The 57,671-nt window shown below is 44.8% G+C and carries 56 protein-coding genes, 1 pseudogene and 1 riboswitch; of the genes and pseudogenes, 27 read left to right on the forward strand and 30 right to left on the reverse strand.

The window, feature by feature from the left end; all coding sequences use genetic code 11:
- Positions 1-502: 502 nt before the first annotated feature.
- A pseudogene (locus ACED60_RS19550) lies at positions 503-1,414 on the reverse strand (YifB family Mg chelatase-like AAA ATPase); the annotation flags it as partial.
- A gap of 471 nt (positions 1,415-1,885) precedes the next feature.
- Between ACED60_RS19550 and ilvG the strand changes: the two are divergent.
- Genes ilvG through ilvA form a run of 5 tightly spaced genes read left to right on the forward strand, consistent with a single transcriptional unit; the run spans position 1,886 to position 8,221 of the window.
- Entirely contained in the window at positions 1,886-3,532 is a 1,647-nt protein-coding gene (gene ilvG / locus ACED60_RS19555; protein ID WP_012605098.1) for an acetolactate synthase 2 catalytic subunit, read from the forward strand.
- A 1-nt stretch (position 3,533) separates the two neighbouring features.
- Positions 3,534-3,818: an acetolactate synthase 2 small subunit gene (gene ilvM / locus ACED60_RS19560; RefSeq protein ID WP_009848112.1), complete on the forward strand. Its 285-nt coding sequence runs from the start codon at positions 3,534-3,536 to the stop codon at positions 3,816-3,818.
- A gap of 12 nt (positions 3,819-3,830) precedes the next feature.
- A complete protein-coding gene (locus ACED60_RS19565) occupies positions 3,831-4,799 on the forward strand; it encodes a branched-chain amino acid transaminase (protein ID WP_371728274.1) in 969 nt (322 codons plus the stop codon).
- Positions 4,800-4,832: 33 nt separating this feature from the next.
- Positions 4,833-6,674, forward strand: a complete 1,842-nt coding sequence (gene ilvD, locus ACED60_RS19570; protein WP_009848114.1) for a dihydroxy-acid dehydratase — start codon at positions 4,833-4,835, stop codon at positions 6,672-6,674.
- Positions 6,675-6,676: 2 nt separating this feature from the next.
- On the forward strand, positions 6,677-8,221 hold the full coding sequence (ilvA, locus tag ACED60_RS19575) for a threonine ammonia-lyase, biosynthetic (protein WP_371728275.1): 1,545 nt from the start codon (positions 6,677-6,679) through the stop codon (positions 8,219-8,221).
- A 96-nt stretch (positions 8,222-8,317) separates the two neighbouring features.
- Here the strand turns inward: ilvA and punR are convergent, their stop codons facing one another.
- Positions 8,318-9,232 (reverse strand): DNA-binding transcriptional activator PunR, encoded by a 915-nt coding sequence (gene punR, locus ACED60_RS19580; RefSeq protein ID WP_009848116.1) that lies wholly within the window; start codon positions 9,230-9,232, stop codon positions 8,318-8,320.
- Between the two features lie 163 nt (positions 9,233-9,395).
- On the opposite strand from punR, the gene punC reads away from it, so the two are divergent.
- Positions 9,396-10,607: a purine nucleoside transporter PunC gene (gene punC / locus ACED60_RS19585; protein WP_371728276.1), complete on the forward strand. Its 1,212-nt coding sequence runs from the start codon at positions 9,396-9,398 to the stop codon at positions 10,605-10,607.
- A 123-nt stretch (positions 10,608-10,730) separates the two neighbouring features.
- Here the strand turns inward: punC and glmU are convergent, their stop codons facing one another.
- The 23 genes from glmU to ACED60_RS19700 form a co-directional block, all read right to left on the reverse strand.
- Entirely contained in the window at positions 10,731-12,092 is a 1,362-nt protein-coding gene (gene glmU / locus ACED60_RS19590; protein WP_029222948.1) for a bifunctional UDP-N-acetylglucosamine diphosphorylase/glucosamine-1-phosphate N-acetyltransferase GlmU, read from the reverse strand.
- 182 nt (positions 12,093-12,274) lie between these two features.
- Complete coding sequence (locus ACED60_RS19595; protein WP_004735742.1) at positions 12,275-12,697, reverse strand: F0F1 ATP synthase subunit epsilon; 423 nt, start codon at positions 12,695-12,697, stop codon at positions 12,275-12,277.
- Between the two features lie 18 nt (positions 12,698-12,715).
- Complete coding sequence (gene atpD, locus ACED60_RS19600; protein ID WP_009848119.1) at positions 12,716-14,119, reverse strand: F0F1 ATP synthase subunit beta; 1,404 nt, start codon at positions 14,117-14,119, stop codon at positions 12,716-12,718.
- A gap of 34 nt (positions 14,120-14,153) precedes the next feature.
- On the reverse strand, positions 14,154-15,020 hold the full coding sequence (gene atpG / locus ACED60_RS19605; RefSeq protein WP_004735739.1) for a F0F1 ATP synthase subunit gamma: 867 nt from the start codon (positions 15,018-15,020) through the stop codon (positions 14,154-14,156).
- A gap of 48 nt (positions 15,021-15,068) precedes the next feature.
- A complete protein-coding gene (gene atpA / locus ACED60_RS19610; RefSeq protein WP_009848121.1) occupies positions 15,069-16,610 on the reverse strand; it encodes a F0F1 ATP synthase subunit alpha in 1,542 nt (513 codons plus the stop codon).
- Positions 16,611-16,623: 13 nt separating this feature from the next.
- Entirely contained in the window at positions 16,624-17,157 is a 534-nt protein-coding gene (gene atpH, locus ACED60_RS19615) for a F0F1 ATP synthase subunit delta (RefSeq protein WP_009848122.1), read from the reverse strand.
- Between the two features lie 15 nt (positions 17,158-17,172).
- The gene (atpF, locus tag ACED60_RS19620; protein ID WP_010433231.1) at positions 17,173-17,643 is read right to left on the reverse strand and encodes a F0F1 ATP synthase subunit B; all 471 of its coding nucleotides are present in this window, start codon (positions 17,641-17,643) and stop codon (positions 17,173-17,175) included.
- 59 nt (positions 17,644-17,702) lie between these two features.
- The gene (atpE, locus tag ACED60_RS19625; RefSeq protein WP_004411110.1) at positions 17,703-17,960 is read right to left on the reverse strand and encodes a F0F1 ATP synthase subunit C; all 258 of its coding nucleotides are present in this window, start codon (positions 17,958-17,960) and stop codon (positions 17,703-17,705) included.
- Between the two features lie 49 nt (positions 17,961-18,009).
- Complete coding sequence (gene atpB, locus ACED60_RS19630; RefSeq protein WP_009848124.1) at positions 18,010-18,807, reverse strand: F0F1 ATP synthase subunit A; 798 nt, start codon at positions 18,805-18,807, stop codon at positions 18,010-18,012.
- An 8-nt stretch (positions 18,808-18,815) separates the two neighbouring features.
- Positions 18,816-19,205 (reverse strand): F0F1 ATP synthase subunit I, encoded by a 390-nt coding sequence (locus ACED60_RS19635; RefSeq protein WP_008221392.1) that lies wholly within the window; start codon positions 19,203-19,205, stop codon positions 18,816-18,818.
- 192 nt (positions 19,206-19,397) lie between these two features.
- Complete coding sequence (locus tag ACED60_RS19640; RefSeq protein WP_012605105.1) at positions 19,398-20,279, reverse strand: ParB/RepB/Spo0J family partition protein; 882 nt, start codon at positions 20,277-20,279, stop codon at positions 19,398-19,400.
- Between the two features lie 23 nt (positions 20,280-20,302).
- Entirely contained in the window at positions 20,303-21,076 is a 774-nt protein-coding gene (locus ACED60_RS19645; RefSeq protein ID WP_009848126.1) for a ParA family protein, read from the reverse strand.
- Between the two features lie 14 nt (positions 21,077-21,090).
- Complete coding sequence (gene rsmG / locus ACED60_RS19650) at positions 21,091-21,723, reverse strand: 16S rRNA (guanine(527)-N(7))-methyltransferase RsmG (RefSeq protein ID WP_009848127.1); 633 nt, start codon at positions 21,721-21,723, stop codon at positions 21,091-21,093.
- Positions 21,723-23,618 carry a tRNA uridine-5-carboxymethylaminomethyl(34) synthesis enzyme MnmG gene (gene mnmG, locus ACED60_RS19655; protein WP_371728277.1) on the reverse strand — a complete coding sequence of 632 codons (1,896 nt, stop codon included), beginning with the start codon at positions 23,616-23,618 and terminating at the stop codon, positions 21,723-21,725. Before mnmG ends, rsmG begins: the two co-directional genes overlap by 1 nt.
- Positions 23,619-24,098: 480 nt before the next feature.
- The gene (gene mioC, locus ACED60_RS19660) at positions 24,099-24,533 is read right to left on the reverse strand and encodes an FMN-binding protein MioC (RefSeq protein ID WP_009848129.1); all 435 of its coding nucleotides are present in this window, start codon (positions 24,531-24,533) and stop codon (positions 24,099-24,101) included.
- Positions 24,534-24,583: 50 nt separating this feature from the next.
- The gene (gene mnmE, locus ACED60_RS19665) at positions 24,584-25,945 is read right to left on the reverse strand and encodes a tRNA uridine-5-carboxymethylaminomethyl(34) synthesis GTPase MnmE (protein ID WP_029222947.1); all 1,362 of its coding nucleotides are present in this window, start codon (positions 25,943-25,945) and stop codon (positions 24,584-24,586) included.
- Between the two features lie 129 nt (positions 25,946-26,074).
- Entirely contained in the window at positions 26,075-27,694 is a 1,620-nt protein-coding gene (gene yidC, locus ACED60_RS19670) for a membrane protein insertase YidC (protein ID WP_009848131.1), read from the reverse strand.
- A gap of 2 nt (positions 27,695-27,696) precedes the next feature.
- On the reverse strand, positions 27,697-27,954 hold the full coding sequence (gene yidD / locus ACED60_RS19675) for a membrane protein insertion efficiency factor YidD (protein WP_004735802.1): 258 nt from the start codon (positions 27,952-27,954) through the stop codon (positions 27,697-27,699).
- Positions 27,921-28,244: a ribonuclease P protein component gene (rnpA, locus tag ACED60_RS19680; RefSeq protein ID WP_029223763.1), complete on the reverse strand. Its 324-nt coding sequence runs from the start codon at positions 28,242-28,244 to the stop codon at positions 27,921-27,923. The genes yidD and rnpA overlap by 34 nt, the downstream gene beginning before the upstream one ends.
- 45 nt (positions 28,245-28,289) lie before the next feature.
- The gene (rpmH, locus tag ACED60_RS19685; RefSeq protein ID WP_004735800.1) at positions 28,290-28,424 is read right to left on the reverse strand and encodes a 50S ribosomal protein L34; all 135 of its coding nucleotides are present in this window, start codon (positions 28,422-28,424) and stop codon (positions 28,290-28,292) included.
- A gap of 194 nt (positions 28,425-28,618) precedes the next feature.
- Positions 28,619-29,368, reverse strand: coding sequence for an amino acid ABC transporter ATP-binding protein (locus tag ACED60_RS19690; protein ID WP_371728278.1), 750 nt, complete (start codon positions 29,366-29,368; stop codon positions 28,619-28,621).
- On the reverse strand, positions 29,365-30,036 hold the full coding sequence (locus tag ACED60_RS19695) for an amino acid ABC transporter permease (protein ID WP_009848134.1): 672 nt from the start codon (positions 30,034-30,036) through the stop codon (positions 29,365-29,367). Before ACED60_RS19695 ends, ACED60_RS19690 begins: the two co-directional genes overlap by 4 nt.
- A 134-nt stretch (positions 30,037-30,170) precedes the next feature.
- Positions 30,171-30,920 (reverse strand): amino acid ABC transporter substrate-binding protein, encoded by a 750-nt coding sequence (locus ACED60_RS19700; RefSeq protein WP_029223762.1) that lies wholly within the window; start codon positions 30,918-30,920, stop codon positions 30,171-30,173.
- A 309-nt stretch (positions 30,921-31,229) separates the two neighbouring features.
- On the opposite strand from ACED60_RS19700, the gene dnaA reads away from it, so the two are divergent.
- From dnaA to ACED60_RS19725, 5 genes are all read left to right on the forward strand, one after another.
- Positions 31,230-32,651, forward strand: coding sequence for a chromosomal replication initiator protein DnaA (gene dnaA / locus ACED60_RS19705; protein WP_009848136.1), 1,422 nt, complete (start codon positions 31,230-31,232; stop codon positions 32,649-32,651).
- Between the two features lie 81 nt (positions 32,652-32,732).
- A complete protein-coding gene (gene dnaN, locus ACED60_RS19710; RefSeq protein ID WP_017107516.1) occupies positions 32,733-33,833 on the forward strand; it encodes a DNA polymerase III subunit beta in 1,101 nt (366 codons plus the stop codon).
- A gap of 74 nt (positions 33,834-33,907) precedes the next feature.
- Positions 33,908-34,987 carry a DNA replication/repair protein RecF gene (gene recF, locus ACED60_RS19715; protein ID WP_371709753.1) on the forward strand — a complete coding sequence of 360 codons (1,080 nt, stop codon included), beginning with the start codon at positions 33,908-33,910 and terminating at the stop codon, positions 34,985-34,987.
- A 17-nt stretch (positions 34,988-35,004) separates the two neighbouring features.
- Complete coding sequence (gene gyrB, locus ACED60_RS19720; protein ID WP_009848139.1) at positions 35,005-37,422, forward strand: DNA topoisomerase (ATP-hydrolyzing) subunit B; 2,418 nt, start codon at positions 35,005-35,007, stop codon at positions 37,420-37,422.
- Between the two features lie 504 nt (positions 37,423-37,926).
- Positions 37,927-38,361 (forward strand): Hsp20 family protein, encoded by a 435-nt coding sequence (locus ACED60_RS19725; RefSeq protein WP_009848140.1) that lies wholly within the window; start codon positions 37,927-37,929, stop codon positions 38,359-38,361.
- Positions 38,362-38,503: 142 nt separating this feature from the next.
- On the opposite strand, the gene ACED60_RS19730 is transcribed toward ACED60_RS19725, so the two are convergent.
- Complete coding sequence (locus ACED60_RS19730; RefSeq protein ID WP_371728279.1) at positions 38,504-39,757, reverse strand: valine--pyruvate transaminase; 1,254 nt, start codon at positions 39,755-39,757, stop codon at positions 38,504-38,506.
- Between the two features lie 331 nt (positions 39,758-40,088).
- Here ACED60_RS19730 and ACED60_RS19735 point away from each other — a divergent pair, with 331 nt between their 5' ends.
- The 15 genes from ACED60_RS19735 to ACED60_RS19805 are packed head-to-tail and all read left to right on the forward strand — an operon-like array spanning position 40,089 to position 51,504.
- Positions 40,089-40,307: a Flp family type IVb pilin gene (locus tag ACED60_RS19735; RefSeq protein WP_009848142.1), complete on the forward strand. Its 219-nt coding sequence runs from the start codon at positions 40,089-40,091 to the stop codon at positions 40,305-40,307.
- 3 nt (positions 40,308-40,310) lie between these two features.
- On the forward strand, positions 40,311-40,748 hold the full coding sequence (locus tag ACED60_RS19740; protein WP_371728280.1) for a prepilin peptidase: 438 nt from the start codon (positions 40,311-40,313) through the stop codon (positions 40,746-40,748).
- A gap of 7 nt (positions 40,749-40,755) precedes the next feature.
- A complete protein-coding gene (locus ACED60_RS19745) occupies positions 40,756-41,544 on the forward strand; it encodes an RcpC/CpaB family pilus assembly protein (protein WP_371728281.1) in 789 nt (262 codons plus the stop codon).
- Between the two features lie 10 nt (positions 41,545-41,554).
- Positions 41,555-42,874, forward strand: coding sequence for a type II and III secretion system protein family protein (locus tag ACED60_RS19750; protein WP_009848145.1), 1,320 nt, complete (start codon positions 41,555-41,557; stop codon positions 42,872-42,874).
- Complete coding sequence (locus ACED60_RS19755) at positions 42,871-43,389, forward strand: hypothetical protein (protein WP_122047430.1); 519 nt, start codon at positions 42,871-42,873, stop codon at positions 43,387-43,389. Before ACED60_RS19750 ends, ACED60_RS19755 begins: the two co-directional genes overlap by 4 nt.
- 24 nt (positions 43,390-43,413) lie before the next feature.
- Complete coding sequence (locus tag ACED60_RS19760; RefSeq protein WP_371728282.1) at positions 43,414-44,637, forward strand: P-loop NTPase; 1,224 nt, start codon at positions 43,414-43,416, stop codon at positions 44,635-44,637.
- Positions 44,638-44,646: 9 nt separating this feature from the next.
- Positions 44,647-45,930, forward strand: coding sequence for a CpaF family protein (locus ACED60_RS19765; protein WP_135385717.1), 1,284 nt, complete (start codon positions 44,647-44,649; stop codon positions 45,928-45,930).
- 9 nt (positions 45,931-45,939) lie between these two features.
- Positions 45,940-46,860, forward strand: a complete 921-nt coding sequence (locus tag ACED60_RS19770; RefSeq protein ID WP_371728283.1) for a type II secretion system F family protein — start codon at positions 45,940-45,942, stop codon at positions 46,858-46,860.
- Complete coding sequence (locus ACED60_RS19775) at positions 46,860-47,765, forward strand: type II secretion system F family protein (RefSeq protein WP_012602950.1); 906 nt, start codon at positions 46,860-46,862, stop codon at positions 47,763-47,765. Before ACED60_RS19770 ends, ACED60_RS19775 begins: the two co-directional genes overlap by 1 nt.
- Positions 47,758-48,540, forward strand: coding sequence for a lipopolysaccharide assembly protein LapB (locus ACED60_RS19780; RefSeq protein WP_009848151.1), 783 nt, complete (start codon positions 47,758-47,760; stop codon positions 48,538-48,540). The genes ACED60_RS19775 and ACED60_RS19780 overlap by 8 nt, the downstream gene beginning before the upstream one ends.
- On the forward strand, positions 48,530-49,015 hold the full coding sequence (locus tag ACED60_RS19785; RefSeq protein WP_371728284.1) for a TadE/TadG family type IV pilus assembly protein: 486 nt from the start codon (positions 48,530-48,532) through the stop codon (positions 49,013-49,015). The genes ACED60_RS19780 and ACED60_RS19785 overlap by 11 nt, the downstream gene beginning before the upstream one ends.
- Positions 48,990-49,568, forward strand: coding sequence for a tight adherence pilus pseudopilin TadF (gene tadF / locus ACED60_RS19790; protein ID WP_009848153.1), 579 nt, complete (start codon positions 48,990-48,992; stop codon positions 49,566-49,568). Before ACED60_RS19785 ends, tadF begins: the two co-directional genes overlap by 26 nt.
- Positions 49,569-49,584: 16 nt before the next feature.
- Positions 49,585-50,424, forward strand: coding sequence for a TadE/TadG family type IV pilus assembly protein (locus tag ACED60_RS19795; protein ID WP_371728285.1), 840 nt, complete (start codon positions 49,585-49,587; stop codon positions 50,422-50,424).
- 5 nt (positions 50,425-50,429) lie between these two features.
- Positions 50,430-50,813, forward strand: coding sequence for a hypothetical protein (locus ACED60_RS19800; RefSeq protein ID WP_371728286.1), 384 nt, complete (start codon positions 50,430-50,432; stop codon positions 50,811-50,813).
- Positions 50,814-50,862: 49 nt separating this feature from the next.
- Positions 50,863-51,504, forward strand: coding sequence for an OmpA family protein (locus ACED60_RS19805; RefSeq protein WP_371728287.1), 642 nt, complete (start codon positions 50,863-50,865; stop codon positions 51,502-51,504).
- A 15-nt stretch (positions 51,505-51,519) separates the two neighbouring features.
- On the opposite strand, the gene ACED60_RS19810 is transcribed toward ACED60_RS19805, so the two are convergent.
- From ACED60_RS19810 to glyQ, 4 genes are all read right to left on the reverse strand, one after another.
- Positions 51,520-52,902, reverse strand: coding sequence for an ATP-binding protein (locus ACED60_RS19810; RefSeq protein WP_371728288.1), 1,383 nt, complete (start codon positions 52,900-52,902; stop codon positions 51,520-51,522).
- 1 nt (position 52,903) lies between these two features.
- The gene (locus ACED60_RS19815) at positions 52,904-53,584 is read right to left on the reverse strand and encodes a response regulator (RefSeq protein ID WP_371728289.1); all 681 of its coding nucleotides are present in this window, start codon (positions 53,582-53,584) and stop codon (positions 52,904-52,906) included.
- Positions 53,585-53,694: 110 nt separating this feature from the next.
- Positions 53,695-55,776, reverse strand: a complete 2,082-nt coding sequence (gene glyS, locus ACED60_RS19820; RefSeq protein ID WP_017087263.1) for a glycine--tRNA ligase subunit beta — start codon at positions 55,774-55,776, stop codon at positions 53,695-53,697.
- A 2-nt stretch (positions 55,777-55,778) separates the two neighbouring features.
- Positions 55,779-56,693, reverse strand: coding sequence for a glycine--tRNA ligase subunit alpha (glyQ, locus tag ACED60_RS19825; protein WP_009848159.1), 915 nt, complete (start codon positions 56,691-56,693; stop codon positions 55,779-55,781).
- A gap of 210 nt (positions 56,694-56,903) precedes the next feature.
- A riboswitch (yybP-ykoY riboswitch) is annotated at positions 56,904-57,079 on the forward strand.
- Positions 57,080-57,113: 34 nt separating this feature from the next.
- On the opposite strand from glyQ, the gene ACED60_RS19830 reads away from it, so the two are divergent.
- Complete coding sequence (locus ACED60_RS19830) at positions 57,114-57,668, forward strand: TMEM165/GDT1 family protein (RefSeq protein ID WP_009848160.1); 555 nt, start codon at positions 57,114-57,116, stop codon at positions 57,666-57,668.
- Positions 57,669-57,671: the final 3 nt, after the last annotated feature.

The following is a 57,671-nucleotide window of genomic DNA, read 5'->3' on the forward strand; positions in this document are numbered from 1 at the left end:
ACCTTGGAACTTCAAACACTGACAAGTCGCCCCGTGGGTTCATGGGGCGGATACGTTAGTTTTTTACACAAAATGTATCTGCGTTCGGATGTGATTTCATCGTGTCTATAAACGAAACCAACTAGCAACCGAAAATGTACATTGAGTGCGTTTGAGTCACTCAAAATCTCAAATGCTGTATAGTTACCTTTTTCAACCAAGTAGCAGTAAGCTGCATAAACATTCAATGTTGCTTGTATATCTTTCTTGTTAATTAAGAGTTCAGCAGAAAACCTTAGATAGTTAGAGTATTCGACTGACAGTGCCGTTTTTAATAAAGACAACTCATTCAGTGTTTTGATATTCACACCCCCCCCCCTATAGATTCAAATTGACAGCTAGTAATCAGTCTAGTTGTCAGATTGATAACTATCAAAGTGAGAGAAATCAAAAATAAAAAATAAGCCCTTATATTTCAGCAATTATCAGCACTTTGACATATTTTAATTATTGGGATTAAGCAAATCTCATCAAGAAACAATAAGCCATTATGTGCTAAAGAGATCTCACCGGGGCGAGGTATCGAGCCACCACCGACCAATGCTGCCATCGAACTCGAATGGTGTGGGGAACGGAAAGGTCGTTGCTTCCAGTTGTATTGATTGATCTCTTGCTGCGTTAAAGAGGCCACCGAAGCGGTTTCCATCGCCTCGTCATCACTCATCTCAGGTAACAAATCGCGCAATCGAGACGCCAGCATGGTTTTTCCAGTTCCGGGCGGGCCGAGAAAAAGAAGGTTATGGTTGCCCGCTGCGGCGATCTCCAGTGCTCGCTTACCTTGTTGCTGGCCAATAATATCTTGTAGGTCACGATTATCAGACACATCGACATGATGATGCTCGGTTCGATATAAACCAAGCTGAGCCTGGCCACACATATCAGCGCAAACCTCCAACAAGGTTTGTGCAGATTTATGCGCTCCCTTGCCAACTAAGGCCGCCGGATCACCGTTATGGTGCGGAACCACCAAGCATCGCTCAACACTATCCGCCGCTAATGTTGCTGGTAGCACTCCTTTGACTGAACGCAGCTCTCCCGATAACGCCAACTCACCGATAAATTCATGTTGAACTATTTTTGATGTAGGAAGCTGATCTGACGCCACCAAAATCCCAAGCGCAATTGGCAGATCGAAACGTCCTCCCTCTTTGGGTAAATCTGCAGGTGCAAGGTTGACCGTGATTCTTTTCGATGGAAATTCAAAGCGAGAATTGATGATGGCACTCCTTACTCGATCTTTAGATTCCTTAACCGTCGTTTCAGGTAGACCCACCAGCGTAAAACCGGGCATTCCGTTGCTAATATGCACTTCCACAGTCACTTCTGGTGCCTCTACACCCACACTAGCTCGGCTATGAATTATTGCGAGTCCCATAACTTTCCTTTGTCTTTGATTTAAAAGTATTCACTCTGGATATTCATTGCTCACCAAAGCCATAAGGTTGTTATATAGCGTGGTGGAATGGTGTTTTAATGTGAAAAAAGAATGACATTTTCCTTGTCATGCAGCAGATTTGTGTGATAACACTAGAGATGTAGACATTTACTTAAGACAATAAACGAGAAAACTCGAACTTTATGACATTTAACGCTCGCATTTACGCACTGATTAACCTGATTATCGTAGTCATTATTGAGACTGCTCGGGGGCGAGTGGGAAAAAAGTAACCACGAATTAGAAAAAACCCCCGCACTGAAAAGTCCGGGGGTTTTTTCTAATTTAGACATTCGATTTTATATTTTGAAACATTTTCGGCTTTGCCGATTTACAGGAAGAATGGGAGCACAAGATGTGCAGAGACAATGGAAACAATTACCAAAACAAAGGTAATACGGAGGAATTACGATGAAAGGCGCAGAACTGGTCGTATCCGCACTCAAGCAACAAGGCATTGAGACCGTATTTGGTTACCCTGGCGGTGCCATCATGCCAATCTACGATGCACTCTATGACGGCGGGGTTGAACATATCCTATGTCGCCATGAGCAAGGCGCTGCAATGGCCGCTATCGGTATGGCTCGAGCAACGCAAGACGTCGCTGTTTGTATGGCAACCTCAGGCCCGGGTGCAACTAACCTAGTCACAGGTCTTGCTGATGCTTTTATGGATTCCATCCCACTCGTAGCGATCACAGGTCAAGTTGCTAGTTCCCACATTGGTACCGATGCATTCCAAGAAATGGATGTGATTGGTATGTCTCTGTCATGTACTAAACACAGCTACCTTGTTACCGATATTGAAGATCTTGCGCCGACATTGGCTGAAGCATTTATCGTTGCAAAAGCAGGGCGTCCCGGTCCGGTTATTGTCGATATCGCTAAAGATGTTCAACTAGCAGAGTCCCCTGTAAAAACTCTTCCTGAATTTACACCACCCGCAATTCCTGTAGTGACAACGGATGCTATTGAGCAAGCTCAGTACTTCTTGTCTCAAGCGACTCGTCCTGTTTTATACGTAGGTGGTGGCGTTCAACTGGCGAAAGCAACCGATGCTGTTCGTGAGTTTTTACGTCTAAACCCAATGCCTGCAGTAAGCACACTAAAAGGCTTAGGCACCATTGAACGTGACGACCCACACTACTTGGGTATGCTGGGTATGCACGGCACCAAAGCCGCTAACCTAGTGGTTCAAGAAAGTGACCTGTTGATTGTTGTTGGCGCTCGTTTTGATGACCGAGTAACCGGCAAGCTCGACACCTTTGCACCGCACGCTAAAGTTATCCATATTGATATCGATGCGGCAGAGTTCAGTAAACTACGTCTTGCCGATGCACCAATTCGTGGTGACATCAACAAGATCATGCCTCAACTGGAGCTAAGCCAAGACATCTCTTCTTGGGTTCATCACTCCGAAGGCCTTCGTAGCTCATTCAAATGGCGTTACGACCACCCTGGCGACCTTATCTTCGCACCTCTGTTGTTGAAACAACTGTCAGACATGATGCCTGCGAGTTCTATGGTTTCGACCGATGTTGGCCAACATCAGATGTGGGCAGCTCAACACATTCAGCCACGCGATCCACAAAACTTCATCACTTCAGCGGGCTTAGGCACTATGGGCTTTGGCCTACCTGCAGCCATGGGTGCATCGGTTGGTCGTCCTAATGACCAATCTATACTTATCTCTGGTGACGGCTCGTTCATGATGAACATTCAAGAGCTTGGTACGCTGAAGCGTCGCCAAATCCCAGTAAAAATGGTGCTGCTTAACAACTCGCGCTTAGGCATGGTTCGCCAATGGCAATCGCTGTTCTTTGATGGCCGACACAGTGAAACCATCTTGGATGACAACCCGGATTTCGTCATGCTAGCGAAAGCATTTGATATCCCGGGCAAAACCATCACGCGTAAAGAAGAAGTAGAACCAGCACTGAAAGAGATGCTAGAGAGCAAAACCGCTTACCTACTTCATGTTCTTATCGATGAAGAAGAGAACGTATGGCCACTAGTACCGCCAGGTGCTTCAAACAGTGAGATGTTGGAGAACACATAACATGAAAAGATACCTATTAGACATCAAAGCCGATGATAAGCCTGTACTACTAGAGCGTGTTCTTCGTGTTATCCGCCACCGTGGCTTTATTGTTAAGCAAGTAGCTGGCACTCAAAACCACGAAAGCAAAGTGGCGAGTGTTGAGATCATTGTCGACAGTGAGCGTCCGATCTCTTTCTTGGTAAACCAAATCGAAAAGCTGTGGGATGTGCGTACCGTTGACGTTATCTCGATAAGCCGTAATGAATTGCCAAACAACAACTTACAACAAAAGATAAACGCATAAGGAACCGCTAACATGACAGCTAAAACAGCAGACTATATTTGGTTTAACGGTGAAATGGTTCCTTGGGCAGAGGCAAACGTTCACGTCCTGACTCACGCAATGCACTACGGTACTTCGGTGTTTGAAGGTGTTCGTTGTTACAACACGCCAAAGGGTCCGGTTATCTTCCGTCACCCAGAGCATGCTAAGCGCCTAAAAGACTCAGCGAAAATCTACCGCTTCCCAATTCCTTACACAGAGGAAGAAATTATGGAAGCGACTCGCGAAACGCTACGCCAAAATAAGCTACAGTCTGCGTACATCCGCCCTCTAGGTTTCGTTGGTAACGTTGGTTTGGGTGTCTGCCCGCCAGAAAACACTGAGATGGATCTGATCATCGCTGCTTTCCCTTGGGGTTCTTACCTAGGCGAAGAAGCGCTAGAAAATGGCGTAGATGCGATGATATCAAGCTGGAATCGTGCAGCGCCAAATACCATCCCAACCGCAGCAAAAGCCGGTGGTAACTACCTATCTTCACTACTGGTTGGTGGTGAAGCTCGTCGTCATGGTTACGATGAAGGCATCGCACTGAGTGTTGATGGTTACCTTTCAGAGGGTGCAGGTGAGAACATCTTTGTGGTACGTAACGGCGTACTATCAACGCCACCAGCGACCAGCGCAATTCTGCCGGGTATCACTCGTGATTCGATCATGACACTAGCAAAAGACATGGGTTATGAGATCCGTGAGGAGAACATTGCTCGTGAAGCACTATACCTTGCCGATGAAGTATTCATGACAGGCACAGCTGCCGAAATCGTTCCGGTTCGCAGCGTAGACAAAATTACAGTAGGTGAAGGCAAACGCGGTCCTATCACTGAAAAAGTTCAAGCGGCTTACTTTGGTTTATTCAATGGCACGACTGAAGATAAGTGGGGCTGGTTAGATTATGTTTACCCAGCAGACCAAACTTCAGCAAACCAAACGCAAACAACTAAGTAAGCAACAGCCAAATATTTTATAAGGATTTAAGCAATGCCAATCTATCGTTCAGCAACGACTACCCACGGACGCAACATGGCTGGTGCGCGCGCTTTATGGCGTGCAACTGGCGTTAAAGATGATGATTTCGGTAAGCCAATCATCGCGGTTGTAAACTCTTTCACTCAATTTGTACCAGGCCATGTTCATCTTAAAGACATGGGTCAGCTGGTTGCGGGTGAAATCGAGAAAGCGGGCGGTATCGCTAAAGAATTCAACACCATCGCTGTGGATGATGGTATCGCAATGGGTCACGGCGGTATGCTGTACTCACTACCATCACGTGAGCTTATCGCAGACTCGGTAGAGTACATGGTCAATGCACACTGTGCAGATGCGATGGTGTGTATCTCTAACTGTGACAAAATCACTCCGGGAATGATGATGGCCGCAATGCGCCTTAACATCCCAGTGATCTTTGTATCAGGCGGCCCAATGGAAGCAGGTAAAACCAAGCTTTCAGATCAAATCATCAAGCTCGACCTTGTTGACGCGATGATTCAAGGCGCCGATCCAACCATTTCTGATGAGCAAAGTGAGCAAGTAGAGCGTTCAGCATGTCCAACCTGTGGTTCATGTTCAGGTATGTTCACTGCAAACTCAATGAACTGTCTAACAGAAGCACTTGGTCTATCTCAGCCTGGTAACGGTTCTATGCTGGCAACACACGCAGACCGTGAAGAGCTGTTCATCAATGCCGGTAAGCGTATCGTTGATCTAACCAAGCGTTACTACGAGCAAGACGACGAATCAGCACTGCCACGCAACATTGCAAACCGCGCTGCCTTTGATAATGCGATGGCACTTGATATCGCAATGGGTGGTTCTAGTAACACCGTTCTTCACCTTTTGGCAGCAGCTCAAGAAGGCGACATTGATTTCGATATGGATGATATCGATGCGATGTCTCGCCGTGTTCCACACCTATGTAAAGTGGCACCTTCAACTCCGAAATACCACATGGAAGACGTTCACCGCGCTGGTGGCGTAATGGCTATCCTTGGTGAACTTGACCGTGCAGGTCTACTAAACAACCAAACTCGCACGGTACTTGGTCTAAGCATGCAAGAGCAACTTGCACAGTACGACATCATGCAGACAGAAGACGAAGCCGTGCTTAAGTTCTTCCGTGCTGGTCCTGCGGGCATCCGTACAACTAAAGCTTTCTCACAAGATTGTCGTTGGGATCGTCTTGATGACGATCGCAAAGAAGGTTGTATCCGTACTAAAGAAAACGCATTCAGCCAAGAAGGTGGACTAGCGGTACTTTCAGGTAACATCGCGGTTGATGGTTGTATCGTTAAGACCGCGGGTGTTGATGAAGAAAACCTTAAATTCCAAGGCCCTGCAATCGTATTCGAAAGCCAAGATACGGCAGTAGACGGCATCTTAGCGGGTAAAGTAAAAGCCGGCGAAGTGGTTGTTATTCGTTACGAAGGTCCTAAAGGTGGTCCGGGCATGCAAGAGATGCTTTACCCAACGACTTACCTAAAATCGATGGGGCTAGGAAAGTCGTGTGCGCTTCTAACTGACGGACGTTTCTCTGGTGGTACATCAGGTCTATCTATCGGTCACGCTTCTCCAGAAGCAGCAAGTGGCGGTGTGATTGGTCTAGTGAACACTGGCGATATTATCACTATCGACATCCCTAGCCGCTCAATCACACTTGATGTGCCAGAAGCAGAGCTTGAAGCACGTCGAGTTAAACAGGATGCTCTAGGCTGGAAACCAGAAAACCGTCAGCGTGAAGTGTCTTTCGCACTGAAAGCTTATGCAAGCATGGCGACCAGTGCCGACAAAGGCGCTGTACGTGATAAGTCTAAACTTGAGGGCTAACTATGAGTGATGACACCTCCAGCCCCCAAAAACAAACTGGCGCAGATTATCTGCGTCAGATCCTGAGAGCGCCGGTTTACGAAGCAGCGATTGTGACACCTCTGCAAGATATGCCACGTTTAAGCGCTCGTATCGGTAATCAGGTTCAGCTCAAACGAGAAGACCGCCAGCCGGTACACTCGTTTAAGCTACGCGGTGCCTACAACATGGTTTCAAGCCTTTCTGAACAACAGAAAGCCGCAGGTGTGATTGCAGCATCAGCAGGAAACCACGCACAAGGTATGGCGCTATCTGGCTCTAAGCTAGGTATTCAAACCACAATCGTGATGCCAAAAACGACGCCAGATATCAAGGTCGATGCGGTACGCGGATTTGGTGGCAAAGTGGTTCTGCACGGCAGTAATTTCGATGAAGCAAAAGCGGAAGCTGAACGCCTATCGGCTGAACATGGCTTCACCTTTGTTCCTCCTTTCGATCACCCACTGGTGATTGCAGGGCAAGGCACTATGGGCATGGAGATGCTGCAGCAAAACGGTCACATGGATTATATCTTTGTGCCGGTTGGTGGTGGTGGCTTAGCCGCTGGTGTTGCAGTACTAATCAAACAACTGATGCCAGAGATTAAAGTGATTGCGGTAGAGCCTGAAGACTCGGCTTGCTTGAAAGCAGCACTGGATGCGGGTGAACCAGTGGTACTGGATCAGGTCAGCATGTTTGCTGATGGTGTTGCGGTTAAACGCATTGGTGAAGAAACCTTCCGTCTTTGCCAACAGTACATTGATGGTCATATTACAGTCTCTAGCGATGAAATCTGCTCTGCGGTAAAGGACATCTTTGAAGACACCCGTGCAATTGCTGAGCCTTCAGGAGCGCTTGCTCTGGCAGGCCTTAAGAAGTTTGCAGAACAAAACCAACTGCAAAATAAGCAACTAGCAACGGTATTGTCTGGTGCTAACACCAACTTCCACGGTCTGCGTTATGTCTCTGAGCGTTGTGAATTGGGTGAGAAGCGAGAAGGTCTACTTGCGGTGACTATTCCAGAACGACAAGGTGCGTTCCTAGAGTTCTGTAACATTATTGGTGGTCGAGCGGTGACTGAGTTTAACTACCGCCACAACGACGAAAGCCTGGCGAATATCTTCGTTGGTGTACGCCTACAAGGTGGACAAGAAGAACTCGAACACATCATCAATGACTTACGTGAGGGTGACTACGCGGTTGTCGACTTGTCTGATGACGAGATGGCAAAACTTCATATTCGTTACATGATTGGCGGCAAACCATCGAAACCATTGAAAGAGCGTCTGTACAGCTTTGAGTTCCCTGAATACCCAGGAGCATTGATTAAATTCCTTGATACCTTAGGGACTCACTGGAATATCAGCTTGTTCAACTATCGTAACCATGGTGCTGATTACGGTCGTGTGCTGTGTGGTTTTGAGCTTGGTGATGACGATTTGGCTCAGTTCTCTACGCACTTAGAAGAACTCGGCTACCAATGCAAAGATGAAACCGATAACCCTTCCTACAAGTTCTTCTTGTCATAAGAGTTAACGACCGAATCAAAAAGAGCGAGTATTTACTCGCTCTTTTTATGGGCGAGACTAAAACCTAACCCGAATGATCTTCAACGGATCACATCATTAGATCGCTTTGCGATGATCCAACCAATCTTGGTGAAGCTGTTCACTCGATCCTAAATACTTAACCATCCACTCGATCAACTTATGGTTGTCGTCTTTACGCCACACTAAGCAGCAATGACTCTGCGGGCTTGGCTCAGGTAATATTTTTTCTACCAGCAAACCTTGCTCAATAATAGGTGCGGCGATATGCCTTGGCATGTAACCCACCCCAACACCATTTTTAAGACACTCTATCGCACTGTACCAGTTAGGTAACAATAGACGCCTTTGATTCGAAAAGTGCCCTGTGTGTCGCTTAGGCAGTACACTAGAGGTATCATCCAAACATATTGCTGGGTATTGACTGACAAAGGCTTCATTAAGGTTTTGCTCTCGCACACACGGGTGACTTGGTGACATCACAAATGCCCAATCTAACCGCCCCATATCCTTAACTTCAAAGTCACCACCAACCGGAATCGCCGAGGTTGCACCAATCACGACATCCGCCCTGCCCTGTGCAATGGCTTCCCAAGAGCCGTTAAACACTTCCATGTTAATCTGCAGTTCAGCGAACTCAAAAGTTTGATAAAACTCTTCAATCATCGGCTTCATCTTGTCGAGCTTAACCACGTTATCAAGCGTTAAGCGCAAGGTTTTCTTCCAACCACGCGCAGCTCGGCGAGTCTGGGCACTGAGTTCTTCCATCTGTCTCAGCAGTTGACGAGCCTCTTCAATAAACAACTCACCTGCAGGTGTCAGCTCTACTTTTCTTGGTAACCGTCTGAAAAGTAGAACATCAAGCTCTTGCTCTACCTGCCTAACCCCATAGCTGATCGCTGAGGGCACTTTGTGCAATTGTTCTGCCGCCGCAGTAAAACTGCCTAAGCGAGCAACAGTATCGAGCATTTCTAAAGAGGATTTAGAGAACATAAGCCTTCAAATTTTTTGATTGATAACCACATATTTTAGCGTTTTATTTTATCAGGCCTGAAAAATAGAATGTCAGCACAAATAAACAGGGGCTTTCACTTCTGTATATCAAACAATTTTTTTGATGATAAAAACATCACTACCTTTAGCTTAATGGCATCTTATGAATATTTCTAAATTTCAATTGGTCTACCTTGCAGTACTTTCAATGCTTGGCTTTATTGCGACCGATATGTACCTTCCTGCATTTAAGGCAATGGAAGTTGATTTCGCAACCGGCCCAGAGCAGATTGCTCTGTCTCTAACTGTATTCCTTGGCGGTATGGCAATGGGTCAGCTTCTTTGGGGTCTGGCGAGTGACAAGTATGGTCACCGCAACACACTAGCGGTTGGTCTTGTTATCTTTACGGCAGCGTCATTCGGCTTGGCATTCAGCACCGAGGTATGGCACCTACTAACACTGCGCTTCATTCAAGCGATCGGTGTGTGTGCGCCTGCGGTAATCTGGCAAGCAATGGTTATCAAGCGTTACTCGCAAAGCAGTAGCCAGCAAATTTTTGCTACTATCATGCCTCTAGTAGCGCTATCTCCAGCACTAGCACCTCAACTGGGTGTGTTGCTAGCAAACAGCTTTGGCTGGCACAGTATCTTCATTACATTGACTTTGATGGGCGCACTACTAATTGCAACAACAATGGCTCAACCAAAAGAAGCGCCTGAAGTAAAGCAGACATCGATTAAGACAGACATCAAGATGTTGATAAAATCAAAGCCTTACATGGGTAATGTTTTAATGTTTGCTTCGGCATCTGCAGCGTTCTTCGCTTACCTAACGGGTATGCCAGAGATAATGGCTCAGCTAGGTTATGAAGCAAAAGACATCGGCTTGAGCTTTATCCCACAGACAATCGCGTTCATGGCGGGTGGTTATTTCGGTAAGCAAGCGGTGAAGAAATATGGTGATGGCGCTGTACTAAGAAATCTTATCGGTTTGTTCAGCGTTGCAGCGATGCTTATCTTCATTGCATCACAGTGGGAACTGACGTCAATCTGGCCTCTGCTTGCGCCTTTCTGTTTGATTGCCGTAGCAAACGGTGCACTTTACCCAATAGTAGTAAACCGTGCTCTATCAAGTGCTAAGCAAAGCCCAGCAACAGCTGCTGGCCTACAAAACAGCCTGCAAATCAGTATCAGTGGCCTATCAAGTGCATTGGTCGCGGCAATGGCTAGCCAAGCACTAAGCGCAACGGGTATCGCGGTTGTGATTTGTTTGGGTGCATTGTGGGTTGGCTATATTGTTTCAAACAAAGAGCTTTCTGAACACTTCGCGACACCAGACAACTCTCGAGTGGTCGCTGACGAGAAACAAGACTAGTTTCTAGGTTAAAGAAAACAAAAAAGAGCGAGATTAATCGCTCTTTTTTTATATCTAGATATCTAAGAAAAACCAATAGCAGTGCTATTAGCTCTATCGCAGTCATCTGATTTATAGTTGAGACTACTTTTTCTTAGTCGGACGCTGCCAGTTGGCAATCTTGCGCTCTTTCGCACGGCTGATAACTAGCTCATTTTCAGAAACATCGCGCGTTACTGTAGAGCCCGCACCGACAGTTGCGCCGTTGCCAATAGTAACAGGTGCGATTAATTGGCTGTCTGAGCCAACAAATACGTCATCGCCAATGATGGTCTTAAACTTGTTCGCGCCATCGTAGTTACAAGTGATAGCACCCGCACCCACATTTACACGTTGACCGATCTCAGCATCACCTAGGTAAGTAAGGTGATTCGCTTTAGAACCCTCACCAAGACGAGTGTTCTTCACTTCAACAAAGTTACCTACATGCGAATTGTTACGCATGTCAGCTCCTGGACGTAAGCGAGTGAAAGGACCAACCGTACAGTCTTCACCAATTGTCGCACCTTCGATTACGCTGTATGGGCGAACGATAGTGTTGTCATCAATCTCACAGTCTTTAAGTACACAACCAGTGCCGATAACCACGTTATCACCAATGCTTACGCTGCCTTCAATGATTACGTTGGTATCAATCTCAACATCCATACCACATTGAAGCTCACCACGTAGGTCAAAGCGGCTTGGGTCACGTAACATTACGCCTTGCTTTAATAACTTGTCTGCTTGTTCAGCTTGGTAAGCGCGCTCTAGACGAGCCAGTTGAGAGCGGTCGTTCACGCCTTCAACTTCAATTGGGCTTACTGGATGTACAGCCTCAACCGCACGCCCTTCATCGTGAGCCGCTGCAATAACGTCAGTCAGGTAGTATTCACCTTGTGCGTTATCGTTGCTTAAGCCAGACAACCAACGTTTCAGATCGCCACCAGTAGCAACCATAACGCCAGTATTAATCTCTTTGATAAGCTTCTGCTCATCGGTTGCATCTTTTTGCTCAACGATAGCGACAACCGGGCCATTGCGACGAATGATACGACCGTAGCCCATCGGGTTGTCTAACACGACCGTTAGTAGTGCGATACCACCGTTTGGTTGAGCGTCTAATAGGTTTTCAATGGTTTCAGGAGAGATCAGTGGAACATCACCGTATAGCACCAATACTTTTTCATCATCAGCGAAATGTGCAGATGCTTGATCTACAGCGTGACCAGTACCTAGCTGCTCAGCTTGCAGTGCCCAATTTACAGATTCTTCAGCTAGAGTAGCCTTCATCTGATCACCACCGTGGCCGTAAACCAGGTTGATATTTTGAGCGCCTAAACCATTACATGTATCGATAACATGCTTCACCATTGGCTTACCCGCAAGCGTGTGCAGAACCTTTGGTGTGTTTGAATACATGCGAGTGCCTTTGCCCGCCGCGAGAATCACTGCGCTAAACTTCATTGTAAACCTATCCAACAGTATTTTTATTAAGCCGATATTGTAACCGTTTTTGGCCAAAAAATTAAATCACAATAACCATTTAACCAGTAGTGATGCTTAAAAGATGCATTTTTCAGAACCTAAAAATGCAAAAAGGCGACCCTTAGGTCGCCTTTATCTCAGAGTCTATAATCTTAAAAAGATTAACGACGCTGCTTTGTCAGTTCGATAACTCGTAACTGAGCAATGGCTTTAGCCAGTTCACCGGCCGCTTGTGCGAAGTCTATGTCGCCATGCTGATTTTGGATATTCTCCACAGCCTTGCGTTTAGCTTCTTCCGCCTTTGCTGCGTCTAGCTCTTCACCACGGATAGCTGTATCAGCCAGTACAGTCGCTGTACCAGGCTGAACTTCTACCATACCACCAGAAACATAAATAATTTCTTCGTGGCCGTGCTGCTTAACAATACGCACCATACCAGGCTTGATAGCGGTCAGCAGTGGAGTGTGACCATGGAAAATACCAAGCTCACCCTCACTACCGGTCACCTGAAACGTCTCAACAAGACCAGAGAAAATTTGTTTCTCGGCACTTACAACGTCTAGGTGAAAGGTTATTGCTGCCATATCGCCTCCTAGTTAGCCTTATAGCTTCTTAGCATTCTCGATAGCTTCGTCAATTGCACCACAGTACATGAACGCTTGCTCTGGAATGTCATCGTATTCACCAGATAGAAGACCTTGGAAGCCACGTAGAGTCTCTTTAAGAGGTACGTAAACGCCTGGGTCACCTGTAAATACTTCCGCTACGTGGTAAGGCTGAGTTAGGAACTTCTCAATCTTACGAGCACGAGATACAACTTGCTTATCTTCTTCAGATAGCTCGTCCATACCTAGGATAGCAATGATATCTTTCAGCTCTTTATAGCGCTGAAGAGTAGACTGAACGCCACGAGCGATGTCGTAGTGTTCTTGTCCAACTACCAATGGATCCAGTTGACGTGAAGTAGAATCTAGCGGGTCGATCGCTGGGTATAGACCCATAGATGCGATGTTACGGTTAAGTACAACCGTTGCATCCAAGTGAGCGAACGTTGTTGCTGGAGACGGGTCAGTCAAGTCATCCGCAGGTACGTATACCGCCTGTACAGACGTGATAGAACCAGCTTTAGTTGACGTGATACGCTCTTGTAGAACACCCATTTCTTCAGCTAGTGTAGGTTGGTAACCTACCGCAGAAGGCATACGACCTAGAAGTGCTGATACTTCAGTACCTGCTAGTGTGTAACGGTAGATGTTATCAACGAACAGTAGAACGTCACGACCTTCGTCACGGAAACGCTCTGCCATTGTTAGACCAGTCAGTGCAACACGTAGACGGTTACCTGGTGGCTCGTTCATCTGGCCGTAAACCATCGCTACTTTTGATTCTTCAGGTTTTTCGATGTTTACAACACCTGCTTCCTGCATCTCAAAGTAGAAATCGTTACCTTCACGAGTACGCTCACCTACACCTGCAAATACAGATAGGCCTGAGTGTTGAAGTGCGATGTTGTTGATAAGTTCCATCATGTTAACGGTCTTACCTACACCAGCACCACCGAATAGACCGATTTTACCACCCTTAGCGAATGGACAAATCAAGTCGATTACTTTAACACCAGTTTCTAGAAGAGCTGTCTCGTTAGACTGCTCTTCGTAGCTTGGAGCTTCACGGTGAATGGCGTAATGCTCTTCAGCACCAATCTCGCCACACTCATCAATCGCGTCACCTAGGACATTCATGATACGACCCAATGTCTTAGTACCTACTGGTACTGAGATTGGAGCGCCAGTATTTTCAACTGTCAAACCACGACGTAAACCATCAGAGCTACCCATTACGATTGCGCGAACTACGCCACCGCCAAGTTGTTGCTGAACTTCAAGAACTAGACGCTCTTTCACTTCATTAACATTCAGAGCATCGTATACACGAGGTACTTCGCCCTGTGGGAACTCTACGTCGACTACCGCACCGATGATCTGTACGATCTTACCTGTAGCCATCGTTAATCCTCTAACTATTTAGTTTTACCTAAGCTTAAACCGCAGCTGCGCCTGAAACGATCTCAGAAAGTTCTTGTGTAATCGCCGATTGACGGGCTTTGTTATACACAAGTTCTAAGTCATCAATAATGTCACCAGCATTATCTGTTGCTGATTTCATTGCAATCATTCGAGCCGCTTGCTCACAAGCAAGGTTCTCGACCACACCTTGGTACACTTGAGATTCGACATAGCGAACCAATAGTGCATCTAGTAGTGGTTTTGGCTCGGGCTCATAAATGTAGTCCCAAGAATGACTGCGTTTCATTTCTTCGCTGTCTGATTTAGGCAAAGGAAGTAATTGATCGATCGTTGGTTCTTGAACCATAGTGTTTTCAAACCTGTTGAACACTACGAACAGGCGATCTAGTTCGCCTTCATCATATTTCTTCAGCATAACGCTCACAGAGCCAATCAAGTCTTCAAGGCTTGGACGATCGCCCAGACCAGAAACTTGAGCTGCTACTTTCGCGCCGCTGTTGTTGAAAAATGCTGTTGCTTTAGAGCCTACAATTGCAAGCTCAACATCAGCACCTTTCTCAGACCAATCTTTCATGTCGTTCATGGCTTTCTTGAACAAGTTAATGTTCAAACCACCACAAAGACCACGGTCTGTAGAAACGATGATGTAACCAACACGTTTGGCTTCACGTTCCTCAAGATAAGGATGCTTATACTCGAGGCTACCATTAGCCAAATGACCGATCACTTTACGCATTGTTTCTGCATATGGACGAGTAGCTTCCATTGCGTCTTGAGAACGACGCATTTTTGAAGCTGCTACCATTTCCATTGCTTTCGTAATCTTCTGTGTGCTTTTAACACTACCGATTTTATTACGTATCTCTTTTGCGCCGGCCATCGTTACTCTCCGTTAATGGTATGAGGTGGCCCTAAGACCACCTACCAATTACCAGGTCTGGGTTGCCTTGAAATCGTCAACAAGCTTCTTCAGCTCAGCTTCGATTTCTTTGTTGAAAGCACCCGTTGCGTCGATCTGTGTTACTAGATCAGCGTATTGACCACGAGCAAACGACAGTAAAGCAGCTTCAAAGTCTAGAACTTTAGAAAGTTCAACGTCTTGAAGGTATCCACGCTCTGCAGCGAAGATTACTAGAGCTTGGTCAAATACAGACATAGGAGCGTATTGCTTCTGCTTCATCAGTTCTGTAACTTTTTGACCGTGGTCTAGCTGCTTCTTAGTCGCTTCATCAAGATCCGAAGAGAACTGAGCAAATGCTGCAAGTTCACGGTATTGAGCTAGAGCAGTACGGATACCGCCAGATAGCTTCTTGATGATTTTAGTCTGCGCCGAACCACCTACACGAGAAACTGAGATACCTGGGTCAACAGCTGGACGTACGCCCGCGTTGAATAGCTCAGTTTGTAGGAAGATCTGACCATCAGTAATCGAGATTACGTTCGTTGGTACGAATGCAGATACGTCACCAGCTTGCGTTTCGATGATAGGAAGAGCTGTTAAAGAACCAGTCTTGCCTGTCACTTCGCCGTTAGTGAATTTTTCTACGTATGCTTCGCTTACACGAGCTGCACGCTCAAGTAGACGAGAGTGAAGGTAGAAAACATCACCTGGGAACGCTTCACGACCTGGTGGACGCTTAAGTAGTAGCGAGATTTGACGGTAAGCGACAGCTTGCTTAGATAGATCATCATAAACAATCAGTGCATCTTCACCGCGATCACGGAAGTATTCGCCCATCGCACAACCAGCATACGGTGCAAGGTATTGCAGCGCTGCAGATTCAGAAGCAGATGCAACAACAACAACAGTGTTTGCTAGTGCGCCGTGCTCTTCTAGTTTGCGAACTACGTTAGCAATAGTCGACGCTTTTTGGCCGATAGCTACGTAGATAGAGAAAATACCAGAATCTTTTTGGTTAATAATCGCATCGATCGCCATTGCTGTTTTACCAGTCTGACGGTCACCGATTACTAGTTCACGTTGACCACGACCGATAGGGATCATTGAGTCAACAGACTTGTAACCAGTTTGAACAGGTTGATCTACCGATTTACGGTCGATTACACCTGGTGCGATAATTTCTACAGGCGAAGTCAATTTAGCTTCGATTGGACCTTTACCATCAATTGGCTCACCTAGCGTGTTTACAACACGACCAAGCATTTCAGGACCTACTGGTACTTCTAGAATACGACCAGTACCTGTAACTTTCATGCCTTCCTGTAGGTCAGCATACGGGCCCATTACAACAGCACCAACCGAATCACGGTTCAAGTTTAGTGCTAGAGCGTAACGGCCACCCGGTAGTTCGATCATTTCACCTTGCATCACGTCCGCTAGGCCGTGGATGCTAAGGATGCCATCGCTTACAGAAACGATAGTACCTTCATTGCGAGCTTCACTAACAACGTCGAAAGATTCAATACGTTGTTTAATTAGATCGCTAATTTCAGTGGAATTAAGTTGCATGCTCCAATCCCCATTAAGACTGCAATGCATCGCTCAGGCGGTCTAAACGACTGCGCGCTGAGTTATCGATGACTAGGTCTCCGGCTCGAATAATAACTCCACTAAGTAGAGTCTCATCTATACTGCAATTCAGCTGAACTTTGCGCGCTAAGCGCTGTTCCAATTTGCTGCTGATTTCTGCACGTTGTTCTTCAGAAAGTTCTACCGCTGAAGTTACTTCAACGTCGATCTCTTTCTCATACTCTTTTTTGAGTATAAAGAACTCTTTACAAACATCAGGAAAAGCCATTAAGCGGCCATTCTCTGCCATCACTTTAATTAAGTTCTGACCGAATTCATCAAATTGTTCGCCACAAATTACAATGAATACTTCAGCTAATTTTTCAGCAGTCATAGAACCGCTTAATAAATTGTGAACATCATCATTTTGTGCCACTTCGGCAGCAAAAGTAAGCATTTGACCCCATTGGTCTAGCTCACCTTTATCTACCGCAAAGTCAAACGCTGCTTTAGCATAGGGGCGTGCGATTGTAGTCAAATCAGACATATACAGCCCCTTGCTTTAAAGTTTTGCAGTAATGTTGTTAAGAAGATCATCGTGTACATCTTTATCGATTGTACGTTCAAGGATTTTCTCAGCACCAGCTATAGCCAGAGTTGCGACTTGTTTGCGCAGGTCATCACGGGCACGTGTACGCTCTGCTTCAATTTCTGCTTCAGCTTGCGCTAAGATCTTCTGGCGTTCTGCCTGAGCCTCTTCGCGTGCTTCATCAATAATTTGAGCTTTACGTTTGTTTGCCTGATCAATAACCTCAGTTGCAGTGCGCTTTGCTTCTTTCATTTGCTCAGAAGCGTTGGCTTGTGCCAGGTTCAAGTCTTTAGCAGCGCGTTCAGCGGCTACCAGACCGTCAGCAATTTTTTTCTGACGTTCTTCAATTGCTTGCATGATTGGTGGCCATACATATTTCATGCAGAACCAAACAAACAGTGAAAAAGCAATTGCTTGACCTAGCAGAGTTGCGTTCATATTCACAACAGCTACCCCTCGTTAAGAATCAACTACAAAAATTTAATTAACTATTTAGAAGTTAATTAGCCTGCTAGTTGACCAACAAATGGGTTAGCAAACGTGAATAGTAGTGCGATTACGATACCGATCATTGGAACAGCATCCAATAGACCAGCGATGATGAACATCTTAACTTGTAGCATTGGAGCCATTTCAGGTTGACGCGCAGCGCCTTCTAGGAATTTACCACCAAGAATAGCAAAACCAATTGCAGTACCTACGGCACAAAGACCAACAATGATAGCAACAGCGATTGCTGAAAAACTTAGTACAGTTTCCATTTACGTTCTCCGATTAACATTAATAGTTAGAATAAAGCTTAAAAATTTTTTAGTGATCACTATCTTCATGAGCCATTGATAAGTAAACGATTGTCAACATCATGAAAACAAACGCTTGAATCAAAATAACCAAGATATGGAAGATAGCCCAAGGTAGTGCACCTACCCATTGTAAGTACCACGGTAGCATTGCCGCGATAAGAATAAACACCACCTCACCCGCAAACATATTACCAAATAAACGCATACCTAGAGATAGTGGCTTCGCTAATAACGAAATTACCTCAAGTACCAAGTTAAATGGAATCATGATTGGGTGATTAAATGGATGCAGTGCCAATTCTTTAGCAAATCCGCCTAGACCTTTCACTTTGATGCTGTAGTAGATCATCAGAGCAAAAACACCTAAAGCCATTGCCATTGTTATATTAACATCAGCTGTAGGAACCACTTTCAAGTAAGGGATACCTAGCCAATGCTCTGCAGGATATGGTAAGAAATCGATAGGCACTAAGTCCATCAAGTTCATAATGATAATCCAGCAGAATATAGTCAGTGCTAGTGGGGCAATCAGAGGGTTGCGGCCATGGAAAGTTTCTTTAACGTTGTCACCAACGAATTCCACTACCATTTCAACAAAACACTGAAGCTTACCAGGTACACCTACTGTTGCTTTCTTAGCGACTGAGCGAAAAACCCAAAGGAATAACATCCCTGTCAACACCGAAAAAAACAGACTGTCTATATGTACGTTCCAGAAACTTGTCTCCTCTACAAGACCAAACTTAGCTAAAGAAAGGTTTTGTAAATGGTGTTCAATGTATCCGGATGCTGTTGGCGCAGCCATAACTCATCCTATTTTTTATTGTTAATGAAAAGCACTGGCGCAAAGATATTAATACCTAGAACCAGTAAATAGGTCAGTTTGAGGGGAATTAATTCCACCTGCATATACATGTAGACGATAGAGAATAGTAGAACTGTGATTAAGATTTTGAGCGCTTCACCTGCATAGAACGACGCCGCAACTAACTTAGTTGCGCGAGCTCCACAAAATAGAAAAGCACACACACAAAAAACTACATTCGCGATGACAAAAATACCGCCACCGATTAATGCAGCAAAACCCCAATCAGGATTAACAGCTAAACCTAACCCTATCGCCACTAATATAACCGCGCTAAGCTCGATCAATAACATTTGCTTTGCAAGCACTCGTCCTGGTCTTGCTAACGCCGCTACCATGTATTCGTTCCTCTTTTAAGCCTACTTTGATACTCGCTTAAAAGCGTGCTGATAAATTGGCGAAAATTATACGTTCAGCCAAATTGATTGCAATAAGAATGCAGCAATCATTTACATTTTTGTATACAAACCGACAACTTTTGTACGAAATCACTTGTTCATTACATAATTGACCTAAATCAATTATCTCACTTAGTACTCTAATTTAGCAATAAGTTGATCTAATTTGTGAGGCTCATCAAGAGTAATTGTCACTTTTGACTTCCCACTAACAGAACGAGTAACTGAAACGTTTGCTTGCAATTTTTCCGTGAGTCTTCGTGAAAGTTCGATAGCTTCAGTGTCTTCTTGCTTCGATTCTGATTCAACGTCTGGCTTTAAGCACTTTTTAACAAGCTGCTCAGTTTGACGCACGGTCATTTTTTTGGTTGCCGCAGTGTTTGCTGCCTCAACCTGGGTATCGCCTTCGAGCGCAAGCAATGCTCTAGCATGCCCCATTTCCAGGTGTTTGTTGGAAACTAAACCTTTTACTTCATTTTCGAGCTGATTTAGACGTAATAAGTTACTAACCGTTGCTCTCGATTTACCGATCACTTCAGCAACTTGTTGATGTGTCAGCTCAAATTCGTTCTGCAAGCGCTCTAACGCTTGTGCTTCTTCGATAGCATTCAAGTCTTCACGCTGAATGTTCTCGATCAATGCCATCGCAATCGCGGCCTTGTCTTCGACTCTCTTAATTAGACATGGCACTTGCTTAAGGCCAGCTTGACGAGCAGCTCTCCAACGACGTTCGCCAGCAATAATCTCAAACTGGTCGTGCGCTAAGGGGCGTACAACGATTGGCTGAATAATACCTTGAGATTGGATTGATGCTGCCAGCTCTTCTAGCGCTTCCGGCGCAATATCCTTACGCGGTTGATATACACCTGGCTTTAAGCAACCAACAGCCAATTCGATAAGCTCACCATCAGCCGACAACGCCTGACTATAAGAAGCAACTTGCTGCTTTTCACGAGCTAATGAGCTAGTTGCAAGCAATGCATCTAGCCCCTTTCCTAAACCACGCTTAGACATTGAGCGAATTCCTTTGGTTGGACCTATACTGGGACTTCTTCACGACGTAACATTTCGCCAGCAAGAGCAAGATATGCCTTAGCTCCTGCAGAATATTTGTCGTAGTACATTGCTGGCTTGCCATGACTCGGCGCTTCTGCCAGACGCACATTTCTAGGGATCACAGTTCGATAGACTTTGCTACCGAAGTGCTTTTTGAGTTGATCAGATACTTCGTTCGATAAGCGGTTACGAGGGTCGTACATAGTACGCAGAAGACCTTCAATCTTCAGATTCTCATTTACCACCGCAGCGAGCTTGCTAATGGTATCCATCAACGCAGTCAAACCTTCCAGAGCAAAGTATTCACATTGCATAGGAACCAATACGGAATCGGCCGCAGCCATCGCATTAATTGTAAGAAGATTTAATGACGGTGGGCAATCGATAAAGATGAAATCATAGTTATTACGAATGGATGCCAACGCGTTCTTTAGGCGAACTTCACGAGCAAACACTTCCATCAATTTGATTTCTGCCGCTGTAACATCACCATTTGCGGCGATAAGGTCATAATTGCCAGATGTACTTCGGCAAACTACCTCATCAAATGGGGTGTCTTCAACTAGCAAATCGTAAGCAGTTGCTTCAACCTGATACTTGTCAACACCGCTCGCCATCGTGGCATTACCTTGAGGATCGAGGTCAACAACCAATATCTTGCGCTTTGTTGCCGCCATTGATGCTGCCAAGTTAATGCAAGTTGTTGTTTTTCCTACGCCACCCTTCTGGTTGGCAATTGCTACGATTTTACCCACTATGGCCTCGCTGATTATCCCTGACGCGATAAAGTAACTAGATGACGCTCTCCATCAAGCTCTGGCACTTGCAAAGCTTTAATGTCTGTCACTGAACACCATTCAGGTAACAGGTCGATTTCGTCTCTAGGATGTTGTCCCTTAAGAGCCAAAAATACACCGGATTGCTCTTTAGGTAAATGATGACACCACTCTACCATGTCTGTCATTGATGCAAATGCGCGACTGAGCACGGCATCAAACTTTTCTTCTGGTTGAAATTCTTCAACGCGACTTTGAATCGGCACCACGTTGTCGATACCCAGCTCATGAATCACTTGCTTGATAAAACGAATACGCTTACCCAAGCTGTCTAGCAAGTAAAACTCGCAGTCAGGATTCATGATTGAGAGCGGAATCCCAGGAAGACCAGGGCCTGTGCCAACGTCAATAAAGCGCTTGCCTTGTAAGTGAGTGCTAACAATGATGCTATCTAAGATATGTTTCACCATCATTTCTTGCGGATCACGAACTGACGTCAGATTGTATGCTTTGTTCCACTTGTTTAGTAACTCAACGTAGCCAACCAATTGGCTGCGTTGCTTTTCAGATACTTCAAGTTCAGTCTGGCCAATCAGGTGATCCAGTTTTTCGCGTAATGCGCTCATTATGCTTCCTCACCTTTTTTCAACAGGCCGTGTTTTTTCAAGTAAACCAACAGAATTGAAATTGCAGCAGGTGTGATACCTGAGATTCGCGATGCAATACCAATTGAGTCTGGTTTAGCGGTAGTTAGTTTAAGAACCACTTCGTTAGAAAGCCCTTTTACCTTACTGTAATCGATGTCAGCCGGCAGTTTGGTGTTTTCATGACGCAGTGATTTTTCAATTTCATCTTGTTGACGTTGGATATAGCCATCGTACTTCACTTGGATCTCAACTTGCTCTGAGGCTTGTTGATCTTCCAGTGCAGGACCAAAACGATCCAACGACGTTAGCTGTAAATAAGTCATTTCAGGGCGGCGAAGAAGATCTTCACCACTCGCTTCACGAGACATTGGTGTTTTCAGGATCTGGTTCAATTGATCAATATCTTCAGATTTTGGATTAATCCATGTTTCTTTAAGACGTTGACGCTCTTTCTCCATGTTTTCCATCTTCTCGTTGAATCGCGTCCAACGAGCATCGTCGACCAAGCCAAGTTCACGTGACTTTTCAGTCAAACGGATATCAGCGTTGTCTTCACGAAGCAACAAGCGGTACTCCGCGCGAGATGTAAACATTCGGTACGGTTCTTTAGTACCCATCGTCGACAAGTCATCAATAAGTACACCCATGTAAGCTTGATCGCGGCGTGGGCTCCAGCCCTCTTTGCCTTGCGTAAACAAACTCGCATTCAAACCGGCCATTAAGCCTTGTGCTGCAGCTTCTTCGTAGCCAGTGGTGCCATTGATTTGCCCCGCAAAGAACAACCCCTTAATAAACTTGGTCTCGTAAGTCAGTTTAAGATCGCGAGGGTCAAAGAAGTCGTACTCAATCGCGTAGCCAGGACGGACGATGTGTGCGTTCTCAAAACCTTTCATTGAGTGAACGATTTTTACCTGAACATCAAACGGTAAACTGGTTGAAATACCATTCGGGTATAACTCGTGCGTCGTTAGGCCTTCAGGCTCAATGAAAATTTGGTGACTGTTTTTATCAGCAAAGCGCATCACTTTGTCTTCAATCGACGGACAGTAACGAGGGCCAATACCTTCAATCACACCAGCGTACATCGGGCTGCGATCGAGGTTGGCACGAATAACGTCATGCGTATTTTCGTTAGTGTGCGTGATGTAACATGGAATCTGACGCGGCTGCTGAGCTCGGTTACCCATGAATGAGAAAACCGGAGTCGGATTATCGCCGTGTTGAACCTCAAGCTCAGAAAAATCAACGCTGCGTGCATCGATGCGAGGAGGTGTACCCGTTTTCAGGCGATCAACACGAAATGGAAGATCACGAAGACGGTCAGCGAGCGCGATCGATGGTGGATCACCCGCACGTCCACCCGATGAACTTTCCATACCAATATGAATCTTACCGCCTAGGAATGTGCCTACCGTTAAGACCACAGCATTAGCGCGGAATTTGAGGCCCATTTGCGTAACCACACCCACCACTTGATCTTGTTCAACGATCAAGTCATCAACCGACTGTTGGAACAGAGTTAGGTTTGGTGTGTTTTCAAGAACATTACGGACAAAGGCTTTGTAAAGTGCGCGGTCAGCTTGTGCACGAGTTGCACGTACCGCAGGGCCTTTTGATGCGTTTAATGTTCTGAACTGAATACCTGCATGATCAATAGCTTGCGCCATTAATCCACCCATAGCATCGACCTCTTTTACCAAGTGGCCCTTACCGATCCCGCCAATGGCTGGGTTACAAGACATCTGTCCCAACGTATCGATATTATGAGTTAGTAATAACGTACTTTGACCAGTACGTGCAGATGCGAGTGCGGCTTCCGTTCCTGCATGGCCACCACCAACAACGATGACGTCAAATTTTTCGTGATAAAGCATGAACCGACCTCAGGTACTCAAACGTTTCTAGATTGATAAAAAGGAGCGATATTCTACCTGTTTTCATAGCTTGAGAAAACGTTTTTGGAATTTTTCGAAAAAGCTGTTTTTAATTAATATAGATAAGATCTTTAGAGAGATCTTTTATTAGATCTATTATTAGGATCGAGGGTGTCTGTGGATAAGTAGAAAATGATCAACAAGATCATGGATCTTTTTTGGATCAAAGGGTGTGATCTAACTTTGATCATAATGAGGATTAGCTGGGATCAAAATGGCTACTTATACACAAGGGGGAATTACCTAGAAAGTTGTTATTTGGATAACTATAGGTTGATCACCGTATATGTATGATCTTATCCACAGAGAAAATTGAAAAAAAGGACATGTATTTCGATTTATTTTCAAAAAAGTTATTCACAATCACGATTTTCAGAGACAAAAAAAGCGGCATAAGCCGCTTTTTAGAAGATTGGGGTGTTAAAACTGGTCACTATGATCGTTAAACCATTCCTCTGCAGCATCTTCTGGGACCGGTGTTTCAAGAACATCGATGGTAAAACAACCAGAAATCGCTTGAGCACCGAGCTCTTTTAGTTGGCTGTGGACTGATTTACCTGCCAAACAGAAGGTATCGTAGCTCGAATCTCCAAGCGCCACTACAGCAAAGCGAACCTGGCTTAAATCTGGAGATTGCTGGGTCAATGCGTCGATAAACGGCTTAATATTATCTGGAAATTCACCGGCACCATGAGTTGAAGTGACCAACAACCAAAAGCCTTGTTGGGGGATATCATCGTATTCAGGCTGATTATGAAGGGTTATTTCATGACCTTGCTCTTCAAGAAGATCATTAAGGTGATCGCCAACGTACTCTGCACCACCTAAGGTGCTACCTGTAATAATGTGGATCATTAAGCTGTCCTTACTAAAGAAGAAGGCCAGCATGAGCTGGCCTTTTAAGGTTATTTACCAATACAGAATGAAGAGAAGATGCGACCTAAAAGATCGTCTGAACTGAACTCACCCGTGATCTCATTGAGGTGCTGCTGAGTAATTCGAAGCTCTTCCGCTAAAATCTCACCCGCCATGTAGCCTTCAAGCTGCTGTTGGCCGATATCTAGGTGTTCTGATGCTCGTTCTAGGGCATCTAAGTGACGACGACGTGCCATAAAGCCACCTTCATGACCACCAGCAAAGCCCATACAATCCTTTAGATGACTACGCAGAGCGTCGACACCTTGGCCTGTTTTGGCTGATAAGCGAATCAGGGTTGGATCGTTAACATGACAAATGCCTAACTCTTCACTGGTTTGATCCGCTTTATTACGAATTACCGTCATTCCGATGTTGTCTGGTAGACGATCAACGAAATCTGGCCAGATATCTTTCGGGTCGGTTGCGTCTGTTGTTGTGCCATCAACCATAAATAAAACTCGGTCTGCCTGAGCTATTTCTTCCCAAGCACGTTCAATACCTATCTTTTCTACTTCATCAGAGGCCTCACGTAGGCCTGCGGTATCAATAATATGCAGTGGCATGCCATCAATATGGATATGTTCACGCAGTACATCACGCGTAGTGCCGGCAATATCAGTCACAATGGCAGATTCTTTGCCTGACAATGCATTTAATAGGCTCGATTTACCCGCATTTGGGCGACCTGCAATCACGACTTTCATACCTTCACGCATGATGGCACCTTGATTGGCTTCTTGGCGCACAGCTTCGAGATTGTCGATGATAGCCTGTAAGTCAGCACTTACTTTGCCGTCAGCAAGGAAATCAATTTCTTCTTCAGGGAAGTCGATAGCCGCTTCAACGTAGATTCTTAGGTAAATAAGGGAATCTACCAGTGTATTAATACGCTTTGAGAATTCACCTTGCAGGGATTGTAGTGCAGATTTCGCCGCTTCTTCAGAGCTTGCGTCAATCAGGTCAGCAATCGCTTCGGCTTGAGTTAAATCCATCTTGTCGTTTAAGAAGGCACGCTCTGAAAACTCACCTGGACGCGCAGCACGCACGCCTGAGATCGCGAGGATTCGTTTGATTAGCATATCCATCACCACCGGACCGCCGTGGCCTTGCAGCTCTAACACGTCTTCGCCAGTAAACGAATGTGGGTTAGGGAAGAAAAGCGCGATACCTTGGTCGAGTTCGATGCCATCGTGAGATTTAAACGGCAGGTACTCAGCGTAGCGAGGCTTAAGTGTTTTTCCTGTTACTTCTAGGGCAACCTGAGTCGCCAATGGGCCGGAAACGCGGATAATACCGACGCCACCACGGCCTGGCGCGGTCGCTTGAGCAACAATCGTATCTGTAGTCATAGGTGTGCCTGCTAGCATGTGAAAGCCAAAGAGGGCATTCACGATTAATCAATTAGCTGAATTGTAATCAGCTAAAAACAAAAAGGCGACCTTTTGGTCGCCTTTCTTTATCTCTTTCTATTATCGAACTTACTTAGAATGTAAGCCTTTCTTTTCCAGTGCGCGGTAGATAAGCGTTTGCTGAATTAGAGTTACGATGTTCGATACTAGCCAGTAAAGAACCAGACCTGAAGGGAAGAACAGGAAGAAGAATGTGAACATAACCGGCATAAAGGTCATGATCTTCTGCTGCATTGGATCCGTTACAGTTGTCGGGCTCATCTTCTGGATTAGGAACATTGAAGCACCCATCAGAAGTGGCAAGATGTAGTATGGGTCTTGTGCTGAAAGGTCAGTAATCCAACCGAAGAACGGTGAGTGACGCAGTTCAACAGACTCCATTAGTGCCCAGTATAGCGAAATGAAGATAGGCATTTGAAGAAGGATAGGTAAACAGCCACCTAGTGGGTTTACTTTCTCTTTCTTGTAAAGCTCCATCATTTCTTGACTCATGCGTTGACGGTCGTCGCCAATACGCTCACGCATTGCAGTCAGCTTAGGCTGAAGCATACGCATTTTCGCCATAGACGTGTACTGAGCTTTCGTTAGTGGGTACATAGCACCACGAACGATGAAAGTTAGACAGATGATTGCCAGACCCCAGTTCACAACGATGCCTTGAATAAATGAAAGCAGAGTATGAAGTGGTTTAGCAATGAACCATAACCAACCGTAGTCAACTACTAGGTCTAGGTTTGGTGCAACAGCAGCCATTTGGTCTTGAAGTTTAGGACCAACCCAAAGCGTTGCTTTGAAGCTTGCTTCGTCGCCAGTAGCGATGGTTTTGTTCGGCATGCGAACACCGATGTCGCCAAGGTTACCAATGACACGAGTGTAAAGGTTGCTGCCTGCTTCGTCGCGTGGAATCCAAGCACTTGCAAAGTAGTGTTGAATCATCGCTGCCCAACCTTGACCGTTTGCTAGGTTAAGAGAAAGGTTGCGATCTTGCATGTCGTCGAAGCTGTATTTTTTGTAACGCGTATCTTCCGTAGAGTAAGCACCACCACGGTAAGTTGGCATTGTTAGGCTACCACCGTCATCCATAACGTTTTGACGTAGGTGAGCGTACATGCCGAATGTTGCGTTATTGCCAGAGTTGTTGACTACATCGTATTCAACGTCAATCGCGTAGCTGCCGCGCTTAAGGACGAATGTTTTTGTGTAATCCAGGCCGTTCGCTTGGTAAGTCATTGGGATGCGTAGTTCATCTTGACCTTCAGCCAGCGTGAAGCTGTCTGCTGAAACCGTGTAGCTAGGGCGGTTAGTGCTGCTTAAATCGATACCTTGAGGACCCACTAGACCGCTTTGAGCGATAAATTGGTGACCAGGCTCGTTTTTAAGAAGAACAAAAGTATCTTCAGAATCGAACTCAGCAGAGTAATCGTTTAGGTTTGCTGTAACGACATCACCACCAACCGTATCAATTGACAGAGTCAGAACATCAGTTGTTACTGTGATAGTTTTAGCAGAAGCAACTTGACCAGGAGCCGGGTCTAGATCATCTGCATAAGATGGCGCTGGTAGGGTGCTGCCAGATTGTGCCTGCTCAACCGCTTGTGGAGCTGGGTTCTGAGCTACGTTCCATTGTTGGAACAGTAGGAAAGAAACCAAAGCCAATGCGATTAACAGGATATTACGTTGAGAATCCATCGTTATTTATCTCTGTCTTGTTTTTGGACTGGTGGAACGGGGTCAAAGCCCCCTTCGTTCAAAGGATGGCATTTTAATAGACGTTTGCCTGATAACCAACACCCTTTTACAAAACCGTGAGCTTTCAACGCTTCTATCGCATATAAAGAGCAGGTTGGAGTAAATCGGCAGCGTGGGCCGATGAGTGGACTAATAAACCATCTATAAAAATAGATGGGTATTAGCGCTATCCACGCGAAGGGCGAGACAGGCGAAGCCATAATTTGTCGAGTAGCTTGAACATTTCTTCATTGCTTAAATCTTGCGCGCTCTTCTTAGCGATTACAACATAATCTTTGTTAGGAAGTTTGTGTTGAGTGTTACGAAAGCTTTCACGAGTAAGACGCTTGAATCGATTACGACCCACGGCGGTTTTAATCTGCTTTTTCGGAACGGCTAATCCAAGGCGAGGATTTGAAAGAGAGTTATTTCGGGCAATGATGGTGAAATGAGGGGAGCCTGCTCGATGAGCTTGCTTGAAGACATTCTGATAATGTTCGGGAGTTAACAAGCGTAACTCCCGACCGAAGGCTAGCTTATTCAAAATAATCAAAGATTACTTAGAAAGACGCTTACGGCCTTTTGCACGACGTGCATTGATTGTTGCGCGACCGTTCTTAGTAGCCATGCGAGCACGGAAACCGTGTGTACGCTTACGCTTTAGAACTGTAGGTTGAAAAGTGCGTTTCATTGTAATTACCTTACTGATCAGTAGTTTTAGGTTTTTGTTAAACCCGGCGTGGGCATTTTTTCTCTTCTTTATATAAGAAAGGAAAACCGACGCCTCTCAACAAAGAGGCGGAATTGTAATCACTGTCACAAAAAGTGTCAATGATTGGGTTAACTAAAATTCCGGTCGGGGGATTATACGTAGAATAACTAAAATCACAAGGATCCTTCGTCGATCCCGACCTTATTTAAGAATTTCTTTAATTTAGGATCCTGTGGATTACCAAAAATATCCTGTGGAGATCCCTGTTCGACAATGTGGCCATCAGCCATGAAGATCACTCGGTCTGCGACCTCTCTAGCGAACTGCATTTCGTGAGTAACCACCAGCATGGTTTGATGCTGATTTGCTAGTTTTTTCATTAGGTTAAGCACTTCGCCAACCCATTCAGGATCAAGCGCTGAAGTCGGCTCATCAAACAGTAAAAGCTCTGGTTGTAGAGCCATTGCACGGCCAATACCAACCCGTTGCTGCTGGCCACCAGAGAGCGCGGCTGGGTAGCTATCAGCTTTCTCTCCTAAGCCAATGTCGTCGAGTATTTGTTGTGCTTTTTCATGGGCTTGCTTCTTTTTCCAACCACGAACGGTAATCAAACCTTCAGCTATATTCTGTCTCGCGGTTTGGTGAGCAAATAGTGCATAGTTTTGGAATACAAAACCAGTCTTACGACGCAGTGCAAGCACCTCTGCTTTGGTGTGTTTCTGAGCATTAACCTTAATATAATCAATCGAAATAATACCTTGATCGGCTTGCTCTAGAAAATTCACACAACGCAGCAGGGTAGACTTACCCGTACCACTTGAACCTATGATGACAATTATCTCACCTTGTTTGATTTCTAGGTCGATCCCTTTCAAAACTTCGGTGTCACCAAACTGCTTGTGGATATTTTGTAATTTGATCATCGTACATACGCCTTATTCAGTTTCACTTCGGCCCAAATTTGAATACGAGTGAGGATAACCACTACGCCCCAGTAAATCAGCGCGACTGCTAAGAAAGCCTCGAAGAAGCGGAAACTTGAAGAAGCTTCCATCTGAGCTTTAGCCATGATTTCGGCTACACCTAAGGTGAATGCAAGTGAAGTCGACTTGATCATGTCGATGAAATAGTTCATTAAAGAAGGCAGTGCTACGCGGGTTGCTTGCGGCAAGATCACTCGGCGCATCGCTTGACTGGTTGTCATACCGACTGAGAGGCTGGCTTCCATCTGGCTACGATCAATACCGATAATCGCGGCACGAATACTTTCTGCCATATACGCGGCAAAGTGCAGGGTTAAGCCAATTACAGCGGCGCTGAAAGCATCCAACCCAACCATCCACGGGAATACTTGTGGTAAGCCGTAATAAAGGAGGAAAAGCTGTACCAACAGTGGTGTGCCTCGAAAGAAGCTAATGTACAGCTGGCTCAGTTGGTCGAGTACTGGGATTTTGAATACACGAATATTCGCCAGTATCAGAGACAGGATCAGAGCAAAGAACAAGCCCCAAGTCGCCATCTCCATCGTGGTGCCTAAATACTTCAGTAGTATTGGCAACAGCTCTAGCATGTAATTAAAGTCAAATCCCATAATCTATCTCGTATTAGTATTGGAAGTGTTGTTCTATTTGGAAATACTGTTCTATCAGGCTTTTAATCAGTGCACAAAAGCAAAAAGCCCACCGCCGTGTAAAGCAGTGGGCCTCGAATGGAGATAGTGAGTGATTACTTCTGAGTAATGTCCGCACCAAACCATTTCTGAGAGATACTTTCTAGCGTACCATCTGCGCGCATTGCTGCTAATGCTTGGTTTACTTCTGCTTGCAGTTTTTTACCGTTGTCGTTGTCCACGAAAGGCCAAGCGTTTTCAATGGTTTCGAATGGCTGACCCGCTAGCTGTAATGGTAGCCCCGTCTTCTTGATAAGCTCTAGTGCTGATAGGCGATCCATTACGAATGCATCGGCACGACCAAGAGCGACATCATGCTCAATACCTGTATCGTAGGTTTTAACATTGATCTTGCCATCTTTATCGTAGCTGCGAAGCAGTTGTTCAAAGTTTGAACCTAGGTTTACCGCAACCGTCTTGCCATCAAGGTCTTCGATACCCTTAATGCTGTCATTACCTTTACGAACGGTAATTTGTGCACCGTCTACTACGTATGGGTCTGCGAATAGGTATTTCGCTTTACGTGCATCCGTCATTGTAATTTGGTTTGAAATGGTATCGATACGACCCGTTTCAAGAAGACCAAACAGACCAGAGAAGTTTGCCGTTACGTATTCAACCTTGTAATCGTTACGCTTACCGATCTCATCCCATAAATCCACTTCAAAACCTTGTAGTTGGTCTTGTTTAACGAACGTAAACGGGAAGTAGCGACCAGACATGCCGACTTTAACTTCAGTCGCGGCTTGAACAGTAGCAGCAGAGAGTGCGATAGCCGCAATTGCAGCCTTAATCCAGTTATTCATTTGGTAACTCCTTATATTTATAGGGTTGGATGTTACTGGGAAAATGCTCAATAGAATAAATAACCAGATGTTATTAACCATAACCAGATCGCATTCTCGATTTGGGGATAACTAGCAAGGATCCGGGCATAAGTGGATCATTGTGTGAGTAAATTAGGGGCAAGATGTGTGGATCCACCGATTATTTACAAATTTATTGTGAATAACTTGGATCTTATTCACTGGATCTGTGATCAATTGCTGGTGATCTGACTTATCAACAGGTAAAATTAACGGTCATTTCATATAACTTAAATAGAGTGGGGCACCGTGTCATCTTCGCTTTGGTTGCAATGCTTGCAACAGCTTCAAGAAGAGTTACCAGCTACAGAATTCAGTATGTGGGTACGTCCGTTACAAGCGGAGCTCAATGGTAATACTCTAACTCTATTTGCACCAAACCGATTTGTACTCGATTGGGTGCGCGATAAGTACCTAAATAGCATTAACCGTTTGCTACAAGAATATTGTGGTAATGATATCCCGCATCTTCATTTTGAAATTGGGAACAAACGAGTTACTGCTCCAAAATCTGAGACTATCGCCCCAGCTCGCACCCGTACAGCCGCTGATGTGGCTGCTGAATCGTCAGCACCTGCGCAGTTACAAGCTCGTAAGCCTGTTCACAATATCTGGCGTGATGAAGAGCCTGTAGCGGTTGATCTTAACCACCGTTCAAACGTAAACCCAAAACATAAGTTCAATAACTTTGTTGAGGGTAAATCAAACCAATTGGGTTTGGCGGCGGCACGTCAGGTTTCTGATAATCCAGGAACAGCCTATAACCCGTTGTTTTTATACGGTGGCACCGGTTTAGGTAAGACACACTTGTTGCATGCGGTGGGTAATGCCATTGTTGACAACAAACCGAATGCGAAAGTGGTTTACATGCATTCTGAGCGCTTTGTTCAGGATATGGTGAAGGCGCTACAAAATAACGCGATTGAAGAATTTAAGCGCTACTACCGTAGTGTTGATGCTTTGCTTATCGATGATATCCAATTTTTCGCGAATAAAGAGCGCTCTCAAGAAGAGTTCTTCCATACCTTTAATGCGCTGCTTGAAGGCAACCAACAGATCATCCTAACCTCTGACCGTTATCCAAAAGAGATCAACGGGGTAGAGGATCGTCTTAAATCTCGCTTCGGCTGGGGTTTGACGGTAGCGATTGAGCCACCAGAGCTTGAGACTCGTGTTGCGATCTTAATGAAGAAAGCCGAAGACCACCAAATTCACCTTGCGGATGAAGTGGCATTCTTTATTGCTAAGCGTTTACGCTCTAACGTTCGTGAGCTAGAAGGCGCATTGAACCGTGTTATTGCGAATGCAAACTTCACTGGCCGTCCGATCACGATCGATTTCGTGCGTGAAGCACTGCGTGACTTACTTGCTCTGCAAGAAAAACTAGTCACCATTGATAACATTCAAAAGACAGTCGCTGAATACTACAAAATCAAAGTTGCTGATCTATTATCTAAACGCCGTTCTCGTTCTGTTGCTCGTCCACGCCAACTGGCGATGGCACTGGCTAAAGAGTTAACTAACCACAGCTTGCCTGAGATTGGCGATGCATTCGGTGGCCGTGACCACACGACCGTACTGCATGCTTGTCGTAAGATTGCTCAGTTGCGTGAAGAGAGCCACGACATTAAAGAAGATTATTCGAACTTGATTCGTACCCTTTCTTCTTAATACACAGTATTCTTAACCTTAATAAGCAGAATCTTGGCCACGTACTATTACGCAGTGCCATTTAGACCGTAAGAGCAAGATATGAAATTTACCATTGAACGTAGTCACCTGATTAAGCCATTACAACAAGTATCTGGCGCACTCGGTGGCAGGCCAACGCTTCCAATTCTAGGAAATCTACTGATTAAAGTAGAAGATAACGTTTTGTCGATGACAGCAACGGATCTAGAAGTTGAACTGATCAGCCGTGTAACGCTTGAAGGTGATTTCGAAGCGGGCAGCATTACCGTACCTTCACGTAAGTTCCTAGATATCTGTCGTGGCTTGCCAGACAGCTCAGTGATCACCGTGGTATTGGATGGTGACCGTGTTCAGGTTCGCTCTGGTCGTAGCCGCTTCTCATTGGCGACATTACCTGCGGCAGATTTTCCAAATATTGAAGACTGGAGCAGTGAAGTTGAAGTGTCAGTGACACAAGCTGAGCTACGCGGTCTTATCGAGAAAACCCAATTCTCAATGGCGAACCAAGATGTTCGTTATTACCTCAACGGTATGTTGTTTGAGATTGAAGGTTCAATCCTACGAAGTGTCGCAACTGATGGTCACCGTATGGCGGTATCTCAAGCACAATTGGGTGCCGATTTTGCTCAGAAGCAGATCATTGTTCCTCGTAAAGGTGTGCAAGAGTTAGTGAAGCTACTGGATGCACCAGAGCAACCGGTAACGCTGCAGATTGGTAACTCTAATGTGCGTGCTGAAGTGAACAACTATGTCTTCACTTCTAAGCTGGTTGATGGTCGTTTCCCTGATTATCGCCGCGTAATGCCGCAAAATACTACCAAGACACTTGAAGCTGGTTGTGATGAATTACGTTCAGCATTTTCTCGTGCTGCGATTCTGTCGAATGAAAAATTCCGTGGTGTTCGCGTTAATCTTGTCGATAGCGAGATGCGTATTACCGCGAACAACCCAGAGCAAGAAGAAGCGGAAGAAGTGCTAGACGTAACCTTTGATGGTGATGCACTAGAGATTGGTTTCAACGTAAGCTACGTGTTGGATGTTCTGAACACACTACGTTGTGAGCAAGTTCGCATCTCAATGTCAGACGCCAATGCGAGTGCTCTTATCGAGAACGCACAAGACGACAGCGCGATGTACGTTGTTATGCCTATTCGCTTATAAGCGTTGTTTGTGATGTTTACTGATCAACAACGTTTACCTATCGAGTCGTGATTGAAGATTAATATGAAGACGTTATGCCTTTATCGCGCTTAATCGTTAAGCAGTTTAGAAATATAGAAGCCTGTGACATTCAACCGTCATCAGGCTTTAACTTTCTTATAGGGGCTAACGGGAGCGGAAAAACCAGTGTCCTTGAAGCGGTATATCTGCTCGGACATGGTCGCTCATTTAAGAGTTCACTCACCGGCCGTATCATACAAAACGAGTGCAGTGAGCTGTTTGTACATGGCCGTTTTATGACCTCGGATCAATTTGAGCTGCCAATTGGCATTAATAAGCAGCGCGATGGCACAACAGAGGTTAAAATAAGCGGTCAAACTGGGCAAAAATTGGCTCAGTTAGCTCAGGTTTTACCTTTGCAGTTGATTCACCCGGAAGGGTTTGATTTACTAACCGATGGACCTAAGCATCGCCGCGCATTTATTGATTGGGGAGTCTTCCACAGTGAGTCCGGCTTTTATGATGCATGGGGCAGGGTAAAGCGCCTCAATAAGCAACGAAACGCCTTATTGAAAACGGCAACACACTATCGAGAACTGAGCTATTGGGACCAAGAATTGGCCCGTTTAGCTGAAAGTATCAGCCAGTGGCGTGCCACTTACGTTGAGCAGCTTAAAGAAGTCGCCGAAGAAATCTGTGCGACCTTCCTTCCTGAGTTTGAGATAAAGATTAACTATTATCGTGGTTGGGACAAAGACACCCCATATGCCGATATTTTAGAAAAGAATTTTGAAAGGGATCAGCAGCTTGGTTACACCTTTAGTGGGCCAAACAAAGCGGATCTGAAGATAAAAGTGAACGGCACTCCAGTGGAAGATGTCTTGTCACGAGGTCAATTGAAGTTGATGGTGTGCGCGCTGCGAGTAGCACAAGGGCAGCACCTCACTCAAATGACAGGTAAGCAGTGCATCTATTTGATAGATGACTTTGCTTCCGAATTAGATAGCCAACGCCGAGCACGTCTTGCTGAGTGTTTAAAGGCGACCCAGGCTCAAGTTTTTGTAAGCTCTATTACCGCTGATCAGATTGCAGATATGCATGACGAAAATAGCAGGATGTTTCATGTGGAACATGGCAAAATAGAGCAAGGATAATTAGTCAGAGAGTAACTATGTCAGATAATTACGATTCATCGAGTATTAAAGTACTGAAGGGTCTGGATGCGGTACGTAAGCGTCCTGGAATGTACATTGGCGACACGGATGATGGTACCGGTCTGCACCACATGGTTTTTGAGGTGGTAGATAACTCTATTGATGAAGCGCTAGCTGGTCACTGTAATGACATCATTGTAACTATCCATGAAGATAGCTCAGTGTCTGTAAGCGATGACGGCCGTGGTATTCCAACAGAATTGCACCCAGAAGAAAAAGTATCAGCAGCAGAAGTAATCATGACGGTTCTTCACGCTGGTGGTAAGTTCGATGATAACTCGTACAAGGTATCTGGTGGTCTGCACGGTGTTGGTGTTTCAGTAGTTAACGCACTTTCTAAGCAAGTTACTCTTACTATCCACCGCGGTGGCAAAATCCACACTCAAACTTACAGCCACGGTGAGCCTCAAGCGCCACTAGCGGTTATCGGTGATACGGATAAAACCGGTACAGAGATTCGTTTCTGGCCGAGTGAAGAAACCTTCACTAACATCGAGTTCCATTACGACATTTTAGCTAAGCGTCTACGTGAGCTATCATTCTTGAACTCAGGTGTATCAATTAAGCTAATTGATAAGCGTGAAGAAGACAAAATGGATCACTTCGAATACGAAGGCGGTATCCAAGCGTTTGTTGAACACCTTAATACCAATAAAACACCAATCATCCAAAAGATTTTCCACTTTGATTCAGAGCGTGATGACGGCATTACCGTTGAAGTTGCAATGCAGTGGAACGATGGTTACCAAGAAAACATCTACTGTTTCACTAACAACATCCCTCAACGCGATGGTGGTGCTCACTTAGCGGGTTTCCGTGCTGCACTAACGCGTACTCTGAACAGCTTCATGGATAAAGAAGGCTTCTCGAAGAAAGCGAAGACTTCAACATCAGGTGATGATGCTCGTGAAGGTTTGACGGCGATTGTTTCGGTGAAAGTGCCAGATCCTAAGTTCTCAAGCCAAACGAAAGACAAGCTGGTTTCTTCAGAAGTGAAGTCTGCCGTTGAGTCTACGATGGGTGAGAAGCTATCTGAGTTTCTAATTGAGAACCCAGGTGAAGCGAAAATCGTTTGTTCTAAAATTATCGATGCAGCGCGTGCTCGTGATGCAGCGCGTAAAGCTCGTGAGATGACTCGTCGTAAAGGCGCATTAGATTTAGCGGGTCTTCCAGGTAAACTAGCTGACTGTCAGGAAAAAGATCCTGCTCAGTCTGAACTATACATTGTGGAAGGAGACTCTGCTGGCGGATCAGCCAAGCAGGGGCGTAACCGTAAGAACCAAGCAATCCTACCGCTTAAAGGTAAAATCCTTAACGTAGAGAAAGCGCGTTTCGATAAAATGCTGTCTTCTCAAGAAGTCGCAACGCTAATCACAGCCCTTGGTTGTGGTATTGGCCGTGATGAATACAACCCAGATAAACTGCGTTACCACAACATCATCATCATGACCGATGCCGATGTCGATGGTTCTCACATCCGTACACTGCTACTGACGTTCTTCTACCGTCAAATGCCTGAGCTGATTGAACGTGGTTACATCTACATTGCTCAACCGCCACTTTACAAAGTGAAGAAGGGTAAGCAAGAGCAGTACATCAAAGATGAAGATGCGATGAACCAGTATCAAGTATCTTTGGCTTTAGACAATGCAGAACTGCACGTAAATCCTGAAGCACCTGCGTTTGCCGGTGAAGGCTTAGAGAAGCTTGTTCAGCAATACAATGCAGGCATCAAGCTCGTTGATCGTATGAGCCGCCGCTACCCACGCGCATTGGTTCACGAACTGATTTACGTTCCTCGCCTAACCGCTGAGCAGTGTCATGATGATGCGGTGGTTGAAGCTTGGGGTAAGCAGCTAGTAGAGCAGCTAAACGGTAAAGAAGCGGGTGCAAGCCAATACAGCCTTGAAGTTGAAAAGCACGAAGAGCTAGGTTTAAGCGTTCCTAAGATTGTGGTTCGTACTCATGGTGTAACTCATGAGCACGTGCTGAGCATTGATCTGATTAACTCGAAAGAGTTTGGCAAGCTAGCGGATCTTTCTGAAGCACTTGATGGCCTGATTGAAGAAGGTGCTTACATTAAGCGTGGCGAGCGTACTCAAGAAGTGTCTAGTTTCGTTGAAGCTCTGAACTGGTTAGTGAAAGAGTCTCGTCGTGGCCTAAGCCTACAACGATACAAAGGTCTAGGTGAGATGAACCCTGATCAACTTTGGGAAACGACAATGGATCCTGAAACTCGTCGTATGATGCAAGTAACGATTGAAGATGCTGTTGGTGCTGATCTGTTGTTTACAACATTGATGGGCGACCAAGTAGAACCGCGTCGTAACTTCATCGAAGAAAACGCACTTAAAGTAGCAAATCTAGACGTTTAGTATCTTTGATACTTCGCTCTTTCGCTTAATTTCTGTGTCAGAGGTGCTCACATACATTCGTATGCTCCGCGCCTCTTCTTTGAACTAAAACGAAATAGCTTCGTCTCAAAAAACTAAATTTGTTGTTAAAAAGACTGCCAAAAATGGCGGTCTTTTTTGTTTTTAAGTGATTGAAAAATATTGGATTGGAAAAATAATTGAAAATAAGCGCTTGAAACTGATTTGCTCAATCCACATATCTAGTTGTGAAGAGAATGACTGTCTTGCTCTACAAGAGAAGAAACAGAACCTTCATAATCGTTGCTAGAGTATCGCTCAATAGAGGATAACTTTGGCAGCACACAATTTAAAAATTGATTCATTGTCATGTCCCAGAGTTGTCATCAAACGAGGTGAAACCCGTGGAATGCGAACTGAATCCCTTAGCTGTTTACTGAATCATTCACAGGTTCGATCTCAGTAAAAATTACAGCTAAGACTATTGCTTACTAAAAGGATAGCATTATGAGAACTGTAGATTTCACTCCACTTTACCGCAACGCAATCGGCTTCGATCGTCTATTCAACATGATGGAAGCGAACACATCGAAGAACTCTTCTGGCGGTTACCCTCCATACAACATCGAGCAAAAAGACGAGAACAACTACCGTATTACTATGGCCGTTGCTGGTTTTGCTGATGACCAATTAGATCTTACTCAGAAAGAGAACATGCTAATTGTTAAAGGTGAGCGTAAAGCAGAAGCAGAGAAAACCTTCGTATACCAAGGTATCGCAGAGCGTGATTTCGAGCGTAAATTCCAACTGGCAGACTACGTAAAAGTGGTAGGGGCAAGCATGGAAAATGGTCTTCTTCACATCGACCTAGAACGCGAAATTCCAGAAGCGATGCAACCACGTAAGATTGCTATTAATGGTAATAGTCTTCTAGAAGGCTAAAGCTATTGGCTTAGCTCAATTGAGTTAAAGCGAATCGGGAAGTAAAAGTGAAAGAGCACCAGTACCTTGAAAAAGGTCGGTGCTCTTTTTTGTTTGTCCTATCATCGTCCATTCCATAGAGGAACGACCGAGTAGGGAATATTTATTTGCTTTCGCTGTAAGCCTTTTTCACTTCTTCAGCAATGATAGCAATACCTTTCTGCATCGCCTCATCATCTTGTACGTAGTTCATGCGTAAGCACTGGTGAGCATGATCCCACTCGTCTTCTTGACCGATAAAGAAGTATTCACCCGGAACAATCAATACGCCGCGAGCTTTCAAGCGGTCATACAGTTCCATGGTGGTGATCGGCAGCTCATCAAACCATAGCCATAAGAAAATCGCACCTTCAGGCTTATGGATACGGAAGCGAGGGTCATCGATAGCTTGTTGTAACAACTCAACCGCGCGCAAAGACTTCTCTTTGTAGAAAGGTTTGATTACTTCACTGCTCAATCGCAATAAATCGCCTTTTTCAATCATATGATTGGCAATTGCCGGCCCAACACTGCTCGGCGCTAAGCTGATAATGCCATTCATGTTAGTCAGAGCTTGTGTTACTTCTTCGCTCGCAATCACGATACCGCAACGCACACCCGGTAAACCAAGCTTAGATAAGCTCATGCACAGAATCGTATTTTCATTCCAGAACGGTTCCACATCTTCAAAGATGATGTTTGGAAACGGCAGGCCGTAAGCATTATCGATCAGTAGTGGGATGTTGTTTTCGCGCGCCAGTTTATCCAGTTTACGCACTTCTTCGTCGGTCAGTACGTTACCGGTTGGGTTGGTTGGGCGAGAAGCACAGATAGCGGCAACCGAGTCATCAACCTTTAGCTGTTCAAAATCAACGTGGTATTTGAACTGCCTGTTTTCAAGCAGTTCGATCTCTGGGTGGTAAGAGATAAAAATATCGTCATCAATGCCCGCATCGCCGTAGCCGATGTATTCCGGTGCGATCGGCAACAAGATTTTCTTGTGAGAACCGTCTGGCTGTTGACCCGCTAATAGGTTGAATAGGTAAAAGAAGCCACTCTGACTGCCATTAGTCAGGCTGATGTTCTTCTCGCTGATGTCCCAACCATAGGTCTCTTTCAGCATCGCCGCTAACGACTTAATGAAGCTGTCTTTGCCCTGCGGACCATCGTAGTTGGCGAGGGCGGCGATGAGTTCTCCACTGGCGAGCATGTCGGCACTGGCTTGGTTAAAGTAATCGAGCATGGCTGGGATAGCGGCTGGGTTACCACCACCGAGCATGATTGCACCAGGAGTGCGCAGGCCATCATTTAAATCATCCATTAAACGAGTGATTCCAGAGTATCGATTAAACTTTTCACCAAACTTTGAGAATTGCATTGCTTCGTATACCTAATTCATTGTGATTATTATTCGTAGATTATGATCAATCTTATGAACCCGAGCGTGGCGGGTTACAGTGGGTAATCTTTGAACATACCGCAATGTTTTTGCGGCGCAAAGCACGAATTGCCCTCACACGGAAAAAACTTCTCTTCTCACCACTCCCGTTTAATCACTTTTTTCACTTTAAACTGAACTCAAACTGAATAGAACGACGGCAAATGTCAGAGCAATGTGAGGAAGGTCACTCTTGGATTGCTCAAAAATAGCGCACTGAATATTATTTCCTCCGAAGAAAAAACAACCTATCTATCTTTTGGAGAAACGAATGTTAACTAATTTATTTGTTAGAACTCAGCTATTTATTCAATCTTTTAATAATGATCAACGTGGTGTTACAGCGATTGAATACGCAATCCTAGGTGTGTGTATGTCAGCAATCGTATTGGCTGTATTTAACGACTCTCTTCGTGAAGCTTTAGAAGGTGCTATCACAACCATCACTAATAATATTGAAGCCGCTAATTCGTCGCCAAGTGTAGGTTAATTAATGCCTCATAAACTGTGGTGGTTAATTCCCTTAGCCACCATGGCTGCAATCGTCAGTTATCAAGATATCCGATACCGAAAAATACCTAATGGAGTGGTGGTAGCTGTTGCTCTCTTGGGTGTTTTTTATATCTGTCAAACCGAAAAGTTTGAGCAGTTTTATAACTTTTTCATAGTGTTAGCCGTCGGCGCAGTTTTATTTTATTTCAATGTTATAGCTGCTGGAGACAGTAAATTATTGGCTGCATTCAGTTTAATGGTATCGCCCAATATGATGTTGTTGGCGGTTAATGTAATTTTATTTGCAGGTGGAACCCTAGCGATTACTCAGTGGGTATTAGGAAAAACAACAGGTAATTCTGAGTGGATAAACAGAGGCGTTCCTTATGGGGTACCTATTTGTCTAGGAAGCCTACTAGGTATAGCTGCATCGTTATAGGTGAATCATGAACTCCAAAATCATTCTTGGCTTAGCGTTTCTCGCTATATCTATAGGCCTCTATGGTGTGGTGAATGTACCGATGGATACTTTCCCCGTTCAGCCTGAAGAACCCATTATAGAAGTGACTTTTAAGGTATGGAAACTCACTCACCCGGCAGTGAAAGGTCAGCAGCTGAAGCGTAGCGACTTCGTTATAGAGTACCTGCCTGAAGCTCGTGCAGCGCTATTGGGAATCGATCGAAACATTGAGTTAGATTGGAATGCTCCTCAATTCGCAGTGCATGACATTGCCGCATATGAGCTGGTGGACTCGAATATGTTGACATCTCCCGGAGACAGTCAGTACTTACAGGCGGTGATCCGCCCTGGATTTGTGCCTTATAACGTTACGGTACCGGGAAGAGATGTATTAGGTGGCACCATCGCAGTCGGAGATTTAGTCGACATATCTGTTCTTTCAACGCCGGATCAGAACTTATCAAGTGAGGATACGGTGTCAGATATTCAACATCTCACTATGGTGCCATTACTGGCTCAAATACCGGTTTTGGACATGGTGGCGTCAGAAAAAGCAGTGAGCACGTTAACGTTGGAAAAAGAGACTCAGGTGACATTGATCTTACAAGTGACGAATCAACAACTGGCACAACTCACGGTGGCACAGCGGATTGCAGAAGTGGTCGTGCATAAATCATTGGGTAAGGAATTTTCTGATGATCTAGAAGCTGATTCTTCAGACATCATTCCAAGCAGTGGCGGCACTGGTGGAATTCGTGAATACCGTTTTGAGTAGGGCGTTAACCATGAAAACAACAATGTTGACTTTAGTATTGGTTCTGCTGCTTCCATTCGAGGTTTTGGCTCAAGGCTCGACTAATTTAGCTCAGGGAGAAGCTAAAACCTTTTCGATTCGAGGGGAAATCGCTTCTGTTTTTATCTCAGGGAAGAATATTGCAGATTATCAAGTGATTGATAGTAATAAGGTCGTGGTGTTTGGGAAGAATATAGGATCTGCCTCGTTTATCGCATTTGATGCGAAAGGACGTGAATTATTTAACCGCTTATTGTTAGTGAATAAAAGTTATCGCGAAATAGAGCAACAAATTGATGTGCTGTTTCCCGATGCGGAAGTGTTTGTAGCAGGCATCGGTGAGAACGTTGTTCTGAGTGGCGTTGTCGCTAATGAACAGGAAAAGGATAACATTCACCAGTTGGTGGGTGAGCTTTTGGGGAAAACAGCGAACTCAACCTCTTTTCAAATGAGTGATGAAGAGAGTGACGACATTGATGTGGGTTTTATGACTCAACTTAATTACGCAGGCGTCGTGAATAATATAGAAATATCAGCGACTAAGCAGGTGAACGTTAAGTTGACCATTGCAGAGGTATCGCACTCTTTTATGCAAGACTTCGGCATCAAGATGGGCAGCAATGGTACGCCCGGCATCTTTGTGGATCAACTTACTCATTTTAGTGCTAGCGATATTGTCTCTGTTATTTCAGCTTTAGGTACCGATAGCGTTGGTCAAGTTCTAGCTGAACCTAATTTGTCGGTGATTTCAGGTGAGAAAGCGAGTTTCTTAGTGGGTGGAGAACTGCCCGTTGTGACGGTTATAGATGGTGCAACCAACGTTGAATATAAGGAATTCGGTGTGCGACTGGAATTACTGGCTAAGGTGCTTCGAGATGACAAAATTAAGCTAGCACTGACACCAGAGGTTAGCTCCCTAGATGGTAGTTACAGCAGTGACAACTTTGATTTACCAGCATTAAGAACACGACGCGCCCAGACAACCGTGGAACTGGGGGATGGACAAAGCTTCGTTCTTGGTGGGTTGCTTAACAGTGAAGAGAAAGAGTCACTGACTCGAATTCCCTACATTGGTGATATACCTATTATCGGTGCTTTGTTTCGCCATACAGGAACCGAACGTAGTAAAACTGAGTTAGTCATTGTAGCGACCGTTAATTTAGTTCAACCAGTCAAAGCGGAGCAGATCCAATTACCGACGATGAAAAAGACTAGCACGCTCAAGCGCTTTTTTGGACTAGGCAGTGGCTATGAACAATCACAACAAAAGTGGGCTGATGAAGTTTTGTCTGCTGGAGGGTTTAGCCAATGAAATCATTGATGGTTACTTTGTTTACCGCCGTCATTATTACAGGGTGTGTTGACCGTATATCGGAGCCTCGCGGAACGGAAGTTGAAGTTTTTCCTGTGACTTATCAGCTTAAACTTCGCTCTGACCAACCCCTGTTGGTGACCAGAAAAGTGAGTGAGTTTATCTTGGGTTACCCTAAAAATGTAAAGGTGGCGCAATGGAAAATACGTACCAAAGGGAACGGGAATCAGGCGCTTTATAAAGAGGTTGTGAGCCAGTTAATCCAAGCTGGTGTGATGTCGAGTCAGATTGAATACAGTCAAATAGGTTATAGCCCAAATGAGCATAACTCAAACGCATCAGATCCGTTACCACTAGAGAGTCGCTTTGACTTAAGTCTTTCAGTCACAACATATAAGACCAAACTAGAAATTTGCCGCCAGGAACGGGTCGGCGAGTATGGGAATGGAAGCTTAGGGTGCAATGTGGACACGAGCCGTTGGCAGTCAATGGTCAACCCGCACAAAGCAATCTAATTACTAACTGTTAGAGAATTTCAGATGTTTGATTTAGTGAATAAACTAAACAGTGCGGAACCTAAAAAATCGGAGAAACAGAATCGTTGTGCGATGCTTTTCCAAACCGAGATATGCCGCGACTTCATCCAAAAATCGTTCAGATTTGAAGGGTTGATTGAGCCTAGCTCGTTCGCCAGCCAAGACACAAATGTGACTAGATTAGAGCAATACCCAGATGTTGAAGTGGTATTTGTTGAATTAAATCAAAGCCAAGATATTGTCGCTGATGCTCAGTTATTGACTCATACCTTATCTCCTCATGTGTCAGTGATCATTATTGGCAGTGAAGATACCATATCCATCATTCGAGCCTTAAGACAGTTGGGTTTCTATTACTTGTTTTGGCCAGCGGGTGAAGCGGAAACGATCGATTTTTATCACAACGTTTCCCGTAACCACGCAGCACAACAAGGCGTGAGTACAAATCGTAAAGCCAAGCAAATAGCAGTCATGGGCGTGAAAGGTGGGGTCGGTACTTCACTAGTCGCGTGTGAGATATCTCGCCGTTTGGCCAAGCATCAAAATGCGAGTACTTTGCTAGTCGACTATACCTACACTGGCAGCAATATTGACGTGATGTTAGGGCTTAAGAAGTTTACTAAGCGCAGTGTTCAAAAAGGCACCCTTACTACAGGAGTGGATAATGATATCGCGACAAGCTTGGTACAAAATATTGAAAAAAATTTGTCACTTCTTGCGGTGGAATCAGATGAGTTTGGCCGTGATGAGTTATTCCAATACACCCAGTCTTTAAAGAAGCAGATGATTTCAAGTCATGCTTTTGTCGTGGAAGACTATTCTCACACTGCGACAACCAATGAAGAGTTTAGACAAGCGGTGGGGAAACTAGATGCTTTAGTCTTGGTATTTGATGCAACAGTATCGTCATTAAGAGAGCTGAATCGAATTCGTTCTGAAATCGACGTGCATTATCCCAACCTTGTCGTACTGACGGTAATGAACCGCTCTCGACCACATAACGCAGCGTCAATTAGTGAGGCGGATGTAGTTAAGTATTTTGGTCGAGAGGCAGACGCGAATTTAGTGTTTGATTTCAAAGCTAATCAATACCTACTTCAAGGTGAGCTGCTTAGTGAATCACGTTCTGAAATGAAATACGGACTGCAAACGTTAGTTGCCTTATTGATGGGAGAGAAAGTTGCGGAAAAAACAGCATTTTCATTCTTCCAGTGGTTAAAACGGTAAGGGGACGATATGGAACATGCACAGCGCATTTATTTACAACTGCGTAAGCAGATATTTGATGCACTTGATGCCAGTGTTATTGAAAGCTTACCGCGTCTAGAGTTAGAAGCTCAGTTAGCTAGCGCAGTTGATATGCTAGTGAGTCGAGATCAGTTATCTATTTCATCACTGGCAAAATCAGAATATGTCACCAGCATGGTACATGAGTTAGTTGGCCTCGGGCCTTTGCAGGTGTTGATGGATGATGACTCGATCACCGACATCATGATCAATGGCCCACAACAGGTTTATATTGAGCGTCATGGCTTAGTCGAGAAAGCACCTGTTCGATTTATCGATGAGAAGCAGTTGCTTGATATTGCTAAGCGCATCGCTAGTCGTGTTGGGCGCAGGGTCGATGAGTCTTCTCCTACTTGTGATGCCCGGTTAGATGATGGTAGCCGTGTGAATATTGTCATTCCTCCTATTACATTGGAAGGGACGTCAATCTCGATTCGTAAGTTTCAAAAGCAAAGTATTGGTTTTGAAGAATTAGTTGAATTTGGGTCTCTTACTCCCGAGATGGCAGGTTTACTTCAATTAGCTGCACGTTGCCGACTCAATATTATTGTATCTGGTGGTACGGGATCGGGAAAAACAACGTTACTTAATGCTTTATCACAGCATATATCAGAGGGTGAACGAACCGTCACTATTGAAGATACCGCTGAGTTAAGGCTTCAGCAGTCACATGTTGTTCGAATGGAAACTCGTCATGAGGGCATTGAAGGGACGGGGGCTATTACCGCTCGAGATTTAGTGATTAATTCACTGCGAATGCGCCCAGACCGAATTATTGTGGGTGAATGCCGTGGTGGTGAAGCATTTGAAATGCTGCAAGCCATGAATACTGGGCACGATGGTTCAATGTCTACGTTGCACGCCAATACACCACGAGATGCTTTGGCTCGTGTCGAATCAATGGTGATGATGGCGACCAATAATTTGCCCTTAGAAGCGATCCGCCGCTCAATTGTAAGCGCGGTCGATTTAGTCGTTCAGGTCAGCCGATTGCATGATGGTTCTCGAAAGATCATGAATATCACTGAAGTGGTCGGTATTGAGGGAAGCAACGTGGTGTTAGAAGAGTTGTTCTCTTTCCAAACTTCACCTCACAGCCCTGATGGTCGCATTCGAGGTAGTTATGTGACATCTGGTGTTATGGCTCGTTCTGCGCTTTATGAAAAAGCCCGTTTCTTTGGTGTAGAGCAGAAGTTAACTCAAGTGATTGAGTCTATGACACTCAATCAATAGGAGTGAGACATGTATTGGTTGATTATTTTGGGTGGGGCAATACTCATGATTGTAGCGCTTAAGCCGAATAGAGCTCCTTCTGTTGATGAGTATTTATCACAGCAAGCGAAAGGTAATCTGAAAAGCGATCTGAGTTTTACGCAACAAGCGGTTAATTTTGCCAGTCTTTCTGATCGTAACTTCAAACAGAAACTTCGTGTGCGTTGGGATAACTTACAGCGCCAACTTGGAAAAATGGCATTAGGTAAGGTCGTCATTTTTTCTGTTGTAGCACTGCTTGCGATCGGCACTCTTAATCAAATGTCACTGCGTTTACCTTGGTTTGAAATTTTGCCTTTGACTCTCATTATCGCTTGGTTTTTTGGCTATCTCCATTTACAGAAACGAGAGAAAAAACGCTTTGAAGAAACCTTCCCTGATGCGTTGAACATGCTGGCAAGTTCCCTTAGTGCGGGTGAAAGCATAGGGCGAGGCATTGGGTATGTAGGGAAGAAACTTGAAGGTGAGGTAGGTAAAGAGTTTAAGCTGATGAGCGAGCGCCTCAATTTAGGCGAGCCGATTGATGATGTGTTTCGTAAATCTTGTCGTCGCTTTCCGTATCCGTCGTTTCATTTTTTTGTCATTACCTTGCGAGCTAACATGCAAAGAGGGGGGCAATTAAAAGAGGTGATGTCACGTCTGAATCGACAAATGTTCGAAGCGAGAGCTGTAGAAAGAAAAAAGTTTGCTCTTACTTCAGAGGCTCGTATCTCCGCAAAAATTGTAGGAGCAACACCATTCTTCTTTCTGTTTATTTTGCAGTTTCTTAGTCCTGAAAATTTTGAGTTCGTAATGCACCACCCAGAAGGGAGACCGATTCTTTACTACCTCATCACAAGTGAAAGTATCGGCATGCTGATCATCTGGGCGTTAATGAAAAAGGTGAAGTAATGGCTTCTTCAATAAACTTCTCGAACGTTGGGCTATTTTTCGCCTGGGCCGGCGTAGCATTTGGCTTGTTGCTCATATTTTATTGGTTAGTCGTGTGTACTCAGAAAAAACACCGTATCGCAGCCTTAGCGAAACATCATCGATTGGCCGATCAGTCAAAAGAGGCAGAAATAAAACTGAATCGTTGGTTGACGCCCATGTCGACTATTTTCGTCACCTCCGAAAGTGATATTGCAGTGCGCTTTGCTAATGCAGGCGTGAGTGACATCCGGTGGGCTCAATGGTTTATGCCACTGAAGTACAGTGCGTTGTTTATCGGGCAAGTGGTTGTTGCAGGCGTGTGTTGGTTTTTTGAGGTTTCGTCTGAATCATGGATCGCGATAGCTGCGGGGTGGGCTATGGTGGTTATTGTGATGCCTGACCTAGTCTTGAGCTCGATGGCTAAAAACCGTCAACGTCGAATCTCTCGTCAAATGCCGTACCTGATTGACCTAATGGCGATTTGCGTCCAAACCGGCATGACAATCGAAGCATCAATGAAATACCTCTCCATTGAAATGAAAAGCTTTGATAAAGAGCTTTCTAGCTTGTTGGAGGTGACAAACCAACGGGCTCGTTTGGTCGGAATGGAAAATGCCTTAGAGGAGTTGTATCGCAAGGTTCCATCACCAGAAGTTCGTAGTTTTGTGATGACGCTGACGCAGAGCATTCAACATGGATCCTCGATTTATAACGTGTTAACGACGTTGGCAGGCGATATTCGAGAAGTGCAAATGCTAGAGCTGGAAGAAGAAATAGGGAAGTTAGCTGCCAAGATGTCGATTCCACTGATCGTGTTTATCTTGATCCCAATTGTATTCGTAATTGCCGCTCCGGGGGTAATGAGGATGATGCTTAATGTTTAAGAAAATAATCGCGCTAACGTTAGTTTTAATGTTGGCGGCATGCAGTTCAACTCAAGCGAGTTGGCAGAAAGATGAGTCAAAAGAGGCTATCTATCAAAAAACACATAATTACGTTCAGTTAACCCGTTTGTATAAAAATCAGCTGCAGCAATACGACGCTGATGAAGTGAGAGAAAAACTCTCGAATACATATTTAGCTATGGGCGATGCTGAGTCGGCTCTGTTTTACATTGCCCCTGTTACTCAAAAACCACAACCCAGTGTGAACAGTTTATTGATGCAAGCGAAAGCATACGGTGAATTAGGTCAGTACCCAGCAGCGATCAGTAGTGCTAAACAAGTATTAGTGGAAAATGCTACACATGCGGCAGCCGAGAATTTACTGGGAACGTTTTATGGTTACAGCTATCAGTTTGATCTATCTCGTCGGTATTTTGAACGCGCGCGCGAGCATTTTTATGACTCGGTATCAGTGAATAATAATTTGGCTGTGCTCGATATTACGCAAGAGCATTATCAAGCAGCTATGGAGCGTTTATTACCATTGTATAAGCGCGGTCAGATGAACGAACAGATGATGGCAAACTTGACGTTGAGTATGGCTAAGTTGGGCCACTACCCGTTTGTCGAAAGTGTGTTGAGTGAAAGATACAGCAAGCACCAAATCCAAAAAATTTATCAGGCGTTGCGCCACCACACTCCTTATTCATTAGAGAGCCAAACGCTGGCAGTCAGTGGTCTTTCGTTATCGGAGGAGGCGGGTAATGCGATATAAGCAAAAGGGTGTCGCGAGCATAGAGTTTGCGGTGGGCTTTTTTGCTTTTTGGTTGATGTGTATGGCGTGGGTTGAGATGAGCTATATCTCGTACATTTCGGCGATCAACGACTTGGCGGTTTCAGAGGTGGCTCGCACAGCTAAAAAGGGCTCAGGAAATTATCTCGATACGGTAGATAAGGTTTTGCACCGAGAAGGCAGTATCTGGAATCAGGTTGTTAATGGCGACAATTTTCAAGTCACGATTCACTACTCTAAAAACCTGAGTGAGTTAGCTAGTATTACAGACCAATGCAGTATTTCTGGTAGTCAAAAATTTAAAGAGTGTGGTGATGCTGATAACGCAGCGCTTGCCATTTATCGAATTAACTACCGTTTTTCACCTATCTTTAGCTACTTCTTCACGACTCAGAATTTAATGAGCAGAGAGATGATTGCTGTGCAGGAATATGAAAGGTCAAAATTTGAAATTTAGAACCCTAAAGCATGGGAATTTGAAGAGTAAGCAGCAGGGGGTTTTTAGTATTGAGTTTGCCATGGTCGCTGTATTTTTCAGCTTATTGATTGCTTTCAGTGGTGACGTGATCATCAAGCTTTCATTGAAAGGAAAACTCGATCGACTCTCTTATTCACTGGTCAATGTACTTAAAGAGAGAACCCAACTTTATGATACTGATTATCAGCTTACAACTAAAGAAGTCGATGATATCGATATCATTGCTCAGCATTCCTTACTGCGTACCTTTGGTCATTTTGAACGGGAACACTATGGGTTGTTGGTGGAAGAGTTGAGCTTCAAACAAGTGGGTACACCCAACCCCGCGATCAGTGAAAAACGCGGTGTTGTTGCCTGCAGAATAAAGCAAACCATTGATTCATTAGAGTCCATGACGGTAGTGACTAACCGAGGTCGAGAAATGCCCCTGTACCGAGTGACGGTTTGTTATGAATCGGATAATTGGATTGGTGGTATTTTGGGGCGTGAGTTTACTCACGTGATGTCTGATTCTGTCGTGATCGGCAGGTAGAGCGAAGAGAAAGGTTATGAAACACGCTATGCGTAAGCAGTCTGGCCATGCAGTTATGCTGTTTGCCATTATGATCCCAGCTTTGTTTGGAGTGTTTATGCTTGGTTCTGATGGTGCCCGCGCATTACAAACCAAAGCTCGATTAGAGGAAGCTTCAGAAGCGGCTGTTCTAGCGGTATCAGCAAAAGATGAGCAAGACCACCAATTGGCGGAGCGCTATATTCAGCATTATCTATATGACATGGACTCGATCCTAGATATTGAAGTTAAGAAGCTAGGGTGTGATGAGATACCTGAATGTATTGCTGCTACGGAAAGAGGCGAAGCACGCTACTTTGAATATCGTGTTGCGGGTCAAACACTGCACAAGTCCTGGTTTCCTGGTAACGATGTGATTTCTGGCTTTGGTGATAGCTTCAATGTGACGGGATCATCGAAAGCACGACGCTATCAAAGCCAGCCGATAGACATTACTTTTATCGTCGATTTTTCAGAATCTATGAATGACTCGTGGAGTGGTGGTCGGCGTTCTAAGCTAAATGATCTGAAAGACATTATTGAAGATGTGGCTGATGAACTCGGCGCGTATAACGATCTATATCCAGAGCACCCTCATCGGGTTGCACTTACCGGTTTTAATCGCCGAACCATCAATAAAGATAAGAATGATAACTTAGTGGTTCGCGATCAGCGGGTAGTTTCAAGAGAAGGTGAATACGATAAAGACGATACGGTGAATTTTAACAAAACGATAGCTCAACAATTTATCGTTAAAGGAGAAGCCTCGCGTGTGCCTAATGGCGATGATGATGCACTGCTTCACTGCAAGGTATTATTCGTGCAGGGCAAATTGTGACTTCAATGTCGAAGAACCAAAAGCAGCTGATCATTATTCTGTCTGATGGGGAGGATTGGAATCACTACGCAGGGCAAACCAATAAGCTTGTATCGAAAGGTATGTGTAGCAACATTCTCAATATGGTCAACGGCGGCAAAGTTTCGGCAGATAATACGCATGATGACATAGAGGTAATTGGCGGGGTAAGCCAAGGAATGATGACACCTGATGGTGAACGAATGAACGCGCGCATGGCTGTGATTGGTTTCGATTATGAACTTAATAAAAACGTGGGTCTGCGTAATTGCGTTGGCCGAGATAATGTTTATAAGGCTGAAAACAAGGAAGACATTCTCAATAAAATTTTGGGATTAATTACGGAAGAAGTGGGTCACTTAGCGCAATAGAGGTATGTGACATCCTTTTTATTAACTGAATATTATTAAGAGAGCAAAAATGAAAACGCTTATATCTGTTATGTCTTTATTTACTCTGTCGTTTTCTATACTGGCAGCCCCTTTAAAACCAGATACTAACGAACTACTTTATCATTACTGCCATATGGGCGACTCTGAACTAGAGAAGACGGTAACGATCGGTCAGGGGAAGAAAGTGATGTATCACCAAGGCCCATTCATGCAAGTGAACGCAAGCACAGCTAATCAAGCGATTAAAAATCTGATTCAAGATAAGTTAACTCAAGTATCAGAAAGTGCTGATTGCGCACGATACTTACTAAGTCGAACTAAATTTGTAGAAGGTAAGTTGGCTCGTGAGGTGTTGGCTCGCGTGACTTTTGATTTCGATGACGATGAACTGAATCAAAAATCTCGTTATTTATTGTTAAAACTTATAGCTAAACTTGAACATCAAACTCCCGAATTTATCGTCACGGGGAATACCGACTCAAAAGGTAGTGATAGTTACAACTTAAGCTTAGGCTTGCAGCGCTCGAATGCTGTTGTTGGGTATTTGAAAGAGCAAGGCGTAAATATTGAAGACCTGACAGTGAGTTCACAAGGTGAGGCGAACCCAGTGCAGAGTAACGAGACTGAATCCGGTCGCCATAACAATCGCAGGGTTGATATTCACTCTTAACCCTGCCCTACAAATTTAACTTGTTGGGAGCAGTATTTTTAAAACGACACCCACGGATGGGTTATCTGATTGCTCAAACCAGATTGTCCCTTTGTAGCTATGGAGTATCTCATCACATAGCGCCAAACCTAACCCCGTACCATGGGTCTTCTGATCGGCTCTTACGCCACGTTGAAATAAGGTTTGGCTGATCGAGCTATTTATTACTGGCCCATCATTATAGATCTCAATCAGGATTTGCTGTTCGCTTTGAGTGGCTTTGAATTCGATAGAGGTTTGTGCGAACCGATAAGTATTTTCTAATAGGTTACCGAGCACTTCCATAAGATCATCTTTATTAAGAGGCACGGTCTGTTGGTCGTCAAACTGAGTGATGAATTGGATCTTTTTGTCGGCATGGATTTTCGTAAACATGCCTACTAGGCTGTCGAGGATTGGTTTTATCTGTGTCGATGAAGTCGTTATACCTTTAACGCCTAGCGAAGCCCTTTTGAGTTGTGCCTGAATTAAGCTATCCATTTCTAACAGTTGTTGGTTGATTTGGTCATTCTTTGTTTTGGATGAGTCTTCATCAAGCAATGCTTGAGAAACTGTCACGCGAGTCTTCAAACTATGGGCGAGATCATTGAGAGAACGCTTATAACGCTCCTGATTTTCTTTTTGTTGGTATAGCAATTCGTTCAATGCACTGGTGACGCTATGTAAATCTTCAGGGTATGACTGGGCTAATTGGTTTTGTTTACCCTGCTTTATGTCATTCAGTTCATTCTCTAGTCGAGTAAACGGCGCAAAACTAATACGATAAAAAACCAAAAGTAGAGCACTGATCAAAGCAAGCGCAACTACTAACACTCCAACCGCGGTGTATTTTAACTGATGTATGGGTTCTATTTTCTCTTCGACCCTTTGGGTAAAGATAACTCTGCCATCTTTCTTTTCCTGGAAACCTTTCCAGAGAATTGTGTGGACAATAAAAGCGGCGCCATTCGGTCTTTCAACCAAACGAATAGTATCTATGGGGAAATTTAGATCACGACAGAGCTCGCTAACTTGAGATTGGCTGACGCCTATCTCTGATAGCAGCTTAGCTCGTCTTTCAATATTTACTGATGTCCATACTTGTTGATTGTTGTGATCACATAGAGTGACGCTAGTGTTGGGAGAATCTTTCGCATAGAACCTATCCCACTCCGTCAATGGCGGGATTTCCCCAGAAGACAGCAGTTCATTGATTACAGCAGGCAATTCTCGAAGGGTATTTTTCGAGTAGTACTCAAAAAGTTGGTGTTTTTGACTGTTGTAGTAGAACCAGGCGCTAGTGAGTACCATTGAAATCATAATGGAAGCAGCAACGGCGAATGTCCGACGTCTGAACTGAGTTTTGTACAGTCTTTTCATACTACTTAGCTTCTAGTTCAAAACGATAACCTTGCCCGCGAATGGTGCTGATCAGTTTAGCTTGAGTGTATAGCGTTAACTTTTTACGTAAGCGTGAAACGATGACCTCAATATTGTTTAGCTGAACATTTTCACCCTGCGCATAAAGGGAATCTGCGATTTGTTGCTTAGATACGATTTGTAAGCAATGGCGAATTAAGTACTCGAATATTTGAAATTCTAAGGCTGTAAGTTCAATCAGGGCATCATCGTAACTGATACGTTTGGCTTGAGTGTCTAAGGTGAGCGATTGCGCTTTGATTTGGGAAGCGGAAAACCCTTGATTGCGACGAACAAGCGCCTCAAGGCGAGCGTGTAGCTCTTCAAATTGGAAGGGCTTGGTAAGGTAATCATCAGCCCCGGAGTTAAGCCCTTCTACTTTATCTTGCCAGTAGCCACGTGCGGTTAAGATTAATATTGGGACTGCAATTTCTTTACGACGTATTTGCTTGATCAGCGTAATGCCATCAAAGTCAGGGAGGCCAAGGTCAATGATCATCACATCTGTATTGGACTGTTTTTGAATCGTTTGTAAACATGCAGAAGCTGTTCTATCTGCATGGACAGTATGTCCTTGCTCACTGAGCTGAGAAGATAGGTGGTGATTCAATATTTCATTATCTTCAACCAAAACAACCAGCATGTAATATCCCTATCTACAATAATATTCAACCAGATAGAGCTTACACTAGCTTTGGATAAAAAAAAGGGAGAAGCCAAAGCTTCCCCCTTAATATTTATTCCAAATTGGTTTTACTTCTGTAGTAAAGAAATATCAGCAATCTGTAGGAACAGGTTACGTAGGTTGTTCAGTAGCGTTAGACGGTTCTTCTTAAGCGCTTCGTCATCAGCCATAACCATTACGTTATCGAAGAATGCATCAACGGGTTCACGTAGGTCAGCAAGTTTGCTTAGGGCTTCTTGGTAGTTGCCTGTCGCGAATGCTGGTTCTAGTGCTTCTGTCATTACTTCAACGTTTTCAGCCAGCGCTTTCTCTGCGTCTTCTTGAAGAAGCGCTAGATCGATTTCAGCGGGTAGATCGCCATCGAATTTCGCGAGGATGTTACCTACACGCTTGTTCGCTGCTGCTAATGCTTCTGCTGCTTCCAGTTCACGGAAGTGAGAAACCGCTTTAACACGTTGGTCAAAGTCAGCTGGCTTGGTTGGACGACGTGCTAGTACCGCTTGGATGATATCAACGCTGAAACCAGCATCTTGGTACCATGCGCGGAAACGACCTAGCATAAAGTCGATAACGTCAGCTTCTACGTTTTCGTTAGTTAGCTTGTCGCCTAGTAGCTCTTTCGCTTTACCGATAAGGTCAGTTAGGTCTAGGTTGTAGCCGTTTTCAACGATGATACGTAGCACACCTAGTGATGCACGACGTAGAGCGAATGGGTCAGAACCTTTTGGTGCTTGGCCAATACCGAAGATACCCACGATAGTGTCTAGCTTGTCTGCCATTGCTACAGCAGAAGAAATGCCAGTGCTTGGTAGTGTGTCACCCGCGAAACGAGGCATGTACTGCTCGTAAAGTGCCAGTGCTACTTGCTCGTCTTCACCATCGTGCGTTGCGTAGTGCATGCCCATCACACCTTGAGTATCCGTAAATTCGAATACCATTGATGTCATTAGGTCACACTTAGCCAGTAGGCCTGCGCGCTTAGACTTTTCAACGTCAGCATCGATTTGCTCAGCAATGTAGCCAGCAAGCTCTGTGATGCGATCGGTTTTGTCTTTGATAGTACCTAATTGCTTCTGGAAGATAGCTTGGTCTAGTTCAGCAAGACGGTCGATCAGCGGACGTTTGCGGTCTGTGTTGAAGAAGAATTCAGCATCAGCAAGACGTGGACGTACAACCTTCTCGTTACCTTCGATTACGTGACGAGGCTCTTTAGACTCGATGTTCGAAACGAAGATGAAGTTTGGTAGAAGGCTTCTTTCAGCGTCACCAATCTCATGCGAATAAACAGGGAAGTACTTCTGGTCGCCTTTCATGGTGTAAACCAAAGCTTCAGAAGGCACTTTTAGGAACTCTTGCTCAAACTTAGCAGTAAGCACCACTGGCCATTCAACCAAAGAGGTAACTTCTTCAACAAGGTCATCTTCTAGGTCAGCAATACCGCCAACCGCGTCTGCTGCTTTTTTAGCATCAGCAAGAATGATCGCTTTACGCGCATCGTAATCTGCCATTACTTTACCGCGCTCTTCTAAGATCGCAGGGTATTGGTCAGCAGAGTCGATTGTGAACTCTTGTTCGCCCATGAAACGGTGGCCACGGATAGTACGAGCAGAAGCTACGCCTAGGATTTTGCCTTCAACAAGCTCATCACCTAGTAGTACTGTCAGTGTTTTCACTGGACGGATAAATTGAATGTCTGAGTTACCCCAGCGCATTGCTTTAGGAATTGGTAGGCCAGCGAGAGCTTTCGCAGCGATGTCCATCACCAATTCTTGAACAGGTTTGCCAGCCACTTCTTGTTTGAAAAGAAGCCACTCGCCTTTGTCTGTTTTCAGGCGGTCAGCTTGCTCAACAGTAATACCGTTACCACGAGCCCAACCTTGTGCAGCTTTAGTCGCGTTGCCTTCCGCATCGAATGCGACAGAAATTGCAGGACCGCGCTTCTCAACGACTTTGTCTGCTTGGCCTTCAGCCAGTGCAGTCACTTTAAGTGCTAGACGACGAGGTGCTGCGTACCACTTGATGCCTTCGTGAGAAAGCTCAGCCGTTTTAAGACCCGCTTCAAAGTTAGAAGCAAAGGCTTCTGCTAGAGAACGAAGTGCTGTTGGTGGAAGCTCTTCCGTACCCAGTTCAATTAGAAAATTCTTCGCCATGATTATTTATCCTTCTTACACATTGGGAAGCCAAGCGCTTCACGTGACGCGTAGTACGCCTCTGCAACAGCTTTAGTCAGGTTGCGGATACGAAGGATGTAACGTTGACGCTCTGTTACAGAGATAGCTTTACGCGCATCAAGGATGTTGAATGCGTGACCTGCTTTCAGAATGCGCTCGTAAGCTGGAAGCGGCAGTGGCTTCTCAAGCTCAAGTAGCTCTTTACACTCTTTTTCGCACTGGTCGAAGAAAGTGAATAGGAAATCTACGTCTGCGTGCTCGAAGTTGTATGTTGATTGCTCAACTTCATTTTGGTGGAAGATATCACCGTAAGTCACGTTAGAACCGTCTGGTGCTACGTTCCATACAAGGTCGTAAACAGAGTCTACTTCTTGGATGTACATTGCTAGACGCTCGATACCGTAAGTGATCTCGCCCGTTACAGGCTTACACTCAAGACCGCCAACTTGTTGGAAGTAAGTGAATTGAGTCACTTCCATACCGTTTAGCCATACTTCCCAACCAAGACCCCATGCGCCTAACGTTGGGTTTTCCCAGTTGTCTTCTACGAAGCGAATATCGTGAACAAGTGGGTCGACACCAAGAACTTCAAGCGAGCCTAAGTACAACTCCTGGATGTTATCTGGAGAAGGTTTTAGAGCTACTTGGAATTGATAGTAGTGCTGCAGGCGGTTCGGGTTTTCACCGTAACGACCATCAGTCGGACGACGAGAAGGTTGAACGTATGCCGTAGACATTGGCTCTGGGCCAAGTGCACGTAGACATGTCATTGGGTGAGAGGTGCCAGCACCTACTTCCATATCTAGTGGTTGAACAATGGTACAACCGTTTTGTGCCCAGTAATCCTGCAGCGCGAGGATCATTCCCTGGAAGGTTTTGATATCGTATTTTTGCATAGTCAGGTTCGCGCGATTCTTTTAAATGAATGATAAAAATAACCTCTGAGTATACCGAGATATTGGTAAAGCGAGTAGGGGTAATCTTGTTTAATTAGTGGTCTAAAATGTCGTTTAGTGGATTTTTTTGCCTTTAATGTTTGTTTTTCGGCACAAGTGGATATTTTGATAACTTTGACTCTTGTGTTTGAAAGCGTGGGTGATTAAAATCTCGCGGTCTTTGGGGAGTAGCTTACTTATTCATATCCTATTGAATGAGTTCGTTCGTCAACATAATTGATGCAAAATCATCATGGCGTTCGAGGCAACCACCACCTTGGTGGCGCTTAGCAAGACCTTAGACAAGCATCGTGAACCGGGATGGGGCGCGAGGTTTGTCTTTGGTTAAATATAATAATCCTCATCCCAAATGAGCATGTCGTGAGCGTTTTAGCAATTTCAATTACAACTGTCGCCTTAGCCGAAATCGGTGATAAGACTCAGTTGTTATCCCTTTTATTAGCCAGCCGATATCGAAAACCGCTACCTATTATTGCGGCTATTTTCTTTGCCACCATTGCCAACCATGCCCTTGCTGCGTGGCTAGGTGTTGTGGTCGCTGATTATTTATCTCCTGAAGTACTTAAGTGGGTGCTGGTGGTCAGTTTCATTGCGATGGCAGGCTGGATTCTGATTCCGGATAAATTAGATGACGATGAACAGATCTCGAACCGAGGGCCGTTTGTCGCCAGTTTTATCGCTTTCTTCATTGCTGAGATCGGTGATAAGACTCAGATTGCGACATCGATTCTAGGGGCTCAATATTCGGATGCATTAACGTGGGTCATTCTCGGTACTACCATTGGTATGTTGCTGGCGAATGTGCCTGTGGTGATCATTGGTAAGCTATCGGCAGATAAGATGCCACTTGACCTGATTCGCAAGATCACAGCCTTGTTGTTCGTGGGTTTGGCTATCGCAGCAGCGTTCTATTAAGCG

The sequence above is a fragment of the Vibrio sp. 1F279 genome (assembly GCF_041439815.1).
GTDB classification, from domain to species: domain Bacteria; phylum Pseudomonadota; class Gammaproteobacteria; order Enterobacterales; family Vibrionaceae; genus Vibrio; species Vibrio tasmaniensis_A.

Coding starts and splice junctions, on each gene's coding strand:
- ilvG (WP_012605098.1), top strand. CDS start 1,886: ATGAAAGGCGCAGAACTGGTCGTATCCGCACTCAAGCAACAAGGCATT.
- ilvM (WP_009848112.1), top strand. CDS start 3,534: ATGAAAAGATACCTATTAGACATCAAAGCCGATGATAAGCCTGTACTA.
- ACED60_RS19565 (WP_371728274.1), top strand. CDS start 3,831: ATGACAGCTAAAACAGCAGACTATATTTGGTTTAACGGTGAAATGGTT.
- ilvD (WP_009848114.1), top strand. CDS start 4,833: ATGCCAATCTATCGTTCAGCAACGACTACCCACGGACGCAACATGGCT.
- ilvA (WP_371728275.1), top strand. CDS start 6,677: ATGAGTGATGACACCTCCAGCCCCCAAAAACAAACTGGCGCAGATTAT.
- punR (WP_009848116.1), bottom strand. CDS start 9,232: ATGTTCTCTAAATCCTCTTTAGAAATGCTCGATACTGTTGCTCGCTTA.
- punC (WP_371728276.1), top strand. CDS start 9,396: ATGAATATTTCTAAATTTCAATTGGTCTACCTTGCAGTACTTTCAATG.
- glmU (WP_029222948.1), bottom strand. CDS start 12,092: ATGAAGTTTAGCGCAGTGATTCTCGCGGCGGGCAAAGGCACTCGCATG.
- ACED60_RS19595 (WP_004735742.1), bottom strand. CDS start 12,697: ATGGCAGCAATAACCTTTCACCTAGACGTTGTAAGTGCCGAGAAACAA.
- atpD (WP_009848119.1), bottom strand. CDS start 14,119: ATGGCTACAGGTAAGATCGTACAGATCATCGGTGCGGTAGTCGACGTA.
- atpG (WP_004735739.1), bottom strand. CDS start 15,020: ATGGCCGGCGCAAAAGAGATACGTAATAAAATCGGTAGTGTTAAAAGC.
- atpA (WP_009848121.1), bottom strand. CDS start 16,610: ATGCAACTTAATTCCACTGAAATTAGCGATCTAATTAAACAACGTATT.
- atpH (WP_009848122.1), bottom strand. CDS start 17,157: ATGTCTGATTTGACTACAATCGCACGCCCCTATGCTAAAGCAGCGTTT.
- atpE (WP_004411110.1), bottom strand. CDS start 17,960: ATGGAAACTGTACTAAGTTTTTCAGCAATCGCTGTTGCTATCATTGTT.
- atpB (WP_009848124.1), bottom strand. CDS start 18,807: ATGGCTGCGCCAACAGCATCCGGATACATTGAACACCATTTACAAAAC.
- ACED60_RS19635 (WP_008221392.1), bottom strand. CDS start 19,205: ATGGTAGCGGCGTTAGCAAGACCAGGACGAGTGCTTGCAAAGCAAATG.
- ACED60_RS19640 (WP_012605105.1), bottom strand. CDS start 20,279: ATGTCTAAGCGTGGTTTAGGAAAGGGGCTAGATGCATTGCTTGCAACT.
- rsmG (WP_009848127.1), bottom strand. CDS start 21,723: ATGAGCGCATTACGCGAAAAACTGGATCACCTGATTGGCCAGACTGAA.
- mnmG (WP_371728277.1), bottom strand. CDS start 23,618: ATGCTTTATCACGAAAAATTTGACGTCATCGTTGTTGGTGGTGGCCAT.
- mioC (WP_009848129.1), bottom strand. CDS start 24,533: ATGATCCACATTATTACAGGTAGCACCTTAGGTGGTGCAGAGTACGTT.
- mnmE (WP_029222947.1), bottom strand. CDS start 25,945: ATGACTACAGATACGATTGTTGCTCAAGCGACCGCGCCAGGCCGTGGT.
- yidC (WP_009848131.1), bottom strand. CDS start 27,694: ATGGATTCTCAACGTAATATCCTGTTAATCGCATTGGCTTTGGTTTCT.
- yidD (WP_004735802.1), bottom strand. CDS start 27,954: ATGGCTTCGCCTGTCTCGCCCTTCGCGTGGATAGCGCTAATACCCATC.
- rpmH (WP_004735800.1), bottom strand. CDS start 28,424: ATGAAACGCACTTTTCAACCTACAGTTCTAAAGCGTAAGCGTACACAC.
- ACED60_RS19690 (WP_371728278.1), bottom strand. CDS start 29,368: ATGATCAAATTACAAAATATCCACAAGCAGTTTGGTGACACCGAAGTT.
- ACED60_RS19695 (WP_009848134.1), bottom strand. CDS start 30,036: ATGGGATTTGACTTTAATTACATGCTAGAGCTGTTGCCAATACTACTG.
- ACED60_RS19700 (WP_029223762.1), bottom strand. CDS start 30,920: ATGAATAACTGGATTAAGGCTGCAATTGCGGCTATCGCACTCTCTGCT.
- dnaN (WP_017107516.1), top strand. CDS start 32,733: ATGAAATTTACCATTGAACGTAGTCACCTGATTAAGCCATTACAACAA.
- recF (WP_371709753.1), top strand. CDS start 33,908: ATGCCTTTATCGCGCTTAATCGTTAAGCAGTTTAGAAATATAGAAGCC.
- gyrB (WP_009848139.1), top strand. CDS start 35,005: ATGTCAGATAATTACGATTCATCGAGTATTAAAGTACTGAAGGGTCTG.
- ACED60_RS19725 (WP_009848140.1), top strand. CDS start 37,927: ATGAGAACTGTAGATTTCACTCCACTTTACCGCAACGCAATCGGCTTC.
- ACED60_RS19730 (WP_371728279.1), bottom strand. CDS start 39,757: ATGCAATTCTCAAAGTTTGGTGAAAAGTTTAATCGATACTCTGGAATC.
- ACED60_RS19735 (WP_009848142.1), top strand. CDS start 40,089: ATGTTAACTAATTTATTTGTTAGAACTCAGCTATTTATTCAATCTTTT.
- ACED60_RS19740 (WP_371728280.1), top strand. CDS start 40,311: ATGCCTCATAAACTGTGGTGGTTAATTCCCTTAGCCACCATGGCTGCA.
- ACED60_RS19745 (WP_371728281.1), top strand. CDS start 40,756: ATGAACTCCAAAATCATTCTTGGCTTAGCGTTTCTCGCTATATCTATA.
- ACED60_RS19750 (WP_009848145.1), top strand. CDS start 41,555: ATGAAAACAACAATGTTGACTTTAGTATTGGTTCTGCTGCTTCCATTC.
- ACED60_RS19755 (WP_122047430.1), top strand. CDS start 42,871: ATGAAATCATTGATGGTTACTTTGTTTACCGCCGTCATTATTACAGGG.
- ACED60_RS19760 (WP_371728282.1), top strand. CDS start 43,414: ATGTTTGATTTAGTGAATAAACTAAACAGTGCGGAACCTAAAAAATCG.
- ACED60_RS19765 (WP_135385717.1), top strand. CDS start 44,647: ATGGAACATGCACAGCGCATTTATTTACAACTGCGTAAGCAGATATTT.
- ACED60_RS19770 (WP_371728283.1), top strand. CDS start 45,940: ATGTATTGGTTGATTATTTTGGGTGGGGCAATACTCATGATTGTAGCG.
- ACED60_RS19775 (WP_012602950.1), top strand. CDS start 46,860: ATGGCTTCTTCAATAAACTTCTCGAACGTTGGGCTATTTTTCGCCTGG.
- ACED60_RS19780 (WP_009848151.1), top strand. CDS start 47,758: ATGTTTAAGAAAATAATCGCGCTAACGTTAGTTTTAATGTTGGCGGCA.
- ACED60_RS19785 (WP_371728284.1), top strand. CDS start 48,530: ATGCGATATAAGCAAAAGGGTGTCGCGAGCATAGAGTTTGCGGTGGGC.
- tadF (WP_009848153.1), top strand. CDS start 48,990: ATGAAAGGTCAAAATTTGAAATTTAGAACCCTAAAGCATGGGAATTTG.
- ACED60_RS19795 (WP_371728285.1), top strand. CDS start 49,585: ATGAAACACGCTATGCGTAAGCAGTCTGGCCATGCAGTTATGCTGTTT.
- ACED60_RS19800 (WP_371728286.1), top strand. CDS start 50,430: ATGTCGAAGAACCAAAAGCAGCTGATCATTATTCTGTCTGATGGGGAG.
- ACED60_RS19805 (WP_371728287.1), top strand. CDS start 50,863: ATGAAAACGCTTATATCTGTTATGTCTTTATTTACTCTGTCGTTTTCT.
- ACED60_RS19810 (WP_371728288.1), bottom strand. CDS start 52,902: ATGAAAAGACTGTACAAAACTCAGTTCAGACGTCGGACATTCGCCGTT.
- ACED60_RS19815 (WP_371728289.1), bottom strand. CDS start 53,584: ATGCTGGTTGTTTTGGTTGAAGATAATGAAATATTGAATCACCACCTA.
- glyS (WP_017087263.1), bottom strand. CDS start 55,776: ATGGCGAAGAATTTTCTAATTGAACTGGGTACGGAAGAGCTTCCACCA.
- glyQ (WP_009848159.1), bottom strand. CDS start 56,693: ATGCAAAAATACGATATCAAAACCTTCCAGGGAATGATCCTCGCGCTG.